The organism is Chryseobacterium sp. PvR013, assembly GCF_017833095.1.
GTDB classification, from domain to species: Bacteria; Bacteroidota; Bacteroidia; order Flavobacteriales; family Weeksellaceae; genus Chryseobacterium; species Chryseobacterium culicis_A.
The window spans coordinates 115343-173013 of the sequence record NZ_JAFIBT010000001.1 but is presented as its reverse complement, the minus strand read 5'-3'; the positions used below and the strand labels follow the sequence as shown (position 1 = coordinate 173013).

The 57671-nt window shown below is 35.0% G+C and carries 53 protein-coding genes (2 of these 53 running past the window's edge); 5 read left to right on the top strand and 48 right to left on the bottom strand.

Annotated features, from left to right (window positions below):
- The 4 genes in view from JOE44_RS00760 to JOE44_RS00745 are tightly spaced (at most 36 nt apart) and all read left to right on the top strand, a layout consistent with a single transcriptional unit that may run on beyond the window.
- Nucleotides 1-1296, top strand: partial view of a cryptochrome/photolyase family protein gene (locus JOE44_RS00760; protein WP_209783910.1) — the 3' portion only. 183 nt of this gene lie to the left of the window's left edge; the window shows 1296 of its 1479 coding nt (coding positions 184-1479); the start codon falls outside the window, past its left edge; it ends in the stop codon at nt 1294-1296.
- Nucleotides 1296-1577, top strand: coding sequence for a TIGR03643 family protein (locus JOE44_RS00755; protein ID WP_209783909.1), 282 nt, complete (start codon nt 1296-1298; stop codon nt 1575-1577). The genes JOE44_RS00760 and JOE44_RS00755 overlap by 1 nt, the downstream gene beginning before the upstream one ends.
- Nucleotides 1578-1589: 12 nt before the next feature.
- Complete coding sequence (locus tag JOE44_RS00750; RefSeq protein ID WP_209783908.1) at nt 1590-2288, top strand: SDR family oxidoreductase; 699 nt, start codon at nt 1590-1592, stop codon at nt 2286-2288.
- Nucleotides 2289-2324: 36 nt separating this feature from the next.
- Nucleotides 2325-2972, top strand: a complete 648-nt coding sequence (locus JOE44_RS00745) for a MarR family transcriptional regulator (RefSeq protein ID WP_209783907.1) — start codon at nt 2325-2327, stop codon at nt 2970-2972.
- 253 nt (nt 2973-3225) lie between these two features.
- On the opposite strand, the gene JOE44_RS00735 is transcribed toward JOE44_RS00745, so the two are convergent.
- The 11 genes from JOE44_RS00735 to JOE44_RS00685 form a co-directional block, all read right to left on the bottom strand.
- Nucleotides 3226-4287 (bottom strand): carboxymuconolactone decarboxylase family protein, encoded by a 1062-nt coding sequence (locus JOE44_RS00735; protein ID WP_245169668.1) that lies wholly within the window; start codon nt 4285-4287, stop codon nt 3226-3228.
- Nucleotides 4288-4296: 9 nt separating this feature from the next.
- On the bottom strand, nt 4297-4806 hold the full coding sequence (locus tag JOE44_RS00730; protein WP_209783906.1) for a cupin domain-containing protein: 510 nt from the start codon (nt 4804-4806) through the stop codon (nt 4297-4299).
- 15 nt (nt 4807-4821) lie between these two features.
- Nucleotides 4822-5388, bottom strand: coding sequence for a DapH/DapD/GlmU-related protein (locus JOE44_RS00725; protein WP_209783905.1), 567 nt, complete (start codon nt 5386-5388; stop codon nt 4822-4824).
- 74 nt (nt 5389-5462) lie between these two features.
- A complete protein-coding gene (locus JOE44_RS00720) occupies nt 5463-6518 on the bottom strand; it encodes an alpha/beta hydrolase (protein ID WP_209783904.1) in 1056 nt (351 codons plus the stop codon).
- Between the two features lie 89 nt (nt 6519-6607).
- Nucleotides 6608-7486, bottom strand: a complete 879-nt coding sequence (locus tag JOE44_RS00715; protein WP_209783903.1) for a helix-turn-helix domain-containing protein — start codon at nt 7484-7486, stop codon at nt 6608-6610.
- Nucleotides 7487-7608: 122 nt separating this feature from the next.
- A complete protein-coding gene (locus JOE44_RS00710) occupies nt 7609-8607 on the bottom strand; it encodes an NADP-dependent oxidoreductase (protein ID WP_209783902.1) in 999 nt (332 codons plus the stop codon).
- Nucleotides 8608-8609: 2 nt separating this feature from the next.
- A complete protein-coding gene (locus tag JOE44_RS00705) occupies nt 8610-9374 on the bottom strand; it encodes an SDR family NAD(P)-dependent oxidoreductase (RefSeq protein WP_209783901.1) in 765 nt (254 codons plus the stop codon).
- A gap of 84 nt (nt 9375-9458) precedes the next feature.
- Nucleotides 9459-10187: an SDR family NAD(P)-dependent oxidoreductase gene (locus tag JOE44_RS00700; protein ID WP_209783900.1), complete on the bottom strand. Its 729-nt coding sequence runs from the start codon at nt 10185-10187 to the stop codon at nt 9459-9461.
- 137 nt (nt 10188-10324) lie between these two features.
- Nucleotides 10325-11416 (bottom strand): alkene reductase, encoded by a 1092-nt coding sequence (locus tag JOE44_RS00695; RefSeq protein WP_209783899.1) that lies wholly within the window; start codon nt 11414-11416, stop codon nt 10325-10327.
- Between the two features lie 79 nt (nt 11417-11495).
- The gene (locus JOE44_RS00690) at nt 11496-12086 is read right to left on the bottom strand and encodes a TetR/AcrR family transcriptional regulator (RefSeq protein WP_209783898.1); all 591 of its coding nucleotides are present in this window, start codon (nt 12084-12086) and stop codon (nt 11496-11498) included.
- Between the two features lie 339 nt (nt 12087-12425).
- A complete protein-coding gene (locus tag JOE44_RS00685; RefSeq protein WP_209783897.1) occupies nt 12426-13307 on the bottom strand; it encodes a DMT family transporter in 882 nt (293 codons plus the stop codon).
- A 72-nt stretch (nt 13308-13379) separates the two neighbouring features.
- On the opposite strand from JOE44_RS00685, the gene JOE44_RS00680 reads away from it, so the two are divergent.
- Nucleotides 13380-14237, top strand: coding sequence for a LysR family transcriptional regulator (locus tag JOE44_RS00680; RefSeq protein ID WP_209783896.1), 858 nt, complete (start codon nt 13380-13382; stop codon nt 14235-14237).
- Here JOE44_RS00680 and JOE44_RS00675 read toward each other — a convergent pair.
- The 37 genes from JOE44_RS00675 to JOE44_RS00495 form a co-directional block, all read right to left on the bottom strand.
- Complete coding sequence (locus JOE44_RS00675) at nt 14229-14675, bottom strand: GNAT family N-acetyltransferase (protein ID WP_209783895.1); 447 nt, start codon at nt 14673-14675, stop codon at nt 14229-14231. The genes JOE44_RS00680 and JOE44_RS00675 overlap by 9 nt on opposite strands.
- Nucleotides 14676-14679: 4 nt before the next feature.
- Complete coding sequence (locus JOE44_RS00670) at nt 14680-15201, bottom strand: GNAT family N-acetyltransferase (RefSeq protein WP_209783894.1); 522 nt, start codon at nt 15199-15201, stop codon at nt 14680-14682.
- A 3-nt stretch (nt 15202-15204) separates the two neighbouring features.
- Nucleotides 15205-15666 (bottom strand): GNAT family N-acetyltransferase, encoded by a 462-nt coding sequence (locus JOE44_RS00665; RefSeq protein WP_209783893.1) that lies wholly within the window; start codon nt 15664-15666, stop codon nt 15205-15207.
- A 628-nt stretch (nt 15667-16294) separates the two neighbouring features.
- Nucleotides 16295-16927: an NAD(P)H-dependent oxidoreductase gene (locus tag JOE44_RS00660; protein WP_209783892.1), complete on the bottom strand. Its 633-nt coding sequence runs from the start codon at nt 16925-16927 to the stop codon at nt 16295-16297.
- 64 nt (nt 16928-16991) lie between these two features.
- Complete coding sequence (locus JOE44_RS00655) at nt 16992-17435, bottom strand: nuclear transport factor 2 family protein (RefSeq protein ID WP_209783891.1); 444 nt, start codon at nt 17433-17435, stop codon at nt 16992-16994.
- A gap of 133 nt (nt 17436-17568) precedes the next feature.
- Complete coding sequence (locus tag JOE44_RS00650; protein WP_209783890.1) at nt 17569-18576, bottom strand: VOC family protein; 1008 nt, start codon at nt 18574-18576, stop codon at nt 17569-17571.
- Nucleotides 18577-18786: 210 nt separating this feature from the next.
- Entirely contained in the window at nt 18787-19644 is an 858-nt protein-coding gene (locus JOE44_RS00645) for an SDR family oxidoreductase (RefSeq protein WP_209783889.1), read from the bottom strand.
- Nucleotides 19645-19760: 116 nt separating this feature from the next.
- Nucleotides 19761-20339 carry a Crp/Fnr family transcriptional regulator gene (locus JOE44_RS00640; protein ID WP_209783888.1) on the bottom strand — a complete coding sequence of 193 codons (579 nt, stop codon included), beginning with the start codon at nt 20337-20339 and terminating at the stop codon, nt 19761-19763.
- A 334-nt stretch (nt 20340-20673) separates the two neighbouring features.
- On the bottom strand, nt 20674-21318 hold the full coding sequence (locus JOE44_RS00635; RefSeq protein WP_209783887.1) for a response regulator transcription factor: 645 nt from the start codon (nt 21316-21318) through the stop codon (nt 20674-20676).
- On the bottom strand, nt 21318-22052 hold the full coding sequence (locus JOE44_RS00630; RefSeq protein ID WP_209783886.1) for a HAMP domain-containing sensor histidine kinase: 735 nt from the start codon (nt 22050-22052) through the stop codon (nt 21318-21320). Before JOE44_RS00630 ends, JOE44_RS00635 begins: the two co-directional genes overlap by 1 nt.
- A gap of 493 nt (nt 22053-22545) precedes the next feature.
- Nucleotides 22546-23979, bottom strand: a complete 1434-nt coding sequence (locus JOE44_RS00625) for a hypothetical protein (protein ID WP_209783885.1) — start codon at nt 23977-23979, stop codon at nt 22546-22548.
- A gap of 10 nt (nt 23980-23989) precedes the next feature.
- The gene (locus JOE44_RS00620; protein ID WP_245169667.1) at nt 23990-26794 is read right to left on the bottom strand and encodes a hypothetical protein; all 2805 of its coding nucleotides are present in this window, start codon (nt 26792-26794) and stop codon (nt 23990-23992) included.
- Between the two features lie 9 nt (nt 26795-26803).
- Nucleotides 26804-27604 carry an Fn3-like domain-containing protein gene (locus tag JOE44_RS00615; protein ID WP_245169666.1) on the bottom strand — a complete coding sequence of 267 codons (801 nt, stop codon included), beginning with the start codon at nt 27602-27604 and terminating at the stop codon, nt 26804-26806.
- 80 nt (nt 27605-27684) lie between these two features.
- On the bottom strand, nt 27685-28230 hold the full coding sequence (locus JOE44_RS00610) for a peptidoglycan-binding protein LysM (RefSeq protein ID WP_209783884.1): 546 nt from the start codon (nt 28228-28230) through the stop codon (nt 27685-27687).
- 227 nt (nt 28231-28457) lie between these two features.
- A complete protein-coding gene (locus tag JOE44_RS00605) occupies nt 28458-29003 on the bottom strand; it encodes a peptidoglycan-binding protein LysM (protein WP_209783883.1) in 546 nt (181 codons plus the stop codon).
- Nucleotides 29004-29229: 226 nt separating this feature from the next.
- Entirely contained in the window at nt 29230-29775 is a 546-nt protein-coding gene (locus JOE44_RS00600; RefSeq protein WP_209783882.1) for a peptidoglycan-binding protein LysM, read from the bottom strand.
- Nucleotides 29776-30108: 333 nt separating this feature from the next.
- On the bottom strand, nt 30109-30654 hold the full coding sequence (locus JOE44_RS00595) for a peptidoglycan-binding protein LysM (RefSeq protein WP_209783881.1): 546 nt from the start codon (nt 30652-30654) through the stop codon (nt 30109-30111).
- Between the two features lie 204 nt (nt 30655-30858).
- Nucleotides 30859-31401 carry a peptidoglycan-binding protein LysM gene (locus JOE44_RS00590; RefSeq protein WP_209783880.1) on the bottom strand — a complete coding sequence of 181 codons (543 nt, stop codon included), beginning with the start codon at nt 31399-31401 and terminating at the stop codon, nt 30859-30861.
- Nucleotides 31402-31763: 362 nt separating this feature from the next.
- On the bottom strand, nt 31764-32174 hold the full coding sequence (locus JOE44_RS00585; protein ID WP_209783879.1) for a hypothetical protein: 411 nt from the start codon (nt 32172-32174) through the stop codon (nt 31764-31766).
- Between the two features lie 394 nt (nt 32175-32568).
- Nucleotides 32569-33039 carry a hypothetical protein gene (locus tag JOE44_RS00580; RefSeq protein ID WP_209783878.1) on the bottom strand — a complete coding sequence of 157 codons (471 nt, stop codon included), beginning with the start codon at nt 33037-33039 and terminating at the stop codon, nt 32569-32571.
- Between the two features lie 17 nt (nt 33040-33056).
- Nucleotides 33057-33488, bottom strand: a complete 432-nt coding sequence (locus tag JOE44_RS00575; protein ID WP_209783877.1) for a hypothetical protein — start codon at nt 33486-33488, stop codon at nt 33057-33059.
- A gap of 237 nt (nt 33489-33725) precedes the next feature.
- Nucleotides 33726-34145, bottom strand: coding sequence for a hypothetical protein (locus JOE44_RS00570; protein ID WP_209783876.1), 420 nt, complete (start codon nt 34143-34145; stop codon nt 33726-33728).
- The gene (locus tag JOE44_RS00565; protein WP_209783875.1) at nt 34142-37633 is read right to left on the bottom strand and encodes a DUF6443 domain-containing protein; all 3492 of its coding nucleotides are present in this window, start codon (nt 37631-37633) and stop codon (nt 34142-34144) included. Before JOE44_RS00565 ends, JOE44_RS00570 begins: the two co-directional genes overlap by 4 nt.
- A 5-nt stretch (nt 37634-37638) precedes the next feature.
- Entirely contained in the window at nt 37639-41064 is a 3426-nt protein-coding gene (locus JOE44_RS00560; protein WP_209783874.1) for an RHS repeat domain-containing protein, read from the bottom strand.
- Between the two features lie 4 nt (nt 41065-41068).
- Nucleotides 41069-42685, bottom strand: a complete 1617-nt coding sequence (locus JOE44_RS00555; protein WP_209783873.1) for a T9SS type A sorting domain-containing protein — start codon at nt 42683-42685, stop codon at nt 41069-41071.
- A gap of 485 nt (nt 42686-43170) precedes the next feature.
- Entirely contained in the window at nt 43171-47664 is a 4494-nt protein-coding gene (locus tag JOE44_RS00550) for a hypothetical protein (RefSeq protein WP_209783872.1), read from the bottom strand.
- Complete coding sequence (locus tag JOE44_RS00545; protein ID WP_209783871.1) at nt 47664-48683, bottom strand: hypothetical protein; 1020 nt, start codon at nt 48681-48683, stop codon at nt 47664-47666. The genes JOE44_RS00550 and JOE44_RS00545 overlap by 1 nt, the downstream gene beginning before the upstream one ends.
- Before the next feature lie 13 nt (nt 48684-48696).
- A complete protein-coding gene (locus JOE44_RS00540) occupies nt 48697-49539 on the bottom strand; it encodes a hypothetical protein (RefSeq protein ID WP_209783870.1) in 843 nt (280 codons plus the stop codon).
- A gap of 322 nt (nt 49540-49861) precedes the next feature.
- Entirely contained in the window at nt 49862-50302 is a 441-nt protein-coding gene (locus JOE44_RS00535) for a lysozyme (RefSeq protein ID WP_209783869.1), read from the bottom strand.
- Nucleotides 50299-50868: a hypothetical protein gene (locus JOE44_RS00530; protein ID WP_209783868.1), complete on the bottom strand. Its 570-nt coding sequence runs from the start codon at nt 50866-50868 to the stop codon at nt 50299-50301. Before JOE44_RS00530 ends, JOE44_RS00535 begins: the two co-directional genes overlap by 4 nt.
- Before the next feature lie 73 nt (nt 50869-50941).
- Nucleotides 50942-52246: an ATP-binding protein gene (locus JOE44_RS00525; protein ID WP_209783867.1), complete on the bottom strand. Its 1305-nt coding sequence runs from the start codon at nt 52244-52246 to the stop codon at nt 50942-50944.
- A 411-nt stretch (nt 52247-52657) separates the two neighbouring features.
- On the bottom strand, nt 52658-52858 hold the full coding sequence (locus tag JOE44_RS00520; RefSeq protein WP_209783866.1) for a hypothetical protein: 201 nt from the start codon (nt 52856-52858) through the stop codon (nt 52658-52660).
- Between the two features lie 54 nt (nt 52859-52912).
- Nucleotides 52913-53650 (bottom strand): hypothetical protein, encoded by a 738-nt coding sequence (locus tag JOE44_RS00515; RefSeq protein ID WP_209783865.1) that lies wholly within the window; start codon nt 53648-53650, stop codon nt 52913-52915.
- 557 nt (nt 53651-54207) lie between these two features.
- The gene (locus JOE44_RS00510) at nt 54208-55062 is read right to left on the bottom strand and encodes a hypothetical protein (RefSeq protein ID WP_209783864.1); all 855 of its coding nucleotides are present in this window, start codon (nt 55060-55062) and stop codon (nt 54208-54210) included.
- Nucleotides 55063-55218: 156 nt separating this feature from the next.
- Complete coding sequence (locus JOE44_RS00505) at nt 55219-56076, bottom strand: hypothetical protein (protein ID WP_209783863.1); 858 nt, start codon at nt 56074-56076, stop codon at nt 55219-55221.
- A 413-nt stretch (nt 56077-56489) separates the two neighbouring features.
- Nucleotides 56490-56897 carry a 5-fold beta-flower protein gene (locus JOE44_RS00500; RefSeq protein ID WP_209783862.1) on the bottom strand — a complete coding sequence of 136 codons (408 nt, stop codon included), beginning with the start codon at nt 56895-56897 and terminating at the stop codon, nt 56490-56492.
- A 161-nt stretch (nt 56898-57058) separates the two neighbouring features.
- Nucleotides 57059-57671: the 3' portion of an ankyrin repeat domain-containing protein gene (locus JOE44_RS00495; RefSeq protein WP_209783861.1), read on the bottom strand. It continues 5 nt past the right edge of the window; only the last 613 of its 618 coding nucleotides appear in the window; its start codon lies off the right edge, out of view; it ends in the stop codon at nt 57059-57061.

Here is a 57671-nt window from a genome sequence, read left to right as displayed (position 1 = left end):
TTTTTGACCAAAGAAAAATTCAAGGTGGAATATGTTGAAAGTACTTCTCCACTTTCTGATGTTCGAAATTTAATAAAGCATTTGGAAAAACTAAATTTTGACAAAATTCTCATCACAGATGTTTGTGACAATTGGCTTGAAAAGAGAATTAAGGAAACTAAATTGGAATTAGAGATTATTGAAAGTCCTTTGTTTATAAATACTAAGGAAGATTTGAAAGACTATTTTGAAGATAAAAAATCGTATCATCAAACCGATTTTTACAAGCAACAGAGAATTTCCCGAAATCTTCTAATGAAAGCCGGAAAACCAATCGGTGGAAAATGGACTTTCGATACAGAAAACCGTAAGAAATATCCAAAGAACAAAAAAGCTCCACCCGTTCACTTCCCGGAAAACAGTACATATTTTGAGGAAGCGAAAATTTATACCAGGAAAAATTTTAATGAAAATTATGGCAATTTAACGTCGTATCAACTCTATCCCGTCACTTTTGAGGAAGCTGAAAATTGGTTGAATCAGTTTCTGGAACTGCGGTTTGCCGATTTTGGGGTCTATGAAGACAGTATCGTGGAGCGCGAACATTTTCTGTATCACAGCGTGCTTTCGCCATTGTTAAACATTGGACTTTTAACTGCAGAAAACGTTTTGAGAGAAGCCATTGAATATGCGAACGAATATAAAATCCCCATCAATTCTCTTGAAGGATTTGTGCGGCAGATTTTGGGTTGGAGAGAATTTATGAGAGGGATTTACCTTTATCAGGGAACTTATCAGCGAAATAAAAATTATTGGAAGCATCAAAATCGGCTTCCCGAATCTTTTTATACGGGAAGGACTGAAATTAAACCAATTGACAGCACAATTTTGAAGGTCCTCGAAACTGGTTATGCACATCACATCGAACGATTAATGATTTTCGCCAACTTTATGAATCTGTTGAAACTTAATCCAGACGACGTTTACCAATGGTTTATGGAAATGTTCATCGATTCTTACGATTGGGTAATGGTTCCTAATGTTTATGGGATGAGCAGCTTTTCTGACGGAGGAAAAATGAGTACAAAACCGTACATCAGCGGAAGTAATTACATCAAAAAGATGAGCGATTACCCTGATGACGACTGGACGGAAAAATGGGATGCCCTCTTTTGGAATTTTGTGAATGATAACAAAGAATTTTTCAAAACAAATCCGAGATTGGGAATGATGCTGCGAACTTTGGATAAAATGACGGATGAGAAAAAATCTGAACACTTTAAAATCGCCCGGCATACGATTAAAAATTTAAAATAATGGTGAAAGAATTTAATGTAATACAGACAGACCGCATCATTGAAATGGCTTGGGAAGACAGAACACCGTTTGAAGCGATAGCATTTCAGTTTGGAATTTCAGAATCTGAAGTGATTGAATTGATGAGAAGAGAACTGAAACCATCAAGTTTTCGGCTTTGGAGAAAAAGAGTGAATTCTGGAGTAAGCCAGAAACATCTGATGAAAAGAAATCCTGAAATTAATAGGTTTAAATTTAAAAGACAGCGTACAATAAGTCATAATAGAATTTCGAAACGATAAAAACAGAATAAAATGAAAAACATAGTCATTGTCGGTTGCGGACAGGGAATTGGATTTGCTGCTGCAAAAATATTATCAGAAAATCATTACGTTATTGGTATTTCAAGAATCGAAAATCCTGAAATTGAAAATTTAAATATTGAATTTCATCCAATAGATATCCTTTCGGGGAATCTGGATGAGATTATATTCCCAGAAGTTATTGACGGTTTGGTTTATGCACCGGGAAGTATTAATTTAAAACCATTTAACCGGCTTTCGATTGAAGATTTCAGGAATGATTTTGAAATCAATGTTTTGGGTGCTGTGAAAACGATTCAGAAACTGCTGCCTAATTTGAAGAAGTCGGAAACTGCTTCTGTTGTATTGTTCAGTTCGGTGGCGGCAAAGCTGGGAATGCCTTTTCACGCCTCAATTTCTGCAAGTAAAAGTGCTGTTGAAGGTTTGACGAAAAGTATGGCCGCAGAATTTTCTACTCAGAAAATCAGAGTGAATGCCATCGCTCCCTCGTTAACGGATACTAATTTAGCTTCACCACTTCTTTCAACACCTGAAAAACGGGAAGCTTCAGGAAAAAGACATCCATTACAAAGAGTCGGAAGAGCCGACGAAATCGCAAAAATGGTTGCGTTTCTATTATCTGATAATTCAGCTTGGATCACAGGACAGGTCATTGGAATTGACGGAGGAATGAGTAATATCAAATTGTAATCATTCCCAAAAACTAATATCTTTACCAAAATTATTATGCAAACCGACTTTTTCATAGACCTGCTCCATCAAGTGAAAGAATTTGAACATTCTGACGCCTGCAAATCCAACTCTACCGTTGATGATTTCCGCGTGTGGATGAATGATAAAAAATATGCTGATGAAAGTCCGACCAAGCTTTTTAAAAATGAAAATCATCAGGTTTCATTTACCGAAAATGAAATTTGCAAACAGGTTCTCTTATTAGGACGATATTCTAAATTACTGATCAGAAAAGGGTTGGGAGATTTTCCTGAATTAGCGAATGAAGAATTTACCTACCTGTACCGCTTAAAAGACGAACCTTTTTTAACGAAAATTCAATTGATCGAAAAAAACGGTCACGAGAAACAAACCGGAACTCAAATCATCAAAAGACTTTTGGAAGCAGGATTTTTGGAGGAGAAAAATGATAAAGATGATAAGCGCAGCAAACGACTAAATTTGACTAAAAAAGGCGAAGAAATTTTTCACGCCTCAGTTTCTAATGTCAACTTAATCTCAAAAATTTTATCCGGAAAGCTTGATAAAGTTGAGAAGAATGAATTTCTTAGGATTTTGAAAAAACTTAATGAATTTCATTATCATATTTATGTTGATTATAAGAATTCCAACATCAATCAGATATCAGAATTTTTTCAATAAAAACATACATCAAATCTTATTAACGGATTTAGGAATTCCATTTTAATTGACTTAATCAAAGCAAATCATCAACAAAAGTGTTTGAAGATACGCCCGTCTTGGTTACAAACAGCTAAATGGCACCAACTAGACAAAGTTGAAGCCATTTTTTTATTGAATTTCTTTTAGACTAATTTCTCTAAAGTCTTAAAAAAAATTTCAAAATTAAACGTGTAAATAAAATGACTTTATATTACAATTTACTGGCCTGATACTACTTTATCTTTTTAAAGATATAAGACATCGCTTCTTTGTCAATACTTTCCATATCTATTAATTTCAGGGATTTTACCATTTTCAAGGTTGATGATTTATACTTCAAAAAATGCGGCGTTTGCAAATGAAGCTGATATGCTTCTTTGTCCGCATAGATTTCTACAATTCTTAACTGAGTTGAATTTTCCTTTTGATACATCGGAAAAATTGCAATCACACCTTTCTCCAGCTTTACTGATGCTGAAGCTTCTTCTTTCAGAATAGAATTATATTCTTCTAAAAATTCAGGGATAATTTCAATTTCGGAAATCCGAATCATCATATCTTTTTCAATAATCGGAACAAGCGGTTTTGCAATGATTTTCCGAGCTGTATTTGCCTGAGTTTTATTAACGGTTTCTTGAATCAAATCAGCCAATTGAGCTAATTGATTTTCAGTAATTCCTGTGTTTTTTCCCATATTGATATGCGATTGCAACTGTCCTTCTACTCCATCCAAAGAAGCAAGAGCAGAAATCGTTACGATTTCTCTTTGCTTATAAGTCAGCACATCGCTCACAAAAATATCAGCAAAAAGATGTTCTTTTAAAAAAGCGTCAACCCGTGGAGCAAACTCACCAAACCCTGGTGCTGGTTTGGTTTGTGGCATTTTTGTAAGTTCTTCAAGGGTTTTTCTGCCTTGTTCATATTTGTCTTCAACATTATTTTCTACAATGATTTTCTTTCCTTCGATATCATTAATACCTTTTGATTTTCTTTCGTCTACAACTGATTTAAAAGTATTAATAGCATTCAGACTTCTCGGAAAACCACAGTACGCATACAATTGAACCAGCGCTTCCTTAATTTCATTAATCGTCAAACCAGAATCCAATCCGGCATTCAACTGAAGTTTTAGACTTCCAAGATTTCCAGTTGCCGTGAGTGAAGAAATCTTTACCAAACTTTGTTCTTTAGCATTCAAATTTTGATTGGTTTTATTTTCTTGTGCATTCATTTTTGTGATACTTAATGTGAGAATAAAAAGAATAATCCATTGTAGAAATTTGTTTTTGCTCATCTTAGAAAATTATTTTTTGTTGGCTTCAGCAAATTCTTCATCGGAAACAGCTTCCAGCCAAACATTTTGATTGGTTTGCGGATTTCCATTCGTTGCTAAATGCGAAAACCAATTGTCGGCAGTGGCACCGTGCCAATGCTCAACATTCGGAGCAATTTCTACGATATCTCCGGGTTTTAAACGACGTGCGGGTTTTCCTCTTTCCTGATATAAACCTTCGCCACCCACAACAATCAAAAGCTGTCCGCCTGTGTGGCTATGCCAATTGTTACGACAGCCCGGTTCAAATGTGACATTAGAAAGGGGAACATTTAAATCTGTATTGCTTGTAAGTGGCGCCAAATAGGACTTGCCCATAAAATACTGCGCATAAGCCGTATTTTCTTCACCTGTCGGAAAATCACTTATTTTAGGAATATCTGTACTCATTTCGTTTGATTTTATTTTGTTTGAATTTACTTTATTTTGTGCGATTACAGTTGGACAAAACGCTAAAAGAATGATGATTAAATATTTCATTGTTTTACATTTAATTTATGATTCAATTGTTTTGATGATTTTTGCAGGAACTCCTCCCACCACAACATTGTCCGGAACATCTTTAGAAACGACCGCTCCGGCTGCAACTACAGCATTTTCTCCAATCGTAACTCCCGGTAGAATGGTTGCATTGGCTCCAATCCAAGCATTTTTCTTGATTACAATAGATTTTCCAATTAATCCTTTTCTATGTTGAGGTTCTAAAGGATGATTTTCCGTTATCAGGTTTACTTTCGGGCCGATTAAAACATCGTCTTCAATGGTAATTCCACCTAGAGTCAGAAAAGTACAGTCGAAATTGATGAATACATTTTTACCAATATTGAGATTCTTTCCATAATTGATGTAAATAGGTGTAAACACCGCTACATTCTCCAATTCTTTGCCGATAATTTGACTTAATATTTTTAAAATCTCATCCGGTTTTGCGGAATTATTTAATTCAATCAATTGTTTCTTAACCTCATAAGAAGCTTCCAGCAATTTGTGAATTTCCGGGTCGCCGGGCATTATTGTTTCACCATTTTTTAGTCTGGTAAAGATATCTTCGTTAAAGCTCATTATTAAATATTTAGAGAAATAAAAAGGATGAATCCGCTTTTTAAAAAAGCAGATTCAGCTATTGCAATGTTCAATTATTTTAAATTGGTTCTGAAGAAATTATCCAGTTTTTCAAAAGGAATCACATCTACTTTGTCGTATAAATCAACGTGAACCGCATTCGGAATAATCATCAGTTCTTTCGGTTCTGCAGCCATTTTGTAAATGTCTTCTGAAAAATACCTTGAATGTGCATTTTCACCAGCAATTAAAAGCATAGGTCTCGGTGAAATTTCTTTGATGTAACTTAAAATGGGCATATTCATAAATGAAAGTGCGCTGGTTAATCTCCAACCTTTTGTTGAATTTACTGAACGTTCGTGGAAACCTCTTGACGTTTTGTAATAATTAAAATAATCTTTTACAAATTGAGGTTCACTACCAGTTAATTTTTCCGGAAGATGAGAAGATGGATATCCCTGTTCGCCTGTTTCTGCATCTTTCCATCTTTGCAGATTCAGGTCTACCAGTGTTTTTGTTCGTTGTTCGAGGGTAACTACATCATTATATCCTTTAGAAATCACTCTTGTCATATCATACATACTCGTGGTTGCAACGGCTTTTATTCGCTTATCTATCGCAGTAGCATTCAATGCCATTCCTCCAAATCCGCAAATTCCGATGATCCCGATCTTATTTCTGTCCACATTTTTCTGAAGTCCCAGGAAATCAACAGCCGCACTGAAATCTTCGGTATTGATGTCGGGTGAAGCTATATTTCTTGGTTCACCGCCACTTTCGCCTGTGTAAGAAGGGTCAAAAGCGATAACAGCGAAACCTCTTTCCGCCATTTGATTCGCATACAAACCGGAAGACTGCTCCTTCACCGCACCAAAAGGTCCACTGATTGCCAACGCCGCCAGTTTTTCGTTTCGTGCATTTTTTGGAAGATATAAATCTCCTGAAAGCATTATTCCGTAACGGTTTTTAAAGGTAACCGCTTTTCGGGTAACTTTATCGCTGAGTTGGAAAGTATAATGTTCGTTTTGTTCTGTTGTATTCATTTTTCCTGGATTTGATTTTTTATTCTGCGCAAATACCTGTCCAATGAAAAGAAAGGACAAAGCCATCACTGTTGTTATTATTTTCATATCTAAATTTTGTTTAAAAATTACTGATACAAAATTAGAAACAGCGGCGTGCTAACAGTTAATGATAATCAAACCAAAAATTAAGAAAATCAAACTTCCGTCAAACGAAATGCTTTTGGATTGGTTCCGGTTTGTTTTTTAAAGAAATTATTAAAATACGTTGGATAATCGAATCCGAGTGCGAAGGCTATTTCTGAGATATTCCAGTCGGTGTGCTGCAGCAATGCTTTTGCTTCTGTGAGAATTCGTTCCGTAATATGAGTTGTTGTTGATTTTCCGGTAACTTCTTTCACGGCACGATTGAGATAATTAACGTGAACATTTAAATTTTTTGCAAAATCCTGAGCTGATTTCAGTTGCAGAGATTGGTCTGTAGTTTCGATGGGAAATTGTCTTTCCAACAGTTCCAGAAAAACGGATGATAATCTTGATGCTGCATTTTTGTTCTGGTCAAAATCTTCTGCAGGTTCTAATTTCAAAGATTCGTGGATAATTAAGCTGATGTAATTACGAATCAGCTCATCCTTGTAGACATAATCGCTTTCCTGCTCAGCAATCATTTTTTGAAAAATCGTATTGAGAAAGAGTCTCTGTTCTTCGGTAATTTTCAGAACGGGAGTTCCACCAATTTTAAAGAAAGAAGATTGCTGGAGGCTTTCGGAACGTTCAGAATTCTTGAAAAATTCTTCAGAAAAAAGAATGGTATAGCCTTTATAAGTTGTTGAAATGGTTTCCCAGGAATACGGGATATGCGGATTTCCGAAAAAAAGCACCGTTCCTTCCTGCTCGAAACTTTTATCAGAATAATGAATTTTACTTTTCCCTGTCGTAAGGCAGATTTTATAAAATTCTTTTCTGCTGTAGACACGGGTTTCACTTCCATCCTGCTCAATCTGGAATGCACGGAATCCTTTTAGTTTTAATTCAGTATTAAACTCAGAAACAACTCTTTTTAGCTTTTCTTTCATTTTTCAAAGTTAAGAAAATCAAACTAATCAGTTCTAAAATGATATAAGATTCGCTAGAATTTTTTTACGATAATAACAGATGTATATCAAATTAATATTATTAATATTTTACACTTTCACGATTATTTCAACTTCACCACAACCTTTCCTTTCGCTCTTCCACTTTCGACATATTCCAAAGCTTTATTGGTTTCTTCAAACGGAAATACTTTATCTAAAACAGGTTTTAATATTCCCGATTCTATCAGTTTTGTCATCTCTTCTAATTGTTTTCCATCTGCTGTCATAAAAAGAAACGTGTAATCAACACCCAATTTTTTTGCTTTTTTCTTAATTCTAAAGCTCAGAAATCTTGTTGCTGTTTTCACCAGCCAATTTGCATTGATATCCTTTGCAAATTCCGGTGTTGGCGGACCAGAAATTGAAATGAGTTTACCTCCTGCTCTTAGAATATTTAAAGATTTTTCAAGTGTTTTGTTATCCTGACTGTTCAAAACGAGGTCATAATCTTTCAATATCGCTTCAAAATCCTGCGTTTTATAATCAATTAAAACATCGGCTCCCAATTCTTTAAGAAAATCAAAACTTTTGGTACTCGCAGTCGTTGCAACAGTCGCTCCAATATGTTTTGCCAACTGAATAGCAACGGTTCCCACCCCTCCGGAACCAGCCTGAATAAATACTTTTTGTCCTTTTTTAACCTGTCCGATTTCCACCAAAGCCTGCCAGGCCGTCAAAGCAACCAAAGGAACCGAAGATGCTTCCTCCATCGAAAGATTCTTAGGTTTAAAAGCCAAATCTTCCTCTCTAACGGCAATATATTCTGCAAAAGTCCCGATATGAAAATCAGCAGGCCGAGAGTAAACCTCATCTCCAACTTTATACTTTTTTACATTTTTCCCAACTTCTGTTACAATTCCTGCAAGATCGTGACCTAAAATAAGTGGCATCTTGTAGGGAAGAATCAGTTTGAATTCGCCAGTTTTGATTTTAGAATCTAAAAGGTTTAAGCCTGATGCATAAATCTCTATCAAAACTTCGTTGTCTTTGATTTTTGGTATAGAAACATCAACCAACTGCAAACCTTCTTTCGTGTACTTATTGATTAAAAATGCTTTCATGATTATTTCAGTTTTGTGAATTCTTTTTTTGCATTGATTATATCGTATGCTTTTTTAGGCGCAATTCGATTAAGAAGATAAAGTGCTTTTGCATCGCCGACTCTTATCGTGTCAATATTTTTTTGCATTCCTACAATCAGACTTTTTACCAATTCTGTGGTACTTATCTTTTTATCCTGTCGGTCTGCAACCATATCGGTATCCACCAATGGCGGCAACAATTCAAAGACTTTCACTGAAGCATTTATTGACTGCAAATGTGACCTCAATGATTTTGTATAAAATGCCAAAGCCGATTTTGAAGCAGAATATGTCGCTTCCAATACCGACGGAACAATGCTTAGAATAGACGTTGTATTAATAATTGCTGATTCCCGGCGGGATTTCAGCATTTCCATAAAAAGGTTATTCAGACGAATAACCCCCAAATAATTAACTTCCATCTCATACACTGCACCCTCCAAATGTTTTTCATTAGCAATCCCCAAATTCATTGGACGAACACCAACTCCTGCATTGTTGTACAAAATATCAATACCACCTAAAGCATTTACTTTTTCATAAAGAGCCACTGCATCTTTCTCTTCCGCGGCATCAGATTGAATGACCGTTATTTCAGAAAATTGTTGTTTAACGGCATCTAATTTCGTTTGATTTCTTCCTGTAATAATGACCTTATTGCCTAAAGCCAAAAATTGTTTTGCGGCTTCCAATCCAATTCCGGAAGCTCCTCCCGTAATCAGAATGGTTTTATCTTTTAAATTCATGACCGTAAAATTTAAAAATGAAATAAACCAATCATAGCCTGCATTAAGTTACAGAAAATAAATGGTTTATATTAGTTATTTCTTTTAAGCCTGCATTAACTTTGACATTGCTTCTCCAATAGCATTTGCATAAATTTTTGAATCTCCCACAGGAATATCGAATAGATTATTTTCTAGTCCGATAAACAGTTCATCTGCCACCTCACTTGGCGGAATTCCTGCAGCACCACCAATTTCTGCAGAGAAATCTGTATTAACCAAAGGTGGATATACTTCGTAAATGTGAAGGTTTTTCTGTTCTTCATAAGTTTGTCTCAATGCAGTTGTGTAACTATGCAAAGCAGCTTTTGTGGCCCCATAGGTTGGTAAGAATTTGTGACTTCCGTAGACAGCAATGGACGAAATATTAATAACTGCTGATTCTTCTTTTTCCAATAAATAAGGAATCATCAGTTCTGTAAAATGGATGATGGCAAAATAATTGGTATTCATTTCAATCTGAGCTTTTTCGTGAGCGTTGGTGGTTTCGCTTAATAAATATCCGAATGCAGCTCCTGCATTGTTTATGATGATATTTACATCAGCATGATTTGTCTTCAGGTCTTCTGCTATACGGATTCTGTCTGCTTCAATGGATAAATCTCCCTGAATTCCTACAGCATCGGTGAGTTCTGACAATGCTTTTTGGAGGCGTTCTTCATTTCTTCCGTTGATAATGATTTTATTACCTGCCTGATTTAATTTTTTAGCGATTGCTAAGCCTATTCCGGCACTTCCGCCGCTGATGAATATGGTATTACCTGTTGTTTTCATTTTGTTGAATTATTATTTTTTGTTGAAAATGTATAATGATTAACTGCCTTGCGACAGGGATAGAAGCGACATCCTTTTGTGGAGCTTTAGCGGAACAAAAGATATAGCGGATAGCCCGCTCGGTCGCCCCAATTATTTTAGTTGTTAAGGAAAGGATAATCCGTGTAACCTTTTTCTCCCGGTGTGTAAAAAGTCTCCTGGTCGGGTGCATTAAGAGCTGCATCGGTTTTGAAACGTTCTACCAGATCTGGATTAGCGATAAACGGAACTCCAAATGACACCAAATCTGCATCACCATTTTCCAAAACTTTAGTCGCCGTTTCTTTGTTGAAAGCACGGTTGATGATGATGGTTCCGTTATAGATTTTTCGGAAATGTTTTGCGACCTCCTGAATGGCATTTTTGTTGTTGGTAACGTCTGTGAAAGGTTCAATTAAATGGATATAAGCCAAATCGTAGTGGTTTAGTCTGTTGACCATATAGTCATAGGTTGCGATGGTTTCATCATCCACAGCAATTCCCATAATTCCGTTCAAAGAAGGATTGAGACGAATCCCCACTTTTCTGATATCGGCAACTTCTTGGATGGCATCTAAAATTTCGAATAAAATTCTGGCTCTGTTTTCTGGATTTCCTCCATATTCATCGGTTCTGTCGTTAGAATTTTTGCTAAAAAACTGCTGCAACAAATATCCGTTGGCGCCATGAAGTTCTACCCCATCAAAACCAGCTTCGAAAGCATTGATTGCTCCATTTTTAAAATCCTGAACTGTTCTTTTAATATCTTCAATCGTCATTGGCTGTGGAGCCACGGTTGGTTTGAAACCTTCTGGTGTGAAAGCTTGTTGGTTCGGATTAACATTTGAAGGTGCCAAAGGTAATTTTCCGTTATGTAAATCCGGATGAGAATATGCTCCTGTGTGCCAAAGCTGGGCAAATATTTTACCGTTTTTATCGTGAACAGCTTTGGTTACGGTTTTCCAGCCTTTTATTTGAGGTTGAGTATAAATTCCGGGAACATTGATAAACCCAATTGCTTCTTCGCTGATAAAAGTTCCTTCGCTGATGATAAGTCCTGCTGTTGCACGTTGTGCGTAATAGGCTGCTGTAAGTTCTGTTGCGACATTCCCTTCGTTTGCAGAACGGGCTCTTGTCATGGGAGCCATTACAATTCTGTTGTTTAAACTTTGTCCCTTACGCTCATGGCTTTCAAATAACTTGTTGTTCATATTTTATTTTTTTGAAATTGATTTCTAAATATCATTACTTCTAAAATATACTAAAAAGTATATTTTTTATTAAAAAAAATTAGAGTGAATACAGCTCTAATTCGTTTTTTAAACTTTTTACCAATTCTATCATTGGTTTTGAGGTTTCCATTGTTCTACACAGAATAATACCACCCTCTACAGCTGCCATCATTTTGAATACAAAAGCCTCCGGATTAAGCTTCTCTGAAAACTCCGAATTATTAATTCCTTCTTGTAAAACATTAGCTATTCCTTGTTGTCCGGCTCTTAAAGTAGCTGCAACTTTCTTTTTAATAATCGGAAAATTATCATCAGCTTCTACCGCCGTATTGAATATAGGGCAACCGCCCGCTATAAATGTATCAATCGGATTTTTGTAAAAATCAAGATAAAGAAAAACTTTTTCTTTAGCTGTTTTTCCCTGGGAAACAATTGTTGACATTTTAACTGACATTTTATTTAGTGAATAATCAATCACTTGTTCCGATAAATCGTCTTTACCATTAAAATGCCCGTAAATGCAGCCTTTTGTTAATTTTGTGGCTTCTAAAACATCATCTATACTCACACCAGAAATCCCTTTCTCATTATAAAGTGGTGCTGCTGTTTCCAGAATAAATTGCTTTGTTTTTTCTGCTTTGGTTAACATTATATTTTGATTTAACATTGCAAATATACTAAAAAGTATTTTTTAAAAACAAATAAATTATACTAAAAAGTATATTTTGATAGTAACTATGTATTTATATGCATCATCTCAAAAATATAAAACAGTAAAATACCAATGATCTATCTGGCTTATTTGTATTGAATAGTAAAACTCATATTTTGGATAAAGATGCTATTCGGTACATTGAAGTATATAATCACCCAATTTATTAATATTGATTTAAAAATAAATAATATCGTACTTTTTTATCCTGTACAAACAAGTATAAAATTGCTAAAAGACATCATGTTTCTACAAAATATCTGATATCCTGAATTATTAATTGACTTTTGTTTTTTTAAGTTTTGAAAATTTAATCTCGGAAATAAGCGTTGCAGTCAAAATCAGACTTCCGCCAATTAATAAACGCCAGGTCAGATTTTCACTGAGGATAAAAAATGAGGCAATTGCTGCAAAAACAGGTTCGAAAAGATAGATAATTGCCACCTTTTCTGCACTGATGTATTTCTGTGTAATATTGGAAACCGAGTACATAAAAGCAGTTGAGAAGAGCGAACAAAAAGCCACACCTATCCAGAAATTATTGTTTGCCGGAAACCAATTGCTTGAACTATCGAATAATGATAAGATAAACATCAAAATCGCAGCAGTTGTAAACATCGGAACCAAAGTCTGGATAATATTATTTTCTGAAGCAAAATACTCAACTCTTATCAGGTAATATGAAAACCCTAAAACACCGATTAAAACATAGGCGTCGCCGATGCTGATTGAGAAATTTTTAGTCAGAGAAATAATTCCCAACCCTAACAATGCTAAAGCTGCCGAAAACCAAATCTTCAGTTCGATTATGGATTTGTAAAAGATAATTTTTAGAATCGGAATCAGCACAACGCACATTCCTGCAACAAAAGCACATTGGGAAGCCGACGTATGTTTTATAATTCCCAACGTCTGAAAATGAATCCCAAATGTCAGCGGAATTGCCAATCCGATTCCTGCTTTTACGGAATTCATATTTAAGTTTTTCAATTGTTTATGGAAAATTAAGCCAATTAAAATTGAGGCAAAAAAGAATCTGTAAAACAGGAATGTCGATTGCGAAATATTTCCAATAGACATTTTGGTCACAGGAAATGAAATTCCCCAAAACGCAGTTCCCAGCACCAGAAGCAGGAGGCACCAATTTTTCTTTTCCATAATTTTTTGATGAATTGATTTTTAATTCGATTTACTTGTTAAATTTGCTTTACTAATGATTAATTTGCATTAATGGATATACAGCAACTCAAATATTTTCTGGCTTTGGCAAAAGAACTTCATTTCTGGAATACTTCTGCAAAAATGAATATCACGCAATCTGCTCTGAGCCGACAGATTCAGTCTTTGGAGAATGAATTGGGTGTTCAGTTGTTTTATCGTGACAAACGAAATGTAAAGCTTACACCCGCCGGAAAATTCTTGCAGGAAAAATGGGGCGAAGAACTCAATCAGATCGATTCTTTTCATCAGTTGGCTCGACAAATCCATTTGGGTGAATCTGGAACGATTAGGATTGCGCATCCTGATTCGATTTCCTCTTCGGTTTTACCAGATTTTGTGAGAAAAGTTTCCGCTGCTTTCCCGAATCTTAATTTGGAATTAGTTCAATTGACGAATGAGGCTCAGGAAGATTACCTTAAAAATTTCAAAATTGATTTAGCATTTTCCCGTGATATCAATAGCTCTTCAGTGATTAACGAAAAGAAATTAGGTTACGAAAATCTGTCTTTTGTGGTTCCTGAAAATCATCAGTTTAAAACTTTATCCGATATTTCTGAAGAAACTTTGAAAGTCCAAAAATTCCTATTAACGACTGGAGATTACAGCAGTAGTTACAATCTTTTGGTTCAGGAAGTAATTGATTCTTATAATATTAAACTCAATTCTTACATCCGTTGCGAATTTGGCTCAACCATTATTTCGATGATTAGAAACGGATTAGGGATTTCAATTCTTCCTCATTCTTATCATCTTCATCAAAATGCCGGAATCCGCTTTATACCGCTTCCTTTCGTGACCGATTTGTACATCCAATGGCGAAAAGACGACCCAAATCCTATTCTTAAAAATATTCTGGAGTTAGTTTAAGACCATTTCGATATGAGGAATTCCGTCTTCATCGTAAGGATTTCCAATTTCTCGAAATCCTAAAGAGTTGTAAAATTTCAAGAGATATAATTGTGCGCTGATTCTAATTTTTGATTCACCAAAAACATCTTTACAGGCTCTAATAGAATTTTTAATCAGTTGTTTTCCTAAACCCACTCCTCTAAAATCCGAACCGATGACAACACGGCCAATTGAAGCGTCTTCATAAGACAAACCTTTCGGAACAATTCTGGTGTAACCTGCCAATTTTTCATCAACCATACACATCAAGCTATAGCATTTCAAATCTTTATCATCAATGTCTTGATAAGCACAGTTTTGTTCTACAATGAAAATTTCGTTTCTTAATTTTAATATTTGATAGAGTTCTGTGGTGGTTAATTCTTCGAATGATTTTACGAAATATTCAATCTCCATTGTATTAATTTTTCAAATTCAACTTCATCATAATATCGGTCTGCTCTTCATTTCCAAGCCTGAAAATATGTTTGTCAAATTCTACAAAACCATTTTTCTTGTAAAAACCAATCGCTCGCAAATTGTTTTCCCAAACTCCTAACCAAACATAATCTACCTCTTTTTCTTTCGCAGTTTCAATTGCTTTGTTGTAAAGAATTTGCCCAACATTTTTCCCGTGAAAATCTTTAGACACATAAATCCTTTCGATTTCCAAGGCGTTTTTACTTTTAATTTCTGTTTGAGAAGAGCCTGTATTAAGTTTCAAATATCCGATTACTTCATTATCCAGCTTTGCAAAATAGAACTCGGAATTTTTATCGTTCATTTCAGTAGTAAGTTTCTCTGTTGAAAAACTTTTTTCTAAATATTCAGCCATACTTTCTTCCGTGTTGTTCTCGGAGAAAGTTTCAGAGAAGGTTTTTCTGCCAATTTCCTGAAGCTGTACTATTTCGTTTTTCGTAATTTTTGTTATAATAATTTCCATTTTTTATACTTTCCATTCGTAATTCAACCCATCGTTATTTTCTTCTGCACCAAGACGTTCATAGAATTTTTGTCCGGCTTTGTTCCAAGGTGCAACCGTCCATTTTATCTGTAAACAATTATTTTTCTCTGCCTCTATTTTCAAAGCATTCATCAACTGTTCTCCAATTTTCTGACCACGATAATTTTCATCCACATACAATTCTTTCATATAAATTGCCGGTCTGTTTTGCGCAGTATAAGGAAGGAAATAATACACTAGCATTCCTGTAATTTTGTCTTTATCTTCCGCAACCAAGCAATAAAAATCCGGTGGGTTTTTCCTGAAACCACTTTCTTTCACAATTTCCAGCGTGATGGCAAAACTGTCACTGTATTCTTCAAAAATTGCCAGCTGCTCCATCAAAACCCAAACTTTTTCACTGTCGGATTCTATCGCTTTTCTGATGATAATATTTGTATTCAAGTCAGTCAATTTTTATAATTGCAAAATTATCAGATAGAGTAATGCTAAAAAATGCTATTTTTTAATTAACTGATTCAATTTTTGCATTAAGACTTCATCATTAAGAATCATATATGAATTGGTACATTCAAATATATAATTGTATAAATTACCTTATTCTTTGTTGATAAAAGCAAAATAAGAATTTGAAAAAAATTAATTTTTTACTATTGATAGAGTGAGATTCTTTATAAATCTTCTACCAAATGTCTCGACATGTCTCCCGTTATGGATACAAGACCGAAACAGCCAATTAAAGGCATACTATTCCAATTCTGATTGCTAATGGTTCTGAAAATTGGAGTTCGTAATTGATTTTAATTTGCCTTAATCGAACCAAATCATCGATAAAAGTATTTGAAGATACGCTCGTCAAGGTCACAAACAACAATTTGCGCATATTTATTTTTATACAACTCATAATCATTTTCATTGCTTATTACTTTCTCACGAAAAAATAATCTTGCTATTCTTTGTTTAGTTGATCTATCAGATACCATATAAATGACTCCTGATCCCAGTGGTTTTTGTGTCTTATCGTGGTTTATTTTTGTGAATGATTCATATTATTTACATTTTAAATTAGTTATTAAATAAAGGTTACAAATTCTTCAAATGGTTTGCGAACTTTTTCCAGTTTCAGATTCCAGTCATTTTCCTGGTCTCTGTATCCCAAAGCAAGCAACATTGAGCTTCTTAAACCTTTGGAAGGAAGTTTCAAAAATTCGTCAAGCGCTATCGGGTCAAAACCTTCCATCGGCGTAGAATCTATTCCTTCAGAAGCGGCTTCAATCATCGCTAAACCTAATGCAATATTTGCCTGCTTAGCTGCGTGATGGAAGTTTTCTTCGATACTCATATTTCCGAAAAATTGTTTCGAAAATTCTCTTTGCTTATTATACTCATTGGAATCAACATTGCGTTTTTCTGAGAGATAATCGAAGACTTTATCTATTCTCTCTTTGGAATATTCATCCCAGACTGCAAAAACTAAAAGATGTGAAGATTCTACAACCTGAGGCTGATTCATTGCAATGGGTAATATTTTCTTTTTGATTTCAGGATTGCTGATTACGATAATTTCGTAAGGCTGTAATCCAATTCCTGATGGAGCAAGACGAGCTGCTTCCAAAATATTATTGATTTTTTCAGAAGAAATTCTCTCCCCTGTCATTTTTTTTGTGGCGTATCTCCAGTTCAATAATTCTATTATATTTTTCATTTGATGTTAGTTTTGAATCAAGGCAAATGATGAGTCATCACTTACCTTGATTAGTTTAAAGTATTTAGAAAATGCCTAGCTGACCTAAAAGTATCGTTGCGGCAGTGTAACAATGGAATGATTTTATTTTTCCATTCTCGATTGTGAAAACATCACAACAAGGGGTCTGCATTGTTTTATTTGTCGCAGGAATAGTTCCGGAAGGTAACTCGAGTGGACCTTTATGAGTTCCGTTTAAAGATAATTCAACTACTACTGTATTCTCATTTTCCAAAACATAAAGATCATACAATTCCCTGTGCATATCTGGAAAAGCTGTTGCATAAATATCTACTGTTTTGCCGATGTCTTGTCGATAATACTTAGTTCCTGCAGACACATCCCAGAAATAGCCGTCTTCCGCAAAAAGTTCTACAAAACCTTGTGTATCCTGTTCTTCTGCGATTCTGTACAATTCACGGATTAATGTTTCATTTGCTGAATTTTGATTGATTACTGATGATTTCATACTATTTTATTTTAAATGTTAAAGATTGAGTTTGATTTATTTTTTTGAAAAATGGAGGCAAGAATCCTGTTGATGAATTCTCATTCACCGATTTGTTTATTGTTAAATTTTGTTTGATATTTTAAGAAAGAAACTATTTTTTGGCGTCTACAAAAACATATAATTTGACTGCTTTTCCGTTTTCGAAAACGAAAAGATCCATTCCTGTTACAGCATCCGGTTTTTCAGTAGTTCCGTTCTGCCAGTAGAGTCTTGCAATGTTGTGATTAACGTCTATTGCTTTGATATGGGAAAACTTAGAATTTGGACTTTTCTGTTGCAATCCATCCACAAAACCATTGATTTCTTTGTGGCCGACTGCTATAAAGTGACTGTCTACCATTTCAATCTCATCTGCATAAATTTTTGACATTAACGCTTCACGTTTTTTAAGGTCTCTTTCGTTCCAGATAGCCAGATGTCCTTCTACTAAAGATTTAATCTCATTTTCAGAAAGCGTTTTTGAATCTGGTTTTTCAGTTTGATTTTTCACAGCATCTTTGGGTGACCATAAAATTGTTGTCGGATTTTTTTTCTCATAGCCCTTGCCGTTTGGATATGAAACCAATTCCATTTTAGAGCCCCATGGTGTTAAAAAATACACCCAGGTTTCGCCTTCTGTATCTCCTGATAGCATCAAAAATGGTTCTCCCAAAAATTGTACTCCTTTGCTTTTCAGATAAGCAACACTTTTACTAATATCATTGGTATAAAAAGCAATATGACTTGCTCCGATATCATCTCCTCCAGGTTGTTGTGAACTTCCTTTATTGTCTTGATATTCGAATAGTTCGATGTTGGCTCCCGTTCCTGCTTTTACCATTTTGAATGATACCGGACCGGTTTTGAGATTTATATGATTATTCTTTTTCCACACATCATCCAAAGGAATCGGGCCTAAACTTGTTACCGCTCTAAACCCTAAAACATCAGTGAAAAAATTTACGGCCTGTTTCATATCCGGAACGTTGATTCCCACATGGTCTATTCCAAGAATTCCTGTTTTTTCTTGCGCCGAGGTGTTTGAAACTGCTGCTGATAATAAAAGTGCACTTGCCACAGCTGTTGCATTGGCTTTGATTTGATTTTTTAAATTGCTCATTATGATAATTTTTTGTTGTTATTTATAGAGCAAATTTCCAACATTCAGAGGTCTTCTTCCATTGACAAAAGTTTGAAAATAAAGCAAACAAATGTCAATGAAAAATTGAACCTGTTTAAGATTCAACGGTGATATTGGGATTTAATGTTTAGAAATAAAAAAGGCTGAAGCACAAATTCCTCAACCTTTATCTATTTATTTTGAAATTAATTAGTCATTATATTTTGCAAGCCATTTAGCTTTCAATTCGGCTCTGGCATTGATAAATTCGAGGTCTGTTCCCTGAGCCACAGCATCCAATGGAAAACGCAACGGGCGGGCTCCTTCTTTCATTTGTATTAATTCCAATATCCCGTCTGCAATAGTTTGCGGATTCATATTGAATTCCTTCATTTTTCCAAACAATGCAGCACCAATAGCATTAAACTGCTCTGTGGCAACCGGATTATAGGCTTCAGAAATTTCAGGTTTATCTGAATTAACACCCGCTTTTTCACCCGTGTTCATTTCAGTTGGATAAACACCCGGCTGGATAGAAACATTATCAATATTGAATTGTTTTAATTCATCCTGCATGCCTTCGGTAATACTTTCCACTCCAAATTTAGAAGCAAAGTAAGGAATCATAAAAGGGGAAGTATGAGCGCTTGCTCCGGAACTTATATTGATAACCAAACCACTTTTATGTTCTCTCATAGAAGGTAATACAGCCTGATAAGTGCGGATGACTCCATAAAAATTCACTTCAAACATTTGTCGTATCCTATCTAAGCTATAGGCTTCCAATAACCCGAAACCTGAAACAGCGGCGTTGTTGACCAATACATCGATTTTACCATACTTTTGAAGTACTTTTTCGAAAGCATTGGTTACCGAAGAATCATCAGTTACATCAATTTCAACGACTTCGATATTCGGGAGTGCTCCCAATTCTTTGGCTACGGTTTCATTTTTTACTGAAATACCTCGCATTCCTGCAATGACGGTGTATCCTGCTTTTGCAAGAGTAATTGCTGTTAATTTTCCAAAGCCTGTACTTGTTCCAGTGATAAATACTGTTTTATTCATTTTGTCTTATTTTTAATTGTTATTTTAATAAGGCAAAGATGCTGGAACATTAGGTTTTCTTCCATTGACAAAAGCTTGAAAATAAAGCAAACAAATATCAATGAAATGGATTGGGTTTATTTCTTAACCATATTTCTACGCAATCTGGTAAGGGTTTCGGGAGTAATACCAATATAAGAAGCAATCATATGCTGAGGAATCCGGTTAACGATGTGAGGATATTTTTCGAGGAAATTCTGGTATTTTTCTTCCGCTGTAAAACTAATATTAGCTAAAATCCTTCCCTGCGAAGCAATAAAGCTTTTCTGAATAATCTGATTAACCAATTGATCGAGCTGAGGAATTTCTACGCACAGCTTTTCAAAATCTGATTTTTCAATTAAAATCACTTCTGTAGGTTCGATAGCGTCAATGTTGAGACGTGAAGGATTTCCACTGTGAAGACTTTCACGATCTCCCGTCCAATAATTTTCCGGTGCAAAGCTGATGATATGTTCTGTTCCATTTTCAGCTATAGAAAAGGTTTTTACCAGTCCACGACAGATAAATGCGTTGTAATGCCAAATGTCTCCTTCCTGAGAAAGGAATTGTTTTTTACGAAGTTTTTTGGGTTTACATACGGATTCTATTAATTGTATTTCTTGGTTAGAAAGTTCTATTTTGTCGGTAAGGTATTTTAGAAAGATTTCGAACATTATTCATAGTTATAAAGCAAATTTAGAAATTTAAAATAATTCAGCTATTTAGATTTTGTAAATTTAATTTGCTAAAGTTTAGATTCATTAACAATTCAATACTTTTCTGTTAAGATAATCAGACTTGTGATACCAAATGAAAATCAATAGTACACATTTTGTTTAATTTAGCTCAAACGAAACCAATTATCTATAAAAGTGTTTGAAGATACGCTCACCCTGTTTGCAAAAAGCAAAATGGCACCCACTTTAGTTGGCGCCATTTATTTTATTTTTGATTCAACATATTGCGTAATTCCAATGAAACACAATCCAATTTTTTATGGTAAAATATCTACTGATTATATAGCCTAAGAATCTCCACCAATTCGGGTACGGATCGTATTTTCAACTTCTCAAACAACCTGTTTTTGTAAGTACTGATCGTTGATGAATGGAGATTCAGTTGATTTGAAATTTCTTTGAGGGGAAGACCTTCTGCAATCTTATTGGCAATTTGCAATTCGCGGTCTGATAATGCTTCAAAGGGAGAATTTTTTGTCACACCATTTAATGATTCTAAAAAAATTGCTTCTTTTATGTTGTCACTGACATATCGGCCCTTACTGAGCATCGCCGTTAAAGCCGTCTCAATGACTTCAGTGGAACTTAGCTTGCTGAGATAGCCACCAGCACCCATTTTTAGATAACGCATCCCATACAACTCTTCATCCTGTGAAGAAAATATGAGAACTTTTAATTCAGGTTGGTGAATTTTTATGTAATCTATTGCTTCCTGAACAGAACCATTAGGCATATTAACATCCATAATGGCCAGATCAAATTCTTCTTTCAGAATTAATTTGTACAGCGATTTATAATCTTCTACTTCTGAAATTATGGCATCGGGTATGAATCGTTTGATTGTTTGTATCAAACCCATCCGAACGATACCATGATCATCTGCTACAACAATGCGAGTGCTTGCTTTTAAACCCATTATTCTATAATTTTATGTAAAAAAAGAGAAACCGTAGTACCTTTATTTTCAGCGGAAGTAATTTGGATGTTTCCCTTCAGCAAGGATATAAAATTTTTTACAATTTTCAAACTTAATCCAACTCCTTTCTCGCCAGCAGTTCCCAGGAATATGGGACTACCATAATTGTAGATGGTAGATAAATACTTCTCCTCTATTCCTGTTCCGGAATCAATGACAGAAAGCACAACCTGATCACCTTCTGTAGTTGCCTGTAAATAAATATCTTGCCCCGCAAAGGAGTACTTTACTGCATTGTTAAAAATCTTGTCTAAAACATATTCGAGCAACAGGCGATCGCTTGTAAGAAATACATTGTGGTCTCCTTTAAAATAAAATTGAATGTTTTTTTCTTTTAATTTAGCCGCGTATTTTTCTTCTAAATAGTGAAAAAGATCCATCACCATGATTTTAACGGGTTTAATCTTAAAATCCCCATATTGTGTTTTTAGCCAGGCATTACTGTCCTGGATCGTTTGCAGATTCTTCTGGGCATCTCGTTTTACCTGTGGCAACAACTTAAAAAAATCTTCCTCACTTAAAGTCTTTTGCTCTAACTCTTCTATAAGCCATAGAAAAGTTCCAAACAGTTCTTTTGGGTCATGAGACAATATCGAGATCAGTCCGTTCTTGAAATTGATTTCGTTTTCCAGTCTTTCGATTTTTAATTGGAGTTCGTTGATAAAATCATTCATAAATTAAGTATCAAAGGTTTTAGAAGCTTTTTGAATTATTTTTTTGGAAAAAGGCAGAAAGAGTTATATTTTTTAATGCGAATAAAACATCCGGTTCAAGCCTTTCTCCAGGAACTGGCAAGTTATAAAAAATATCGTATTAGTAAAAAATCAAATGGGATTTACTTGAAATAGTAAATCCCATATTTTATCTTAATAAAATCCAGATTGCCCAAAAAGGCAAAGTTGAAATTCATGAAAAGCGCTGAATTGTTGAGAAAATCATCTTATGAACTCTTAATACCAGAAGAAGTTCCAAAGATGATGAAAGAAAAACAGAAAATGCCAATGTTGTTATTGTCATAGCAAAGATCAGGAGACTAACTCATAAAATTTAATTCAAACAGCTTCTGAATTTTTCTCATGCAGTTAATTTATCAATATTCTGATGATCCGGAAATTGATTATTGCTATTAAAGTGGTCCATAAGGAGAACCTGTTTCAGAAAGTACTGTTAAATTGCCGTAAAGCTATAATAAACATTAATAGAGTAAGTAGTATTTTCCTTCCCTACCAAACTTTGGGCACCCGCAGGTGGTATGGTGTATCTTACGTTCAATCCACGGTCCAAAACCGGAGCTCCGTTAAAGAGTATTTTCTGAGGAGTTTTGGATAAAGGAACATTTACAGCACTCCCATCTATGCCAATTTGTAAAATATTTGAATTGATGCTGGTCTGTAAACCACCTTTCTTAAAATAATTTTCGTCCGATTTTACATAGAGCTCAAAATTTTCATTATTGGACAACATAATTTGGTTGGGAATCATTTGTGACTGACCATCAGTGTAATGGGCAGCGGTATTAAAATTGAAGTTTACATTGCGCCCGGAACTCGGGATGGTGATCTCTGACAGAGGAAGCACCTTTAGCTGAACAGCCGTATTTTGCAAACTGTTAATTGAGTTATCTGTACTGCTTGCATTGAAGTTCAAATCAAACGTATAAGTTCCGGCTTCAAAAAAGAAGTTTTTAAAATCTTCCGCAGACACATAAAGCTGCGGAATGAAGTTGGTTCTGTTTCCTGCTACGACACTGAAATTAGCCGCGGAAAAATTCTGAAAATCGGAAGATAAAGCTTTGGTTGTGAGTGAAGATCCGTTACTACCCAATTTAATGCTTGCTATATTTCTGGTTCCCGGAACACCTTTAGAGGACGTGAACTGAATGTTTGTGGCAGCAGCTTTCGCCCAAAAATTAAAATCAACCGTATTTGCAATTTCTGTATTCCCCAAATCCCACACCTGCGTGCTTGTACTGCGGTAGTCATTCAAAGAAGAGATTTCTATGTATTTTGTTAAAGAGTTTGCAACCCATTTTATAGCTGAAGGAATGACTAAAATTGTTTTAAAATTACGTGGTGTGAAGTCATTATAATTCTGAGTGATATCCATGGAGTAATTCCCGGCCCGGAAGGCATTGGCACTAAATTGTGAGGCAGGAATTTTAAAGGTAAAATTGATATTTCCCCGGTTGAATCCTCCTCCAAGACTGATGGATGGCGGTTCAAACCATCTTACAGCGCTTGTACTGAACGACTGAAAACCTGGCAAATAACCTGAAAATCCAGTAGAAGGCATCTGTCCTCCCATACTTTCCAACTGCCACAGAAGCGTGGAACCGGGCAAAGTAAGTGAGGAAGAAGAGTGAGTAAAATTGGGCCCGGAAACAGAGGTAAATGTAGGAGCTGTTGGGAGTAATCCCAAAAAGGCATAATCCCAGTTGGTTCTGTTGGCGTTCGTCATTACCCTTGTAGGTACTGAAGTAAATTCGCTCCTGTTAAAAATAGTATTGTCAGGAACCGACAGGTACACATCCTGAGCTTTCATGACTGTAGCCCCACAGAACACAGTAAAAATTCCTATTAGAAAAGACCTCATCTTTTTCATACTTTTAAATTTAAAACTTTTTCACCTTAATGGTGGTGTCTTTCTTCTTATATTCAAAAACCACAGTTTTTGAGTACCCTTCTTTTGTCACCTGAATAGTTTGGGTAGGCTGCGTATAGCTGTATTTGTCATTTTCAATATAGAGGTTGTATTTCCCATCTTTCAAGAAAAACTCAAACTCATTTTTTTGGTTAACCACGGCAGTATAGATCATACCATCTTCACTTTTGGCATACACTACTATTCCGGTTACATCCGTTTCCAAAACATCGTAGGCTTGCCTGATCTCTGTTAATTTCCCACTTACCTTAATATTTTTTACCAAGCCTACTTTACGGTTAATATTGGCATGCACCATAATGACAGGATCCATCATCAATCGGGCACCCGCACTTTCATTCACTTTCAGTGTGTAAGTACCTTCAGGCACATTCTGAAAAACTACTTTTCCATTCTTATCCGTCATCGCTACATAATTGTCCAGTTTTACAATTTCATTAGCAAGTACCGATTCGCCGGATTCCAGAAGTCCATTGAAATTTTTATCTTCAAAGAACTGGAACGCCACTTTATGATTTCCGAGAGCTGTAGCTGTGGTAAAATATTTTTTAATCCCCACTCTGTACTGGTAATAACTTCCACTGCTTGCATATTCAGCCGTAGATTTATAACCGGAAAGATTAAAATACCCTGTGGTAGACCATGAAGACGAAATCTTATATTCCAGATTACCGGTGATATTGCTGTTTAAATTTTTATAAAGTTCCGAATAGAAAGCTCCGGCTGAAAAAGATCCAGTCAGATTATGACTAAACATCTGGAAATTATATGATGCGTATACATTGTAGTTGGCGAAATTACGGTTTACATCATAATAAGAGTTTAAATCAAAAACACTGGTTGCGTTCCATTGAGCTGTTCCGTTGAGAGAGAATGATTTATATCTGTAAGACAAAGTTGTCTTCAAACTGTTGAACCACTCTGGGTTATCATTCTCTTTTGAATAAGAATATTCCGCTGTCAGGTTCAATCCATGCGCACCTAATGTAGTGCTGATGTTGGCTTCCAAACGGTATGAAAAAAGTTCCTGCGATGTGTAAAAATTAGCTGTTTTTTGTTTTTCAACCTTTGGAGACAGTAAAAAATTCCACTTTCTTAAAGAAAACTGATACCCTAATCCCAACGCTTCTGTACTGTTGAAATAATAACGTAAATTAGAGGTATTCCCAGGTTGGTTTGATTCACTCTGGAAACTCAGGAACTCAGGTTCTACCTGCGAATTCTGATATTGTATAAAAGCACGCTGAGCAGCAGAAAATTGACGGCCAATCCTCTGATTTGAGAAAAAGGATCCCCGTTTGATTCCTGCATAACTTTTGGTAGCAAAGGAATTGAAAGATTGTATATCCCATTTCCCTATTTTCCCATCGTAATTGGCTCCCATGGAAGCTCCTGCGTTTTCATCTTTGTTCAAAAGACCTTTTTCGTGACTCAGGCCCACCTCCGTGCGGATGGTGTGTTTATCGTTAATTAACAATGCTGATACTGCGTTCGCTACCTGCGTATCTACGTTAAGGCGCGGATCATGGTCGAAAATATAGGACACTTTCCCATTGAAAGATTTAGCATTCCCAAAAGCATATTTTGCGCCCGCCATGGTAGATCCTTCTGTTTGTTGGAAATAAGTACCGTACAGATTATAATTATTTTCCAGGGCAAGAATTTCAATCTGATTATTTTCACCAAATTTGGTAGAGACCTTCCCTCCTCTTCCGAAAACCGGATAATCGTAATCGCTGCTATTAACATTTCCCAGGCGTAACACCGTATTTTTTCTCTCCAGTTCCAACCAGGTATCATACAGGTTATAACGGCCGTCTTCAAGATAGTAATCTGCCCCGATATTGAAGCGCGATTTCAAATTCTCAGTTACCCGAAATGCTGTGTTTCCCCTCAATTGAAGAAAATTAAGACGTGAACTGTTTTCATTATAGCTCATTTCCGCAAAATTACTTCCGCTCGCCGCTTCGTTTCCACGGGCAATTTGTCTGTTGTGCGATAAAACAACTAAGTAGAGGGTATTGCTTCCCACAATTTTATTATCAAGCAGGTCTGTGACGATTGCATTAATATTAAATTCCGGATAAAGCGTATTCTGTTTTCTGACCACAATTTTGATCTCAACCGTTTGTTTTTCCAAACCTTCCAGAGATACAGTTTGTTGTTTTGGCAAAATTTCCAAGCCGTCAGGAATAGATTGCAGATCAATTTTAACGGTTCGTTTACTATACCCTTGGTTTTCTACAGTCAGCAGAATTGAAGATTGCGGCAAAGCAGGGTTAATGAAATTTTCGTAGGTGGCCGTATAGATGGCGATGTTTTTGTTCTCACCTTTAGCAACAAAGAACGCGGCACTTTCAGTTTTGGTGGCCGTTCGAGTGGTATACGAAACCTTAAATTGAATTTCATTGGATCTCAGTTTCATAAAATCTACGTTGGCGATCAGTTTCACAGGAAGATTTTTAGACTGCCCCGCACCTAAGATAAAGTCATTTTTGGGATAAAAAAGCAATCCCGGATAGTTTTCCTGAGGCATGATATTCTGAATGATAATGTCTTCAGAACTTTTATTCTCAATGACCAGGAAATTAGTAAAAGTAGAACCTTTCTCAACAGCTACACTGTCATTTTCAAAATGGATTTGTATATCCTTCTTTTCCTGTGCAAAGGCCCACGAGAAGTTCAGAAGAACAAATACAAAAAATAAGATTGTTCTTCTTAAGACCGATAACGATATTCCATTCTGTGGTTTCAAAGCTTAATTTTAAAATTTAAAGTTTTTTTCGCCTACGCGTAAATCATTGGATTCTGCCATTTTGATAATAACCACGCCAAGGAAGTTCCCTGAAATGTTCTCTGGTAAAGAAAACTGAACAACCTGATGAGTATCCGGAAGCATGGAAATGGAAATTGCAGGTAATTTTATTTCCTTACCACTGTCTGTGTTAGTGAGTTCAAAAGCAACGGTGGCATCATTGATGGTGTTTCCATCATTATGGATGCTTACTGCAACTTTTCTATTCCCTGCATTCTCATTACTCGCTTCTGAAATATTGGTAATATCCAAACTTTTCACATGGTTTCCCGGTGGAGTATAAAAAATGTGAAGTCCCACTTCAAATAAGGTGATAATACCTATTCCATTCTGAACACGTGCCTTATCTGCCTGCTGAGGAAGTTGGGTAAAAAATAACATGCTGTTCGTAACGGCAGATTGTGATGCGTTTGCCGGAATCTGCATGGTTACTACAATCTCCTTTGTACTTTTCGCAGGAACTGTTACAGCATTTTCTAAGGTGGACACCCAGGAAGCATTGGAAGTTTTTGAACTGCCTGCTTCAAGATAAACCTTATTTCCGTCTTCTTCTCTAGCCCAATCTTTATAGTTGAGATTAAAAACATAATCCTTATCCGAGCTGTTTTGAAGCGTGACTGTCTTTGTTACTTTTTCTCCCGGATTACCTGTGAAAAACAAGCGTGTGGGCGACATAGAGATACTTTGTGCCAGAAGCGAAGAAGATCCCGTAACGATTAAGAAAATGAAAAGGTGAATAAACTTGTGCATGGTGTAAATAGTTTAATTATAAAGATTCCCAAAACTACTGAAAACATAGCAAAATGAACCTTTACAAACTAAAAATTTTATTATAAAGCAGTTGCAGTATAAGTTACTGTTTGCGTATACGTTCCGGCTGGCTTCCCTAAAATATCAGAAGATGATGATTTCGCTGCTGGAATAGTGTAGTCCAGATTCAGTGTTAAGGCACTTCCTAATGGGGCATTTGTAACTAAATTCTGATCCGTTGCAGATAAAACTACAGCATTTTTCGTTCCGCCCATTGTTCCAGCAGCAGTAGCTGCTTTAATTGTCAAAACATTTACAGGGATTAAGTTGGTTCCATTCATGAAATTAGCACCTCCTGCTTTTACTTTAACATTAAAGTTCTTCGTGGAAGTAACCTTTAAAGAGTTAGCTTTAGTAATGGTCTGATCAGAGTTATAGTCTGCTGCAGTAACATAGTTAAAATCTACTGTATTACCAATGGCAGTACTTCCTGCGTCGATAGAGATGACATCGTTCAAAGTAATGTTTACAGTTGTCGTTGCTGTTGTATTTTGAGCTTGAACATTCCTAGTTCCTAATATAATAGCTCCAAAAGTTAAGGCTGTGATTACGATTTGTTTTTTCATGATAGTAATATTTTATTGTTATTTTTTATTTAATTATTCTCTTTTGTATACTGCAAATCTACAGCGGTGATAAAAGTTTCTTTGTAGTGGAAGAAGGAAGTTTGTGTAGTAAAATCACTACAGAGTTACTCATTAGGTTTAAATAAAAAACCCTCAACACTTTCCAGGTATTGAGGGCATATATATTGATGTGTTTTTTTTATTATAAAATTGATGTGTTTTTTTTATTATAAAGCAGTCGCTGTATAAGTTACTGTTTGTGTATAAGTTCCGGCTGGCTTCCCTAAAATATCAGAAGATGATGATTTTGCTGCTGGAATAGTGTAGTCCAGATTCAGTGTTAAGGCACTTCCTAATGGGGCATTTGTAACTAAATTCTGATCCGTTGCAGATAACACTACAGCATTTTTTGTTCCGCCCATTGTTCCGGCAGTAGTAGCTGCTTTGATTGTCAAAACATTTACAGGGATTAAGTTGGTTCCATTCATGAAATTAGCACCTCCTGCTTTTACTTTAACATTAAAGTTCTTTGTGGAAGTAACCTTTAAAGAGTTAGCTTTAGTAATTGTCTGATCAGAGTTATAGTCTGCTGCAGTAACGTAGTTAAAGTCAACTGTATTACCAATGGCAGTACTTCCTGCGTCGATAGAGATCACATCGTTCAAAGTAATGTTTACAGTTGTCGTTGCTGTTGTATTTTGAGCTTGAACATTGCTAGTTCCTAATATAATAGCTCCAAAAGTTAAGGCTGTGATTACGATTTGTTTTTTCATGATGATAATATTTTATTGTTATTTTTTATTTAATTGTTATCTTTTGTATACTGCAAATCTACAGCGGTGATAAAAGTTTCTTTGTAGTGGAAGAAGGAAGTTCATGTAGTAAAATCACTACAGAGTTACTCATTAGTTTAAATAAAAAACCCTCAACACTTTCCAGGTATTGAGGGCATATATATTGATGTGTTTTTTTTATTATGAAAATTGATGTGTTTTTTTATTATAAAGCAGTCGCTGTATAAGTTACTGTTTGCGTATAAGTTCCGGCCGGTTTACCTAAAATATCAGAAGATGATGATTTCGCTGCTGGAATGGTGTAATCCAGATTCAGTGTTAATGCACTTCCAAGAGGAGCGTTGGCTACTAAAGTTTGATCCGCTGCAGATAAAACTACGGCATTTTTTGTTCCACCCATTGTTCCGGCAGCCGTAGCTGCTTTAATTGTCAAAACATTTACAGGGATTAAGTTGGTTCCATTCATGAAATTAGCACCTCCTGCTTTTACTTTAACATTAAAGTTCTTTGTAGAAGTAACTTTTAAAGAGTTAGCTTTAGTAATAGTCTGATCAGAGTTATAGTCTGCTGCAGTAACGTAGTTAAAATCTACTGTATTACCAATGGCAGTACTTCCTGCGTCGATAGAGATAACATCGTTCAAAGTAATGTTTACAGTTGTCGTTGCTGTAGTATTTTGAGCTTGAACATTATTAGTTCCAAATATGATTGCTCCAAAAGTTAAGGCTGTGATTACGATTTGTTTTTTCATGATGGTAATATTTTATTGTTATTTTTTATTTAATTGTTATCTTTTGTATACTGCAAATCTACAGCGGTGATAAAAGTTTCTTTGTAGTGGAAAAAGGAAGTTCGTGTAGTAAAATCACTACAGGGTTACTCATTGGGTTTAAATAAAAAACCCTCAACACTTAGAAAGTGTTGAGGGCGTATATTAATTGTTATTTCTATTATAAAGCTGTCGTAATATAAATTCCCGGATTTTGAATTTTATCTATATGGGTACAATAGATACAAAATCAAAGGCCTCCTGAGGAAGCCTTCGAAACACCAAATCACAAAATATTAATATGAAAAATTTAATTTATAAAGCTGTTGCAGTATAAGTTACTGTTTGCGTATACGTTCCAGCCGGTTTACCTAAAATATCAGAAGAAGATGATTTTGCCGCTGGAATGGTGTAATCCAAATTCAGTGTTAAGGCACTTCCAAGAGGAGCATTGGCTACTAAAGTTTGATCCGCTGCAGATAAAACTACGACATTTTTTGTTCCGCCCATTGTTCCGGCAGCCGTAGCTGCTTTGATTGTTAAAACATTTACAGGGATTAAGTTCGTTCCATTCATAAAATTAGGACCTCCTGCTTTTACTTTAACATTAAAGTTCTTCGTGGAAGTAACTTTCAAAGAGTTAGCTTTAGTAATGGTCTGATCAGAGTTGTAGTCTGCTGCAGTAACGTAATTAAAATCTACCGTATTACCAATTGCTGTACTTCCTGCATCGATAGAAATTACATCGTTCAAAGTAATGTTTACAGTTGTCGTTGCAGTTGTATTTTGAGCTTGAACATTGTTAGTTCCTAATATCATTGCTCCAAAAGTTAAGGCTGTGATTACTATTTGTTTTGTCATGGCAGTATTATTTTATTGTTATTTTTTATTTAATTATTCTCTTTTGTATACTGCAAATCTACAGCGGTGATAAAAGTTTCTTTGTAGTGGAAAAAGGAAGTTCATGTAGTAAAATCACTACAGGGTTTATTCATATGATCAATAAAAAAGCCCTCAATACTTTTGTAGTATTGAGGGCTTTTCCATTTAAGAATTGGTATTTACTTACAATGCAGTGGCAGTATAAGTTATTTTTTGTGTGTAGGTTCCCTGTGGTTTTCCCAGCAGGACCTTAGAGGCATTTTCTGCCGAAATAGAGTATGCAATATTTAAAGACTGTTTAGTTCCTAAACTTGCATTACTCACCAGCACCTGATCAGTTGTAGATAAAGTGACCTCATTCAGGGTTCCCACCAAACTTCCGCCCGGTATTGCTTTTACCTGTAATACATTTACAGGAATTACGTTGGCACCACTTACAAAGTGGGCGCCTTCAGATTTTACTTTTACATCAAAATTTTTAGAGGAAATAATGACTAAACTGTTGGGAACGGTCACATTTTTTGATGAATTATAGTCTTTAGTGCTCCCATAATTAAAATCTACAGTACCTTCTGAAGCAACAGAGCCAACGTCCATTGCAATAACGTCCGATAAAATAATATTTACTGATGTACTCACCTGCTCTGAATTTTGTGCCCTAACCTGGTTGGTTCCTAAGGCAATTGCTCCCAGAGACAGCGCAATGATAAAGATTTGCTTTTTCATGATTAATAAATTTAGTGAGGTGTAATACTATTGTCATTCAGAATTCAAAATTCAGAACTATTTATAAATTTAATAACATTATCTGACATTACCAAAGACTTTTTCATCATTGATTGAGTATTACCACCATACAGTTCACAGATACTCAATCTGATAGCATTAATTCTTATTACAATTATAGAGCTCCAATGGGGCAAATGTAGATTTGTCGCTGAAATCATGGAATTAGTGTAAGTACTGTAAGAATAATGAATCTAGTTAACAGTATTGTGATGCCTAAGGAATTTTCCCCGATGAAATTACCAACTCTTTGCAGCAAATTCTATTTTTTGCCTTTAAGCACGATCTCTTATATCACATACTTAGTTATTAAGAAGTATAACTTTTCTTATTTTATGCCTTAATTCTTGACTAAAGTTTTTATTATTTTGAGTTGTAGTCAAAAGCTGTATAATATTACTGTTTAAACATTCCATTTTAATAATAAAATATAAACATAAATTTAACCAGTAACCTTGATCGTGATCAATAATATCTTTCAAGATGAGTTCTAGAGGAAAAATATCAGAAAGTAATATATTATCTTTATTAATTAACATTTTTAACTGTTGACTCACCGTTTCTATATTTTCAAAAATTATATAAAAAGGATGACCATAGAAATTATTCATAGTAATATTTGTGGTTTTACCTTCGTAAACTATTTTCCAACAATTACCACAAAAATAACAATCATAATTAATCTTTGATATATATATTATTCTTATCTCCATATTGCATGATTAACTTTTAGACCTGTTTTCTGATTTCATTCCATCTATGTCCAGAATTTTCATCTGTAATTATTGTGTTTCCTTGTCTTCGATGCAAACATTCCTATTGTTAGCTGCTAGATACCATTGTAAAATTTCTCTTTCAAAATCTATATTATAATTAAATCCCGAACTATTAAAAATACTCCATAAAAATGAACTTTGCAATTCTTTTTTAATTTGACTCAAACGAACCCAATCATCTGTTTGAAGATATGCTCGTCAATGTCACAAAAAGGCGCCACTTTAATACAAGTAGCGCCTCTTTTTTATTTTACTTTGATAAGAAATTAGTTTATTATACCTACCTCACCGCTTAACTGCATAAAACAGAGAACTTAATTATGAATTAGTTTTATAGAAAGGATTTGGCATGGTTTGTATATTCAATTATATAATGATTTTTATCCTTTCCCACATAAATAAACTTATATTTTGGCAATTGTACTTCATTTAATTTGATCTCCTTCTTATTATCAATAATAATTATAACATCTTTATTATTAAAAATTATACAAGCAGTGGTAAACCCTAACATTGATGTGGTTTCAGCATTTTTATTAATAACTAAACTGTCTCCGTTTTTAACTGTTATTACATTCTTAAATTCGGATGTAAAAATTAAAAATGATTTATTTTTATCATATGTATTAAATTTTTCAATTAGTACTCTTGAGCGCACATTATCAACAACATCTATCTCTGCACCATATTTCTCAGAGGTTTTAACTGTGGAACAACCAATAAAAACGAATGGAAATAAAAATATTATTAAATAACTTATTCTTATATCTATTGTTTTAGAAACGATAAGCCTGAAGATCATATAAATGTAAGCAATACTTATTTATTAGGCATATATGAACATTCTCTAAAAAAAGGATAGGTTCTTTTTAAAAATTCAGCAGTTTTACCTTGTTCATCATAGTAATATTTTTCTCTTTTGTTTCTAATTAATATCCATGATTTTAAATTGTAGTCAGAATATATTGTATCTCTTTTTGCAGTTATAAATGCATAGATATACTCTTGCAGTGTGCTTTTCGGTAATTCTTTATAAGATTCTATCTCAGAGAGAAAAGCAGCCTTATTCATAAATAAATACATATGTTCATCATTTTGGCTCCAAAATATTTGGGGATTAATATTAGAAGAATAACTATCAACTCCCATAAATCTTACTATTTTTACGGGTTTTGAAAAATCTGAGTCAATATTTTTAATATGACAAGATAATAAAAAAAACAATAGGCAAAATGAAACTAATTTTCTCATACTTATTTCTTTGTTTAAAAAATTAAAAGTAAATACCACAGACTAATAAGACTTGCTATAAATAATAACCCGATAAAGCATGATTTTTATATTAACTTCAAGGTACTAATAACAGCTCTGAGAAATAGAATATTGAGGACTTTCTTAGAAGATAGTAATCTTTATATTTCGTGCGGCAGTAAGATTTATAAAGCAGCTCACGCACTTCTAAGAAAAGAAAAAATTCACCTGTACAATCTACCATTGATCAGGATGAATTTTATAATGCTTTAGTATTTTTTTTTTCTCAAAATCATCGAGTTTAAAATAAACACCCCTATCTCCATACCTCCAAAATTCTAATCTGTCGTCTGCAAATAATGTATCTTTTTTAATAATAAATGCAAACACGTAATAACTATCATCAGGAGTAATAATTTGATTTTTTGTTATAATCTTTTGTTTAATTTCTTCTACCTTAAGGTTTAGTTTTTCATTCCTAAGACAAACCCTATTTATATCACTTTTATTTGAAAAAAAATATTTTAAATCGGAAGCTATGACATATTTACTATTATGAACGATATTTTTAGAATATATTAATACCATTTTTTGATTTCTGCAAGATGTAGTAATTGCTAATAATATCAATAGTATGGAATATTTAACTTTGATCATGGTTTTGGTTCTGTTGGTGGTTTAATTTTTGTTGATGTAACACTTTCTACTTGGTAAATTATTATTCCATAATTAGTTCTTTTATCCTCATTCAGTTTCTGATTCATTTGATTCCCTAAATTTACAGTATTGTACTCTTCTTCTTCATCTGTAAATCCAATATTTCTTTTGTCCGGTGTCCAAATTGACTTTTCAGCCTTTCCTTCGTATTTATTTTGATTTCGCTCTCGATATTTATTTGGATTTGAAAGATGATTAAATCCATGTAGTATTTCATGCCCTAATCTTGAAGATGGACTATTATAACCTATATTTCCTTCTTCTAAAGTTGATTTGGTACCATCTTTCCTGAATCTGATACCTTCTAATGGGTTAAATTTCACAGATTTGGTATTGGGATCATATTCATTTTTTTTACCGTTCTCTGTTTGTTCTAAAATTGTAAAGGTATTTTTTTTATCATTGATCATAAAATCCATAACATTAACAGTTGTAGCATCTTTTCCTTCTCCAATAGTAATATTGAGAGCTTCCTGAGAATATAAATAATCTAGTGCCTTATACACATTTCGATCAAACTCATTTTCAATTTTACTATAATCTCTATCTTTTTGATAGGAGTAAATATTATTACCAAATCTAATATCCCTACCATCAGGATCGATAAACAAAATTGGATTATTGACAGCGTAGTTATATGGGCTATGCCTTCTATGTTTTTCCGACAAAGGATCAACAACTCCCCATCTACCAAGATCTGCCATATAGAACCTTGCTCCATAATCGTACATCCCAGTTTCTTGTAGTTCCTTACCGTTGTATTTGTAATTTTTATAACCTCCCAATAATCCTTTATTCGTTCCAATATGGTTCATTCCAAATGCATAATAATTATTGGTATCGGTTATTTCAACAGTTCCTGTATTGCCTTTGGCAAAACTTACCCTGCTGTTTCCAAGGTGATCCTTATACTGATAAATATAGCGGTTTTCTGTAAAACTATAAAAACCTTCTGCCGTAGATACAAAATCAAGTATCCACTGAGGTTTAATCGGCTTTATGCCATTCACCTCATTTTCATTTTTAAAAGCTGCCTGCTCATAAGCGACACTTGTTCTGCACCAAAGACAAATGGTAGTCTCTGAAAAGCCATATTGAAAACCATCTAAATAATCCGTTATATTTGTTGTAATTGTTGTACTTCCTCTCCCTCCTCCGCTTGTGTAAGTCTTACGGATTTTTGTACCATCTGCTTTATAAAGATAATTCAATCCAAAATTATTAATTTCACCCACAGCATTGGTCTGAGTAATTGAAAAGTTATCCGGCAAATTGAGATAATTATAAACTATACCATGAATCCCTTTATCAAGCATAGTATTCATATTTCCGTTCAGATCATAGTCAATCATATTATTTCCACCTTCATATCCCGTGTCATTCATTGCTGATTCTATTACTTTATCTAAACGGTTTCCCGTATATTGATAGCTAAGATCATCCACCTGTACAAAAGTAGTCCCTTGTGATATAGGAGCGGCATTTCTTTTTAGTGTGTTGATATTACCATTAACATCATAGCTGAGATATTCATCAAAATAACCTGTGTTCCCTGTAGATGGTTCTTTATAAAACGCATTGGTTAATCTGTTCAGACCGTCATATTCATAATTATAACGCTTTAAAAGATTTTCCGATCCGTTATTCCAGTCAATTTCAGCAATATTACCATTGAACTTACCTGTGCTTTGAGGATTTGATGGATTTTGATATTTTATTTCATAACCAAACAGCTTTCCGTTCAGATTCCCAGGATCATTGATTTTTGTCAACCAACCTCTGATGTTATACTTATAATCCATCTGCTGAAGTGGAGCCCCGGCAGCAATTCCTCCCACTTTTTTTGATTCTAACTGGGAAATTTCGTTATAGGTGTTTTGAACCAGATATTCTACAGGGTTACTGTCAACCTGGTGCTTGTGTACCACAAGTCTGTTCTGATTATCATACTCAAAGTTTTCTGTGATAATTCTTTCAGTATCTGTTTCTAATCTCTTATGTCTGGTAATAGTTTGCTTGGGGAGTCCTGCAAAATCCAGTTTAGATTCTGTTCGGGTGTAACCTCCCAGGTGGTTGATAGAATGTTTTCCAATTACTCGTCCTTTAGTATCATAATACGTGTAATTCTTAGTCCAGTTATCATCTTCAATATTCTTTACAAAGCTCATAACGGGAAACCCTTTAGTGCTTCTTCCATCTGCAGTAAGAATTTCGGTAAGTACCGGTTCTCCCAAAACAGATAAAACAGATGGATTAAAGCTATATTGAGGATATGAATCATAATAATTTACTGATAATAAAGTAACCCATTTAGAAGCATGAGGATAGGTAATATCCGGATCGTAAAAAACATCCATTCCCTGCCTGTTAAAAACAACTGAACTATTCCTTAACATATTTCCAGAACCATCAGCTAATAGTTGCTCTGCATTCCGGTCTCCTCCGGTAGCTATTCCAGTAATAACAACTCTTCCAAACTTATCATACTGAGTATATAGCCATTGCCCTTTTTTATTTAGTTCGGCATCCTGAGTTCCTACAATTCTGTCTTGCTTGTCATATATTATAAATTCCTTGCCTTTGCCAGGAAGCTTTTTTTCTACCAGTCTTCCTCTCCCATCATATTTATACTGATAGCAAAGATTGTTCAGCACTGTATCCGGAACTGATACTCCGGGAGTCAGATTTTTAATAAGATCTGCTGCTTTGGGAGATAAAACATATGCTAATTGATCATAATTATTATAAACATAGTAAGTGTCTGTGCTTTCAGTTGCACTCAGCATTTTTCTTACCAGCACAATCTGATCCTTACCATTTTTAAATTCTATAGTTTTATTTCCATCCTCATCCGTTACTGTTCTTTTATACAATTGATTAGCTACATAAGGTGTAGAAACTGTAATGAGTGTTTCAAAAGTATTATAGTTGAAAACGGCATTATACTTCTTCACCTCACCATCTGCATTTGTATTATAGTCAAACTTCACAGGCTTTGAGCTCCATGCTGTTCCTACTTGTTTTTGTTCGAAAATCCTATCCAGAGGTGAATTTTCTAAGTTTTTGTGCGTAAAAGGAGTATTATCACCATAATAAGTTTGAGCTGCTCCCTCTGTTCCTGATTGAATTCCGCCATTTAATGTATTCATGGGCGCGGGAAGCCAGGTATCCACTTGCCTTCCGAATCCATCATAAGGAATTGTTGTTACCAGATCTTTTCCTGTAGGAGATGCTTTTATATTAACAACTTGTTTAGGCCTGCCCAATCCGTCAAAATACTGAACGGTTTCTGCAGTCTTGGTAGGCTGGTTATTGGAATCATAATCAAGATATGTTTTACTGTATGTATAGTTTTCTGTTGTGCTTAACTGGGCTTGTACAAAACCTGATATCATCAAAGCACCGATTGGAATTATGAGTTTCTTCAACGGTATTAGTTTTTATAGTTGTATTTCATTTCTTTTAACACTTTTCCATCCATATCAATGACTTTTTCAAGTCGACCTGCAGCATCGTAAATATAACGTTCTCTGATACCTGATGGAGGAGTGATGCTTCTTACCCCAACCAGTGGATCATAAGTGTAAGTAGTAATTTGATAATTGGTCAAATTGTTTCTGAAAGTATTCAACACAGATAGGAATGATGTTTCATCATTGTTTGCAACAGCTGCAGCATCAATATTAGAAGCATTAATAATATCTGGAATGTAATTCTCAATCTGAGCATATGTTGCTCCTTCTACTTTAGCAATAGGTTTACTTTGATTGTATCCCCAGATAATTACTGTGGAAAGTCCGTTCTTTGTAGTGTATTGTTGTAAATTACCTTTAGAATCATATAAATCATAAGTAACTTCTACGGATTGGGTACTTTGTAAATCTGTAGAGACTACAGAACTGGGAAATAAGTTCAAAAGACTGTCATACTTAGTTTCTAGTTTATTAATAAAGGTTCCATCCAAATTGACAGAAACCCTTAAAGGAATACCCGTCATTCCATTATTTACTAATCGGGTATTACTCAAATCTCCTGCATAATCATAGTTGGTCGTCATAATCTTACCATCACTTGTTGTGGTAACTTTATTCTTCAAATTACCAGAAGCGGTATATAACATTTCAGTTTTTTCAACTAATGATTTAGTACCGAAATAAGAAGTATTAATTGTGGTTTTTAATCTTCTTTTACCTGTAACTAATGGATTGAAAACAAATTGATATTTTGTTGTTGCTATGGGATTTATACTTGAATTCCCTGTATAGACTGTTCCATTTGTACCACATCCATTGATAGAATATGGATAGGAATTGCTATTAGGATCATATACACCTGTCGAAGTATTTATTATACTAAAGGAGGGAAATACTCCATAAGTATTAGGCAAATCATCATAAACCATTAATGCAGAAGAGAGCATATTTTGATTCTGATCATACTTCTCTATCAGAGTATTCTCTCCATTGGTAGGGATATCAATCTTTGGAGTTCCTTTAATAAAAGAGGTTTCAGAAGGTGTATTCTTAAAATAATATTTTGTAAAGCCTTTGAATGTTCCATCGGTAACACTGATATCTTTCTCTATAACTTCACTATAACCAAATGGCTTATTTCCACCAATTCCAAAATCACTGGAATTAACTGAAAGATCATTAAAAACAGATACATTTTCAATGAAACACCCTCCCGAAACATACATTGGTTGACTTTTATATGTGGCACCCTTTATAAGGTTCAAGGGTTCAAATTTATAAATCAATTTCCCTCCATTGTAACTGTATTCTTTATGAGATAGAAGGGCATTGTTCTCATAGTTTTTAATAGACCTTATTCTTACACCATTTCCATATGAAACAGACTTATCAATATTTGTATCATCATAATATCTAAAACGAGTTGATACAATAGCCCGATGCATTCCATCATTACTACGATATTGAAGTGGATTTTCAACGCGTACGTAATATTCTACTGTTGGATCATCATCGTATGGAACAGACACTTCTTCGTCCCAAATACGTGAATGGGTTTGCTCGAAAGTGGGTCCACCAACATCAATTGCCCATTGTTTAAAAATACTTTCAACCGGCTGTCCGTTGACCATCTTTCTTTTAATAAATTTTATTTTACAATCCCACATTGCATAAGGTTCATAATGTACTTCAGGATATTGCGGTCCCATATATCCATCATAAATAGTATTATAAAATTTTATATTCTCTGGTTTTGTAAGCTTAAAAGGAGCACTTACCATAAATTGGGAATTGCCAGGTTCTGTTCCTCTGTGTGATAAACTAACATCTTTATTCGCTAACGATGCCTGATAAGGTGTAGGAATAAACTGATTGGAAAATGTATTAGATTCGTACTCGAATTCAGTACGTCCTCCGGTAGGGTAGGATATTTTCTTAAGTATATAAGTTGTCACATAATTAGGAACTGTGTATCTCATAACACCATAGTATGGATAATTAACATTCAATCCATAATTTTTATAAGGAGCCTTATTTAAGTAATCAAAAAAGCTCAAATCAGGTAGAAGCTCACCTGTACTATTTGTGCCATTATTATATCCATAAAAATCTGAACTTGAAACTTTAGAAGGCATCACATTTGTCATGTCATATTCAAATGTATATGGTGGGGTACTTTGAATGGGAACACCACTCTCACTATAAGTAATTACCTGAACACTATTTAACTTTAATCTTTTATTTTTATATCCTTCCTCTGCACCACTTGTAGAAGGATTAAAATATGACGTTCCCAACACATAACTTTTGATCTTTTTATTAGAATATTTTGATTTGATATCAATAGATTCTAATCTCTTTATTGCTGTAGAAGATTGTGGACGAATATCTTCTCTGTTATTTAGATTAAATTCTATCTTGGTATCATTAGTCTCAATTCCTATTAACGTCTTTTTTTCACTGTTAACAATATTATTGTTTGTTATTACACTTGAATTTGTAAAGTTTGTGATATGTGCAACACGCACGGGGGATACTTGACTTATACTTTCATCTTGATACGTGAATACAACAGTTTTACCACTAACCAATTCAATTTTTGATATCTTAAATGTATACCCAACATCAACTGAAAGGCCCGCACCTCCAGATCTTGATTTTTCTATGGCATAAAAATAAAATTTATCACCTTTATTGGTCGTGGCAATCCAACCCTGAGAATCTTTAGAAAATTTTAAATCATCATTGCTTTCCATGAAAAGGATTTCATTGCTGTTTTCCGGATTAAAAAAGAATTTACCTGAATATCCATAAAAATTGTAGGTAAAAATATCAGGTTGACCCTTTCCTTGATTTAAGTCATTAATAATATACTCAGAATCATCAACTGAAGGGTTTACACTAATCATACCTCCGGTATTATAACCTTGGTTTCCAAACTGGAATCGATAAATTTGGCTTTGTGCATAAAGGGTTGGAAAATGGCTTTTGAATATATTATATCCTGAATTATTAGCAAAACCATCTCCTCCATTGAGCCAATAATCTTCTTTCCCTCGGATTTCCTGTGTAATAGTTCCTTCCGGCATAAAATTCCACCCTAAACCTACCCAAGTAGCTTCGTCTGCCACCTTAATTCCTGAAGTATGATAACTTAAAGCTAACGGAATTTCTATATTATCAACCTTTACATTATATATAGGTACTGAAACTTCTGCCGTTCCTGTATAATGCCCCACAGGTACATCTCCAAATCTTCCAAGTAAGGCAATCTCCGGGGAAGTTGGTACATTTTTTAAACTGGCGTCATATTGACTCTGATTACCTTGTCCAAATATATTGTTTAAAGAAGCTATTACTAGTATGGTTGTTGTTATTTTTCTCATTTGTTTATTTCTTAATCAGCTTGGCATTCGCCGTTTTATTGGTATCAGTTTTTATCGTTACCAGATAAGCTCCCTGAACCAAAGCCTGGGTATTAATCTTAGTCACTTTATTCTTCGTCTTAAGGTTTTGGAGCTGTCTTCCGCTCATATCATACAACAGAATATCAGCCTCCTTAAAATCAAATCCGATTTCTACATATGCATAATCAGATACTGGATTCGGATAGATCTTGATATCGTATTTTTCAATCAGCTGATCAACCTGCTTATCTCCCAGCTTCACAATCTTCCAGTTCTCTTTTCCAAGTTCTTCTGCACTGGTTCCGGCAAGAATAATGGAGCCGTCTCTATTTAATTTCAGATCAGAAAGCCTTTCTGCTTTTTGTCTGGTTTCTCCAGTTATATGTTTTCTCCACTGTTCATTCCCATTCTGATCCAGATACAGCATCCAGAACGTTTCATCATCTGTCTGTATTCTTCCTTCAGCCTGGGTATAGCCTCCCAGCAGAATGCCTTTAGACTTCTCGCTTCCATCTTCCATCTTCCCGCTTACCACACTCATTCCCATCAGGATGTCTCTGTTTTTAACATTGTAAGATTTCTGCCATTGCTCATCACCGTTATCATTTAAAGAAATCAACCAAAGGTCAGATCCTTCTTCAAGGGCTACAGTTTTATTTCCCGATCTTTCTGATCTGGATTCTCCACCAATGATAAAGCCAGTTGAAGTTATAGCAAGGGTTCTCAAATGATCATCTCCTTTTCCTCCAAAGTTTTTTTCCCATTCTACTCTTCCGTTCTTGTTTAACTTGACAATCCAGTAGTCACCCTCACCAAAGTTTTCAGTTTGTTTCGAGTTTCTCGATACAGGGTTCGAGAAGGTTTCGCTCGTTTTAGCTTCAGATCCCGAAACACGGACCCCGGAACTCCTTGAATAAATTCCCAATAACGCTCCTCCATCTCTCGTTGGAATCATTCTCTCTATTTCGTCTAAACCTTTTCCACCTAAGATTAATTGGGAAAGTTCTTTTCCGTCTTTATCAATTCTCGTGATCCAAACATCTTTGGATCCATAGCCCTTAGTAGCGTTTTGTACGTTTCCGGCAACAAAAAATCCTAGATCCGTAGTCTGAATGACAGCTCTTGCTTCTTCATCGGAAGAACTCCCTAAGGTTTTCTGCCATAATTCATCACCAAATTCATTGATTCTGACCAGCCAAATATCTGAGCCTCCTTTGGAGTCCTCCTTTTTGTCTAATCCCTTTCCGGAATAAGATGTTCCTGCCAAAAGAAATCCTCCATCTTGAGTGGTGACGGTTGCAGATAGATAATCATGGTTTTGTCCTGAGAAATATTTTTCCCACACTTCTTCTCCCTGCTGATTCAGTTTTACCAGGTGGAAATCATAACCAGTATTTTGCTTTTGGCTGACGGCTGCCGGTGGTTGGTTTTTGACCTGAATGCAACTTCCTGTAATAAGGTATTGCTGATTGATGGTTGTAGTAACCTGGCTCAAGAAATCCTGGGTAGAGGATTTGATATCTTTCTGCCATATCACGTCCTGGGCAGATATGCTTAGGACGGTGCATAGAGTAAATGCACTGAGAGAGAGTTTCTTCATTCTCTTATTGTCGCTTTTCGAGTTATTAATTAGTTTTTATAAAAACGCAGCTAATTTAACATTTTTTTGAAAAATAAATAATTAAATATATTTATTACAACTAGCAATACTATATAAACTGTAAATTCAAATTTATTTCACGAAAACAGACTGCAGAAACGACAAATCTTGTCGTATTTTATTACTTTACAATGAAGAAATTAAAAAGAAAGAAGTATTCTTTTAGATAAGTATCTAAACAAATTAATATAATTGAAATTTGAAGTATAATAAAGGTTTATAATATCATAAACTAAAGGCAGTTATTTGATAAAAAATGAGCTTTACAATTCTTGCTTAATTTGACTCAAACGAACCCAATCAGTGACAAAAGTGTTTGAAGATATGCTCGTCTTGGTCACCAAAAAGTCAAAAGACGCCACTTTAAAACAAGTGGCGCCTTTTTATTTGAGTTATATATTCCTTACTTTCGGAATTTTCCAGTTTTAATACATCTTATTTTCTGCATATTTATAAACGGTCTTTTCATCCCAGACAAATAATTGGATAGAGCTATACGGTGGTATTTTGTATGAATACCCTGCGCTTTTTATGTCGAATCCCTGTCCATAACTATCACTGGCATTTAATACGAGTATTCTCTGACCTCGGAAAACTTTTCCTAATGTAAATTGCTCACCATATACACATCTGATGACCAGCATTCTATTATCAGAATCATAATATTGAACTCCTGGCTGCTGCTCAATCATGCCATGAGACAATCTCATTCTTGAGTCTTCATTGATAATCTCATCATCAAGATAAGAAAGACTTCCGTCCGGAATAAATAAAGTATTAGGCTTTTCATCTTTTGATTTAAAGTTTTCAGTAGCCTTTACTGAGCCTGAAACAGTTACTTTATCAGCATCATTAGCATCTGTACCTATACCAATATTATAACTCTTTCTATGGAAATTAATACCTTCCCAACTCTTATATTTACTTGAATATTTATAATACTCACCTTCCAATACACTTAAATAGAAACCATCCTGTTCATTATATATACCGGATTCTCCACCATTATACTCATCAGCAACCATTAATCCATTACCTGTATGACTAGTAAATTGCTGGTTTACAATAACACCGTTATTAGACATATAATTCCAACTATTGATATTACCTTGAGAAAAATCTGCGTCACTCCATAATTTATACCATGCCTTAGACCACTTATCATCAATACCTTTTCTGATTTTAAGCATTGGTACTCCTTCTCCATTTATACCGGTTTGATTGGCAAAAACCAATTGGTATGAAGAATCCCCAGTGGATGCAGATGTGCCATCCCATGGAGCGTAAGTCATTACACCCGCATAATTTCCGGAGCCTCCAACAGATCCAGCATTAATAAAATCAAATCTAACTCTACGGGAATTGCCATTTGGGGCAACAACTGTATTCGGGTCTCTTGAACCATCTCTGGATGTAATAAAATAATTGGAAGCTAAAACTCCATTTGAATTGGTCAGATTTATCCATTGACCATCTTCTCCTTCAGGTTGAATAGACAGAGTCTGACTCGTAAAATTAGACGATACCCAGGATTGAGTAGCTAGGAATACATAACCATCTGTTCTATGATAGATGTAAGGTGCACCTGCTGACAAACCACTTGAGAATCCTAAAGTTTGAGCATTTTCCGCAGAATTAACTTTAGCATCTGGATTAAAATTATTATTAGTCCAAAGTGCTTCTCCATCTGACAATAAAGGAATATTTCCTTTTTTCGTCATGGTTGTTGTATTGATCGCCTGCCAATATTCTAAGTGATTGCCGAATAAAGGAAAATCTATTCTATGATACCATGTATTATTTCCTGCAATATGTAAAGAGTTACCATAAGTAGTGGGGAATCCTATACCTGTCGTCCAATCTGTAACACTTAAAGGATAATCAGTTTTTACTGCGGCTGCATCTTGATGTAAGCCTCTTTTCGCTAAGTATTCTGCGGGATTTAAATTGTTAGTCGTCCAAGGAATACCCCCTTGAATTTTAACAACACCACTATCTGAACTTAATAATAGGTCACCCCCATTTACAGCTCTCATTGCAAAACTATCTCCTGCTCCACCTCCTGAGGCCGAATCTCCATCAGCTCCAATATAAGCTATATCTTTAGATCCATCATACTTTTGCCAGGTCAGATAATTCCCTGTTTGTGCAGTACTTTTCCATCTACCTAACATAGCTGGAGTCTCTATATTGAAAGCTCCTGTCATAGTACCGCCATCTTTTCTGAGATAGTTTCCTAAGTCTGAAGATGATACAAAGTCTGAGGCTAATCTTTGCCCACCACCTGCTGTTAAGATATAGTTATCATTATACCCGATTTTATTAAAACCTTTTGATAAAACCTGACCAGCATCAGTGAATTCTACCTTATTGCCCAAATCCCAATCTTCTGCATTATTTGTAGCAGAAGGTGCCAATATTAAATTGTTATTGGTAGGTTTCTGAATTGACCAGGATTTATATGAACTATTTTTTAGTTTGAAAGGTATTCTGTTATAATAGGATTTCGCTGCGGAGATAATTTCATCTGTATTTCTTGTCTGATAATCTCCTGGTTTGAAGTTTACATTATCCCAGGCTCTTCTCCATAGCGTCCAATTACCATTATACCCACTTCTATAGACTAATTCTCCTGCGTCTGCATTCGTATCATTATATTTTACCTGCAACTGTGCTGTGGTATCCTGGGCACCCATGTGCAACATAGGACTGTACAAATGCTGAACGCCTCCTGCATTACTGTTCGCTCTATAAACTCCGGAACTGGAATACCCTTCAAGACTATTGAAGTTATCATTAAGCTGAACCGCTTTTGGAATATAGCTGCTGTCTGCAAAATTTGTTAACCAACTTCTTGTAGCAACTACATCAGAAGGTAACACAATGATATTGGAAGGATATAAATCAAAGTTAGGTTCTATTGCATGAGACCATCCTACATTCCAGTCAAGATTATAGTTCCCATATTTAATTTCTACTTTAGCTACTTCAAATGAAAAGTATCCATTCCAGAATGTGTTTGATTCTCCTAATAAAATACTAACATATCCATCAGTTCCAATCCCAATTCTTGCGGTAGTAGTAGGGAAATTATCTGTGACTTCCCATAAGGCTTTTGAACCATTAGAAACCAAAGTTCCTGATACATATTTATAGAAAGCGACATTAACTTTTCCTAAGTACTGATTTTCATATCCATAAATATTAATATCAACACTAAACATAGCATGCTCTGTTGAGGCTTGTGGCATTTTAATCGCTAAAATACCTGTGTGCCCTCCATCACCATAATTCCCTTGATAAACTTTATTAAATATCCTTACATTATTCTGGTGTTTACTTATAGATCCTCCGCCATCAAATTCTAAATCCTTTGCCCCAAGATTTACATCCTGTGCTGCACCATTATAGGGAACATAATTATTTAGAGCAGATGCATTAACAAAAGTTGAAGGATCTAAGTTATGGGCATCCCAAACCACTCCATTTACTCCATTTTTAGAGTGTATTATATCATTGTTACTAGATTCAATAATCGTATTAATGGTAGGATTTCCTATATATAATGTAGACGGACCACTATAATTTAAAACCTGGTTATTACCTGTAGTAAATGAATTAGAATAAATACCTACTTTAGAATAAATCTGGCCTGATCGTCCCAGAAAATGGGTAGGCTGATCCGGATCTCCAAAATGGAAACCTATACCCTCATTCAAACTATTGGCACTTCCCTGATAATAAGAAAGTCCGTAAGTATCTGCGTTTGCAAATGACCAGATTCTATTTCTTTCATCTACTTTGTAAAACCTGTTTTGAAAACCTTCATCTGTTTGCACAAAACCTTTTGAGTGGATACCATATGCAGGAATAAACTGAGAGTCCGTATAAGCAGAAGAAGCCAATAAACCACCAGATAAAATAACTTGAGAATTATTACCGTTTAAACCCGCTATAGGTCTATCTGAATCTAATGCCCAATAGCCGCCTGTATCTTTCTTCTCCCAAAATGTATTACCAGCAACTAATTCTTCTTTAGTAAGTAAATGTTTAAGATTGATCTGAACCCTTTTTGTACCTCCCGGATCCGGATGATCCGACACTGAAGTAACTCTGTTTTTACCTTGGTCTAAACCTCCATATCCAACTGTTACCTTTACATCAAACCCCTGCCAGTAAGATAATTGAGTAAACCAAAAACAAAGTTTACCATTTAAGTTTAAGGCAGTAATCGAATTCCAGTAATGTAATGTAGAATAGCCGCTATGAGAAATAATAGTCCCGTTATCGATATAGCCCTGAATCTTACAATCTAAAGGCTGATCAGTGCCGTACATATTCCCTTTAATCTCTAAAAGAAACTGATCTCCATGGTCTACAGAATAATCTACATCAGTTTCAATGAATGTACCCTGCGGGAAGTTTCTTCCGGAATGATACCAGGAGTCTTCTTTTCTTCGGGAATCATAATCCCCACCACCTCCCGTAAGGAATCTTCCGTTATCTGACCCGTCTTTATAATACCCGGCAGATCTCACGTTATCAAAAGCATTGCCATTGATATTCATAAAATGGTAACCGTTTGACCTATACTGCAATGTACCGGCATAAAGGCCTGGCTGATGGAAAGAAATTGCAGGATAAATTGTATCAGATGTACCATTACCTCTTACTTCTAAAGCAACTGCATTATAAGCATTCCCGGTAGCTCCTGAGAATGTTTTTCTTGCCGATATATCCTGAAAGGTATTAGTTGTTACTAAATTTAAATCAGAAACTATTTCCGCATGGGTTCTTGTGCTAATTTTTTTCGTTACAGAATTCCAAACCATTACAGAACCTGCATCGTTTGGAACACTTTTCACAATTATTTCACCTTCTACGGCGATATGATTGTTAAAATATTCAGGAGCAATCATTAGTCTAGTCTTGCAGTTAAAGTAATTCTATATTCATTCGGGGTAAGAGGTGCTAAAACATCTATTTGTACATCATTTTCTGATATAACCACACAGCTTACATTTATTTTTCTATTATCAGCATTACGATAACAGATATAATCAACATTCACGGTATTCCAGCCATGGGTGATGGGGAAAGAAACGGACGCTCCATCTCCGATATGCCATGTTTGGGATTTAATTTTTGCATCCAAAACAGCTTTCGTAGATTTTGGAGTCATTGCTTTAGTAATATTGATTCCCTCAATAGCTTCAATATCTGTAGCGATCTGGATCACTCCTTTTACCGTATCTGTAGCGTCTACAATATCAGGAATACCTTTTTCTATAATCTGATAATTTTTAGGGATATTGTAAGCATCATCGGTATTGGCAATAAGATGGTCCCCCACAGATACAGGCTCATTGCCCACCCATCCATTTGCTGTAATCACCCATACCATTCCTGTTTTAATTACTGCTGCTGTAGCAGGTGATGGCATCGTCATTGAACCTTCAACAGTAGAAGGGGTATAACCTCCCGGCTGATAGATCAGTGCTCCTGTAAGGCTTTGTCCTATGAAATTTTCAACATAAGTTTTAATCTTATAGGATGACCATGTAAAGGTACCTGACTGAATAGCGTCATTCACAACAATAGAAACAATATCTGCATTGGTAAGATTTCGGCCTGCTACTTTAATAACATGCCCTGAACTATTGGTCAGGAGCTGACTTAGCAATAGAAGTCCACTTGTCTGATTGGTCTGAAATGGATTATTAGTCAGCGGATATTCCGGATGTACATAATTTTCGGCCAAATTAATCCATTCGGTTCCATTCCATTGATGCAATTGTCCATTATAATCAATTACCCAACCTGCAGGAACACCATCCGTACTGGGAAATGAAGTAAATTGTTGAAAACGGGTACGTTGTAATTCCCCGAAAAAATTATCCTGATTTGCGTTATTACTGATTACTGCGTTATTGTTCATAGTTTTTATTTTTTTATGGTTTAACTTTTAAAATGAGAATGTTAATCGGATTAGCAAGGTCGCCCAACATCTTAATCTCGATGGTTTGATTGGTTGCATAATCGTCAATATTTATTTTTTTTCCGGTAACACTGTCCCGGGCCTGAATGATCACATTTTCCGTTTCAAGGGTATTGGGAAATACTGCACTTCCGGTAACCTGCACTACGGTACTTTCAGCTGTTTGTGAGATCAGCAAAACCTTATCATAGATCTGCTTATTAAATTCCTGCTGATTTTTCGGGCTGTCCAGCCAACCGTAGTCCAATAACAGCTTTACTTTATCTTCACTTGATTCTCCTATGGGAAGAGCTTTTAAAGCTTCAATATCTTCACGGTTTTTTTTGATGAAGTCTACTATTTCCTGAAGCTCATCTAAAGACAAATCATTAGATAATAATATGTTTCTAATATTTTCTATCTCAAGAGCCAAGTCTTTATCAGCACCTTTCAATGCATCCACAAAACTATTTACCTGTATTTTCGTGTACGCATTCCCCAATTGATCAGAACTGTCGATCGTAGCAATATTGCTGATTCCAAGTTTGCTTTTCCAGCTGTCCACATGCGCTGCAGTCAGGTTACCGGCATTCAATAAAGCCAGATATTCCGAATGAGCCTTTGGGTCTTTTAAGTGTTCCTGAAATGCTTCTGCGCTGGCAAATAATTGAAAAATTTCTTCAAATCCTTCAATACCTTTCATAGGGATTAAGTCATCTTTGTGATAAAAAGATAAAAACGTGTCTTTAAACTGGGTTTCTGTTGGAAAATCTCCCGTTTCAAACCAACTGAAAATTGTATGTAATGGTGTACTCATTTGATAATTGATAATTAGTTTTGATAAAATTGATAATTGGGAAAGGCTTAAAGATTATTTCTATCCGTTACATTTTAAAGGAGCGAAGAAGTCCATATACTTGCAGATAAAGCTATAGGGCTATGCATTCACTTAGAAAGAATCCATGAAGCTGATTCCACTTTTGTGATCTCAAAATATTACAAGGATGCTATAACATCTTTGTTTGAAATTTGAACTGTATGAGCAGTTTGAAGCCGGAACAAAGCAGGCCACACCTGACTTTGGAGATTTACCAATGATAATAGATGGTTTAAAGTTCCCACTATTAGGTAGAAATTGTTTATTTAGAAAAGAACAGATCAGCTTCAGCCTTTCTTCTGCGGATGAGCCCGTTTAAGGTTTTTCCGGTGGCCGTAATATATTTCGTGGTAAACCAATTTCTGATGGCCTGCTCTTCTGCTTTTTTATTAATCAAAGAAAATAGTCCATCTGATCCTCCGGTATTGTAAGTATGTGATACGAGAGCATCAAATTGATTTTGAGTAAGATTCAGTTTAATTTTACTGTTGACGATTTTTTCATAAGTTGGTAAAACAGATGAAAACAGCTCTATTCCTTTTTCTTTAGTGATGGCGGGATCTTTCATGGTTACTTTTTTTCCTCCCGGATAGTAAGTGTTGCCATATCCTATTGTGGGAATTCCGGCAGAATCCAGATAAGGTTTTGAACTGAAGCCTTCAAATGACACAATCAGATTGATTCCCTTTTGTGATGTTTTCATATCTTAAAATATTTGTAGGTGAAAAAGATGAGTACTAAAGTGATTCCAATAATCGTAATGAAAATCCAGGCCAGGAGTTCCAATCCATCTGATTGAATTTCCTTTGTTTCTTCAGAGACATTTGAAGCCACTTCTTTGACTGTTTCTTTTGAAATTGTTTTCTGGGTTACATCCTGAGCAGCATGGGTAATTTCTTCTTTTTTAACCTCTGATTTTTCATGGTTGACTTTTGCATAATAGCTGCTGATGGAATATTCTGCATTCCCCACAATGGAAATACGTTGAATGGTATCACGCCCTATCACGTTATGGAAAACAAAGGGATTAGATGCATCAGATTTTCCTTTAATCAACAGATCTCCCGATACTTCATTTCTCTCTTCCTTCAGCAACCCCTCATCTGATCTACTTTGAGTTGATTGTGAGCTTTGAAGGGTTAAAGAATCAGTTTTTATCTTTTCTGTATTTTTTGTATTTTCTTTATAAGTAGCTGTAATTTTGTGTTTACTCCGGCAGCCCAGCATGAGACTGCTCAATATGAGCAATAACAGAATCTTTGTTTTCATGAGTTTTAGTTTTAAAAATTGAGGCCTATTTTGAATTTTTCAGTCTCAGGAAATTCAATTGATATTCAAATCCTTACATAAAGATTTTATCTTCTTTTACATATTCTTTTTTGATGCTATCCAGCAACATATCTAAACTTACTTTGTAACCAGGGTCTTTTAATGCAATTGTTTTTAAACTTACATCCTGTATGACATTCATAATATTAGAGCCGGTTAATTCATATCGCTGGGCAATTTGTTCCAGATCAATATCTTCAAGTTGTAATGGTTCGGGTAAATTTTGCTGCCAGATACGCAGACGCTCTTCATGCTTTGGATTATTGAATTGTATGCAGCTGTGAAAGCGTCGTGTAAAGGCTTTATCCATATTATTTTTAAAGTTGGATGCCAGAATAATAAGCCCTGAAAATGTTTCAATACGTTGCAGCAAATAAGAAACTTCCTGATTGGCATATTTGTCATGGGCATCTTTTACAGAGGTTCTTTTTCCGAAAATAGCATCCGCTTCATCAAAAAATAAAATCCAGTTTTTATTTTCTGCTTTGTTAAACAGTTTAGCTAACTGCTTTTCTGTTTCTCCGATATACTTTGAGACCAGCATAGAAACATCTACTCTGAAAACAGGACGTTGGGTATATTTCCCTAAAAGGCTGGCAGCAAGAGTTTTTCCTGTTCCCGGTTCTCCATGAAACAACACCCTGAACCCTGGTTTAAGTTTGGTCTGCATGTTCCAATCTTCCATAAGAATCCGGCTGCTATTGTACCAGGCTTCAATACTTTTAAGCTCCTGCAGCGTAGTTTGAGGAAGTATTAAATCTTCCCATGATCGGCGGGTGAGTATCTGTTCTGCCGGAAAATCATTGCTCATTTTCGGCAATAATTCCGAGCCAAACATGATTTTGTTAAAAGCTTCTTCATGAACATTGATCTGTCTGTTTTCATGGGCTGAACCTGCAAAAACGATGAGTTCTTCTTTACTCAAAACCGAATCCGGGCCGAAATAATCCAGAGCTTTCAATCGTTCTGAAATACTGTCTCCTCCTAAAACGTATTGAACAGCCTGAATGGTAGGATAAAAGAGCCTGCCGCTATCGTTGGTTGAACAGAAGTCAAACAGCACACTACCCGGAAGCTCCAAGTAAATGCGTTTCAGCAATGCGGGATCCAATCGGGGCAATAAAGCCATTAAAAGAATCACAACTTCCTGATGGGCAAGCTCTTTCCCTGAAATATAATCTCCTAATTGAAAATTTTCATGGTTACTGGTATTAAATTCAGGGGCTCCTCCATTAAAATCCTCTGAAGGATTGTTGATACGCCATGTAATAACCTTTTCTAAATGAGTAAATAATTTTTGTAATTGTTCTGACTCCATGGGTTTTTATCTTTTTTAAGATCCGGTGTACTGCATCATTTTCATTTTAAGATGCTTCCCCTTATCTTGTCGTTGATTTCAAGAAACCTCAACCGGAAAGTTGCTCACATTCGAGTATCTCTCCACAGCCGGCACAGCAGCTGTTTTTGGAAAGTAGCTCCTTCATTGGAGTCCTTCTTTTAAAGAATGAATCTGCGTTTGAAAGAGAACAACAGATCTTAAGACCAGCCATTCTGCTTCCAGGAGGAGATTCTCATGTTTATACATCAGAAAATTCCGGGATTTCAAACGCTAAAAGGTGTCCTGCCAAAGAGAATCTCTCCGATTGAGGTATGTTGTATATGTTTTTTAAATATCATGCAGCATCTCAAGGATGATTACATGGTATTTCGTAGTTGATTTCTAGAAATCTCAACCGGAAAGTTGCTCGCATTTGAGTGTCTCTCCACAGCCGGTACAGCAGCTGCTTCTGGAAAGTCGCTCCTTCATTGGAGTCCTTCTTTTTAAAGAATTAATCTGCGTTTGAAAGAGAACAATAGATCCGAAGACCAGCCATTCTGCTTCCAGGAGGAGATTCTCATGTTTATACATCAGAAAATTCCTGGATTTCATGCGCTAAAAGGTGTCCTGCCAAGGAGAATCTCTCCGATTGAGGTATGTTTGGGATTAATCAATAATATAATTAACCAAATCGTAAAAGTCCCGTCCCAAAATAATTTTTATATTAACGGGATACGATGTATATTTTTTGCCATTGATCTCAATTTCCAAAAGCATCTGAATAAGAGAAAATGGTTTTCTATGATGAACCGTATGTCTGAATGAACCAGGTCTGGTAAGTGTTCCTGATGGATAAAACTCATTGAACTGTGATCCAGGTCTGAAATAATTAATAGGATTGATATCCAGAATCATTTCTTTAGATGTTACAGGGTATTCGGACATTCTGCCCAGGGATATTGCATCTAATTGCTGTTCCCTGTAATAACCTGCATCTTTGAATCCATTCCTGACCTTTTTTTTCTGTTTGTAACGTTTTATAATAATCTTAGGCTTGTACTTATCAATATCTAATTCATTTGATAATTTTACCTTTAAGTATTTATAACTTACACTTCTGCTGAAAGCATGTACATAATGATCTATTTTCTGTGGCTCACTTCCGGATTCTGCTTCCAGATTAATGTGTCCTCGTCCTGATTTTTCAACGTTTCCGGCCTGATAGAAATGATAGTATTTTGAGGTCCATTCTGCTGATGCCTTTACATCCAGTCCGAAATTAAGTTCATTTAAATGGAGGTAATTATCTATGAATCGGCCAAACTGGCTTTCTGTAGGATATTTACCGGTTTCAAAGTAGGTTTTCAGCTCCTCTCTTGGGGTTAATATATTGTTTTCTTCCATGATATTTTAGTTTTCTTTGTTGGCTTATGTCCGCTTTCTGGAGCTGATTCCCGGCTGTGGTGTAAAGTTCAAAATTGATACTTTTTTTGTTCTTATAAAAGTTTTCCGCTCTCTTCATCCTGTAGCTGCAGCAAATCACATCTTACTCATAAACAATTTATTACACCTAAAATCAATGACTCTTGTTTCTTAGTTTCATGCAATGCATTTCCACCTTCCGTTTTCACGGAATTTATTATTTGCTTTCAAAAAAATAGATGTGACAACCCTTCATTCCGTTTTCCGGATGATGTTCCAATGGAAAAAGCTTCCTTTTACAGGATATCTTACCCGATTGAGATTGTATTTTTAGTAATGAGAATATAATGGATTACTTCTCTGCCGTCCTGTGATCTCAAGGTCTTTTATATTGATAGAATTACGGCTTATTGTTTTATATAATAGCAATTGCTATGTTTTGTTTACAGTTCAAAATTAATCACTTTTCTGTTCTTATCAAAGTTTTTTGCCCCTGCTTGTCTGTAGCTGCAGTAACTTTGTTTTAAAATCATTCATTATTATTTAGAAGCATAGTTACATTCGATCCTAATATTTCTGACTTTATCTACCTGGCCACCCCACCAATTTTCCTGACTTTGCCCGGCATACAAATATCCTGAGGCTACAAGAGTGTCAGTATCCGCATCATACAAATCGCACTGTACGTTCTGAGTGACTGCCTGAAGGTCGGCATTATAAGCAATGTACAAAAAGTCCCATGCATCATAATGATCGGTAACGGTATCTTTATCTCCATGTTCATTACCCCAGTATTGTGAGTATGCTCTGTATTGGATAAGCACTTCAGTTCTGTTTGTAAACTTAATACTTGTATTTACAATATTGATTCTTGCATAATTATCAATTTTAGAAATTTCAATGGGTAGTCTGCTATTCTTTAATTCTCCAAAATCAAAACCATCAGGAATAGTATTCAGATTGTTTCCGAATAATCTACGGATATAATAGCTTTCACTTAACTGATAGCCAAAACTATAGTATTCGGTTTCTCCTAAATTACCTTCTGATATTTTTTTTATTTTAATCGTATAAGGTGCGCTTCCCAATAAGTATTGTCTCACTACACCTACTTTTGTAGAATCTCTTAGGGTGATCAGCTGATCTTCTTCATCCGTTGAGGTTACCGCAACCTGGATTTCTAAATCTCCAACACTATTGGCGAAATAGTAAATAAATGCACTATCAATAGTTGCCAGATTATTAGCAAAGATTAGCATTTCTTTTTTGTTTAAAACATCTTCTTTATGTCTTAAAGAATCAATCAGATCCGAGAATTGATTTTGTGTAGGATGTTTACCTGTTTCAAAATAGGTTTTTAACTGGGCTCTTGTTATCGGTTTATTTTCTTCCATGATTTTTTATTATTCTTTACAGCTTAATTGCCTTTGGGTACAATGATTATTTTGTTATGTTTTTAAAAGATCACTCTGGCAAATTTGATTATGCCAATATGATTATTTCAGGAGTATAAATATTCTGTACTATGAATTGCTCAGATTCCCATCTGACTATTTTTCATTAATAGAATAATTACATTCGATCCTTACATTTCTGATTTCACTTATGTCACCACCATACCAGATATCCTGGTTGAGTCCGGCAGATAAGTAGTTGGTAGCTAAAAGACTATTGGTATCCTCGTCAAAAATGGTGCATTGTATAGATCGATTCAATTCCGTAAGGTCTGCCTTATAATTAAAGCTTAAATTATCAGCTATATCATAATGATCAGTAACAGAGTCTTCAGCTGTGAATCTCGAACTCCAGTTACTTCCAATTACCCTGTATTGTATAGGTACTTCTGTTTTATTAACAAACTTAATATTTGTATTTATAACGTTTACCTTTCTTCCGTAATCCTGTTTATAAATTTGTATGGGTAGCCTTTTGCCCTCCAGCAACCCTAAATCAAAACCTTCAGAAATAGTATTCAGCTCATTTCCAAACATTTTTAAAATGGTATAGCTTGGGCTTAATTCATATCTCAAAAGATAATATTCAGTTTCTTTTAATGTTTCTCCTAATATTTCCTTTACTTTAAAGGTATACGGTGCGCTGCCTAATAAGAATTGCTTTTCCACAGCGTTGTCAGTTTGTCTTACGGTTACCACCTGATCTTCTTCATCCTGTGAGCTAACAACAACCCGGAATTTTAAATTTCCAATAATGTTTGTAGAATAGTAAATAAATGCATTCTCAATAAGTGCCAGACTATTGGCAAGGATTGCCCTTTCTTTATTGGTCAATGTATCTTCTCTGTGTCTTAAAGAATCTATCAGTTCTGAAAATTGGCCTTGCGTTGGATGTTTACCGGTTTCAAAATAGGTTTTTAATTCTTGCCTTGGAGTTAATTCATCTTTTTTCATAATATTTCACTATTCTTTACTATTTATATTATTTGTATGATTGTTTTTAGAGATACCAGTTAGTATCATTGATTTCAAGTCCAAAATTCATCTTTTTTTGATTATTGTGAAAGCTTTTGGACCTTCCGATTCTGTAGTTGCAGCACCTGTTATTTTTGTAAAACTGAATGGCCTGCTTCTTAAATTTCAAAGCTCAAAATTCATCCTTTTTTTATTCCTGTGAAAGTTTTTTGCCCTTTCGGTTCTGTAGTTGCAGTATCCTTTTTTTCCGAATAATTAAATAACAGTTTCTGCATTTCTGTTTAGTAAACCCGTTCTGTATTGATAATAAAAAAGGCTCGGATTATAAAAATCCAAGCCTTGCTTTTTAATGTATATCCTTAAAAGGTGTAGCTCCTTTTATGAACCGATTATCAATCCAATTTAAAGAAGAAATATACTACCGCTGCCCATTCTTTTTTGATTCCCCTGGCATACCCGATAGTACTGTGGCTGCTGTTTTCAACCGTTCCATCATCTTTGATGTACCCCATAGTGGAATGACTGCTGTTTTCTACGGTTCCGTCTTTTTTTACATAACCGACCGTAGAACGGCTTTTGTTTTCGATAGTTCCGTCACTCTTGATGTACCCGATAGTACTGCGGCTTTTATTTTCGATAGTTCCTTCGTTTTTAATATATCCCACGGTGGAATGACTGCTATTTTCGATAGTTCCGTCATCTTTAATATATCCTGTGGTACTATGGCTTCCGGATTCTATAGTTTGGGCGCTTACAGAAAGACCGAAGAGAAGGGAGCAAAAGAATAGTGTTTTTTTCATAATCAATATTTTAATTTGATGTATTCAAAAGTATTGATTATTCTTTTATAAAGATAAAAACTTGTAGATAAATGATTGAAAATAAAACCGCACGAAAAGACTCGTGCGGTAGCAGGGAATTATGTGTTATATTTTGTAAATTATAAATAGTGAAACTTTCACTAGGCTTTATACTTGTCTATAAGATTAAAAATTTCTTTTTTAAGATCTTCATCAATATCTTTTGGAATATTTTCAATAGTTAAATAGCCTTCTCCATCATTAACAAAAGGATCTGCTTTGTATTTTAGCATTAATTCAATCATCTCCAAATCTCCAAAATGGAAGGCTAATCCTAAAGGTGTTTTCGCATGGAAAGTTCCAGATCTATTAATATGATCTTTATCTGCATAAGGTAATAATAATTTCATAAGCACAATATTTTGTTCTAAAGCACTTCTTGTTAATGGTGTATCATGTTCTTCCCCAATAAGATTTATATTGGCTCCTTTTTCCAAAAGTAACTTTAAAACTTTTGGTTTATTTAAATATATTGTTTGAAAAACAGGAGCATTGTACTCCTCATCAAAATAATTTACATCCGCACCATTTTCTATTAAAATCTCTATCATTTTTATGTAAATATCCTCATTCTCATCTTCAATCTCATCTATGATATATTGTATTAAACTTTCATCATGAATTAGAGTTCTTGTATCTCCACCATTATTTATCCATTCTTTTAAAGAGTCAATATCTTTATTTAATATTATACTTATAATTTGTTCGGGATTT

What these genes read in the sequence shown, in the direction of transcription:
- JOE44_RS00605 (WP_209783883.1), bottom strand. Translation starts at nt 29,003, where the DNA reads ATGAAAAAACAAATCGTAATCACAGCCTTAACTTTTGGAGCTATTATA.
- JOE44_RS00645 (WP_209783889.1), bottom strand. Translation starts at nt 19,644, where the DNA reads ATGAATAAAACAGTATTTATCACTGGAACAAGTACAGGCTTTGGAAAA.
- JOE44_RS00675 (WP_209783895.1), bottom strand. Translation starts at nt 14,675, where the DNA reads ATGGAGATTGAATATTTCGTAAAATCATTCGAAGAATTAACCACCACA.
- JOE44_RS00685 (WP_209783897.1), bottom strand. Translation starts at nt 13,307, where the DNA reads ATGGAAAAGAAAAATTGGTGCCTCCTGCTTCTGGTGCTGGGAACTGCG.
- JOE44_RS00510 (WP_209783864.1), bottom strand. Translation starts at nt 55,062, where the DNA reads ATGGAAGAAAATAAACCGATAACAAGAGCCCAGTTAAAAACCTATTTT.
- JOE44_RS00635 (WP_209783887.1), bottom strand. Translation starts at nt 21,318, where the DNA reads ATGGGTTTAAAAGCAAGCACTCGCATTGTTGTAGCAGATGATCATGGT.
- JOE44_RS00615 (WP_245169666.1), bottom strand. Translation starts at nt 27,604, where the DNA reads ATGCACAAGTTTATTCACCTTTTCATTTTCTTAATCGTTACGGGATCT.
- JOE44_RS00575 (WP_209783877.1), bottom strand. Translation starts at nt 33,488, where the DNA reads ATGAGAAAATTAGTTTCATTTTGCCTATTGTTTTTTTTATTATCTTGT.
- JOE44_RS00735 (WP_245169668.1), bottom strand. Translation starts at nt 4,287, where the DNA reads ATGAGCAAAAACAAATTTCTACAATGGATTATTCTTTTTATTCTCACA.
- JOE44_RS00550 (WP_209783872.1), bottom strand. Translation starts at nt 47,664, where the DNA reads ATGATTGCTCCTGAATATTTTAACAATCATATCGCCGTAGAAGGTGAA.
- JOE44_RS00520 (WP_209783866.1), bottom strand. Translation starts at nt 52,858, where the DNA reads ATGAAATCCAGGAATTTTCTGATGTATAAACATGAGAATCTCCTCCTG.
- JOE44_RS00540 (WP_209783870.1), bottom strand. Translation starts at nt 49,539, where the DNA reads ATGAGTACACCATTACATACAATTTTCAGTTGGTTTGAAACGGGAGAT.
- JOE44_RS00670 (WP_209783894.1), bottom strand. Translation starts at nt 15,201, where the DNA reads ATGGAAATTATTATAACAAAAATTACGAAAAACGAAATAGTACAGCTT.
- JOE44_RS00755 (WP_209783909.1), top strand. Translation starts at nt 1,296, where the DNA reads ATGGTGAAAGAATTTAATGTAATACAGACAGACCGCATCATTGAAATG.
- JOE44_RS00750 (WP_209783908.1), top strand. Translation starts at nt 1,590, where the DNA reads ATGAAAAACATAGTCATTGTCGGTTGCGGACAGGGAATTGGATTTGCT.
- JOE44_RS00505 (WP_209783863.1), bottom strand. Translation starts at nt 56,076, where the DNA reads ATGAAAAAAGATGAATTAACTCCAAGGCAAGAATTAAAAACCTATTTT.
- JOE44_RS00715 (WP_209783903.1), bottom strand. Translation starts at nt 7,486, where the DNA reads ATGAAAGAAAAGCTAAAAAGAGTTGTTTCTGAGTTTAATACTGAATTA.
- JOE44_RS00650 (WP_209783890.1), bottom strand. Translation starts at nt 18,576, where the DNA reads ATGAGCAATTTAAAAAATCAAATCAAAGCCAATGCAACAGCTGTGGCA.
- JOE44_RS00610 (WP_209783884.1), bottom strand. Translation starts at nt 28,230, where the DNA reads ATGAAAAAACAAATCGTAATCACAGCCTTAACTTTTGGAGCTATTATA.
- JOE44_RS00595 (WP_209783881.1), bottom strand. Translation starts at nt 30,654, where the DNA reads ATGACAAAACAAATAGTAATCACAGCCTTAACTTTTGGAGCAATGATA.
- JOE44_RS00655 (WP_209783891.1), bottom strand. Translation starts at nt 17,435, where the DNA reads ATGAAATCATCAGTAATCAATCAAAATTCAGCAAATGAAACATTAATC.
- JOE44_RS00515 (WP_209783865.1), bottom strand. Translation starts at nt 53,650, where the DNA reads ATGGAAGAAAACAATATATTAACCCCAAGAGAGGAGCTGAAAACCTAC.
- JOE44_RS00590 (WP_209783880.1), bottom strand. Translation starts at nt 31,401, where the DNA reads ATGAAAAAGCAAATCTTTATCATTGCGCTGTCTCTGGGAGCAATTGCC.
- JOE44_RS00500 (WP_209783862.1), bottom strand. Translation starts at nt 56,897, where the DNA reads ATGAAAAAAACACTATTCTTTTGCTCCCTTCTCTTCGGTCTTTCTGTA.
- JOE44_RS00705 (WP_209783901.1), bottom strand. Translation starts at nt 9,374, where the DNA reads ATGAATTTAAAAGATAAAACCATTCTGATTACGGGAGGAGCTTCCGGA.
- JOE44_RS00680 (WP_209783896.1), top strand. Translation starts at nt 13,380, where the DNA reads ATGGATATACAGCAACTCAAATATTTTCTGGCTTTGGCAAAAGAACTT.
- JOE44_RS00585 (WP_209783879.1), bottom strand. Translation starts at nt 32,174, where the DNA reads ATGGAGATAAGAATAATATATATATCAAAGATTAATTATGATTGTTAT.
- JOE44_RS00600 (WP_209783882.1), bottom strand. Translation starts at nt 29,775, where the DNA reads ATGAAAAAACAAATCGTAATCACAGCCTTAACTTTTGGAGCAATCATA.
- JOE44_RS00560 (WP_209783874.1), bottom strand. Translation starts at nt 41,064, where the DNA reads ATGAGAAAAATAACAACAACCATACTAGTAATAGCTTCTTTAAACAAT.
- JOE44_RS00710 (WP_209783902.1), bottom strand. Translation starts at nt 8,607, where the DNA reads ATGAAAGCATTTTTAATCAATAAGTACACGAAAGAAGGTTTGCAGTTG.
- JOE44_RS00570 (WP_209783876.1), bottom strand. Translation starts at nt 34,145, where the DNA reads ATGATCAAAGTTAAATATTCCATACTATTGATATTATTAGCAATTACT.
- JOE44_RS00640 (WP_209783888.1), bottom strand. Translation starts at nt 20,339, where the DNA reads ATGTTCGAAATCTTTCTAAAATACCTTACCGACAAAATAGAACTTTCT.
- JOE44_RS00730 (WP_209783906.1), bottom strand. Translation starts at nt 4,806, where the DNA reads ATGAAATATTTAATCATCATTCTTTTAGCGTTTTGTCCAACTGTAATC.
- JOE44_RS00695 (WP_209783899.1), bottom strand. Translation starts at nt 11,416, where the DNA reads ATGAACAACAAGTTATTTGAAAGCCATGAGCGTAAGGGACAAAGTTTA.
- JOE44_RS00545 (WP_209783871.1), bottom strand. Translation starts at nt 48,683, where the DNA reads ATGAACAATAACGCAGTAATCAGTAATAACGCAAATCAGGATAATTTT.
- JOE44_RS00535 (WP_209783869.1), bottom strand. Translation starts at nt 50,302, where the DNA reads ATGAAAACATCACAAAAGGGAATCAATCTGATTGTGTCATTTGAAGGC.
- JOE44_RS00630 (WP_209783886.1), bottom strand. Translation starts at nt 22,052, where the DNA reads ATGAATGATTTTATCAACGAACTCCAATTAAAAATCGAAAGACTGGAA.
- JOE44_RS00660 (WP_209783892.1), bottom strand. Translation starts at nt 16,927, where the DNA reads ATGAAAAATATAATAGAATTATTGAACTGGAGATACGCCACAAAAAAA.
- JOE44_RS00725 (WP_209783905.1), bottom strand. Translation starts at nt 5,388, where the DNA reads ATGAGCTTTAACGAAGATATCTTTACCAGACTAAAAAATGGTGAAACA.
- JOE44_RS00580 (WP_209783878.1), bottom strand. Translation starts at nt 33,039, where the DNA reads ATGATCTTCAGGCTTATCGTTTCTAAAACAATAGATATAAGAATAAGT.
- JOE44_RS00525 (WP_209783867.1), bottom strand. Translation starts at nt 52,246, where the DNA reads ATGGAGTCAGAACAATTACAAAAATTATTTACTCATTTAGAAAAGGTT.
- JOE44_RS00700 (WP_209783900.1), bottom strand. Translation starts at nt 10,187, where the DNA reads ATGAAAACAACAGGTAATACCATATTCATCAGCGGCGGAAGTGCCGGA.
- JOE44_RS00745 (WP_209783907.1), top strand. Translation starts at nt 2,325, where the DNA reads ATGCAAACCGACTTTTTCATAGACCTGCTCCATCAAGTGAAAGAATTT.
- JOE44_RS00555 (WP_209783873.1), bottom strand. Translation starts at nt 42,685, where the DNA reads ATGAAGAAACTCTCTCTCAGTGCATTTACTCTATGCACCGTCCTAAGC.
- JOE44_RS00625 (WP_209783885.1), bottom strand. Translation starts at nt 23,979, where the DNA reads ATGAAAAAGATGAGGTCTTTTCTAATAGGAATTTTTACTGTGTTCTGT.
- JOE44_RS00720 (WP_209783904.1), bottom strand. Translation starts at nt 6,518, where the DNA reads ATGAAAATAATAACAACAGTGATGGCTTTGTCCTTTCTTTTCATTGGA.
- JOE44_RS00530 (WP_209783868.1), bottom strand. Translation starts at nt 50,868, where the DNA reads ATGAAAACAAAGATTCTGTTATTGCTCATATTGAGCAGTCTCATGCTG.
- JOE44_RS00690 (WP_209783898.1), bottom strand. Translation starts at nt 12,086, where the DNA reads ATGTTAACCAAAGCAGAAAAAACAAAGCAATTTATTCTGGAAACAGCA.